Source organism: Stenotrophomonas chelatiphaga, from assembly GCF_001431535.1.
Taxonomy (GTDB): Bacteria; Pseudomonadota; Gammaproteobacteria; order Xanthomonadales; family Xanthomonadaceae; genus Stenotrophomonas; species Stenotrophomonas chelatiphaga.
Map to the genome: position 1 here is coordinate 1 of NZ_LDJK01000059.1, position 45,976 is coordinate 45,976.

The 45,976-nt window shown below is 68.9% G+C and carries 34 protein-coding genes; 15 read left to right on the plus strand and 19 right to left on the minus strand.

Annotation, left to right across the window (positions count from 1 at the left end):
• Positions 1-37: 37 nt before the first annotated feature.
• A complete protein-coding gene (locus ABB28_RS12590; RefSeq protein WP_057508943.1) occupies positions 38-910 on the minus strand; it encodes a methylglyoxal synthase in 873 nt (290 codons plus the stop codon).
• Between the two features lie 201 nt (positions 911-1,111).
• Between ABB28_RS12590 and ABB28_RS12595 the strand changes: the two genes are divergently transcribed.
• Complete coding sequence (locus tag ABB28_RS12595; protein ID WP_152983473.1) at positions 1,112-3,142, plus strand: ATP-binding protein; 2,031 nt, start codon at positions 1,112-1,114, stop codon at positions 3,140-3,142.
• A gap of 19 nt (positions 3,143-3,161) precedes the next feature.
• Here the strand turns inward: ABB28_RS12595 and ABB28_RS12600 are convergent, their stop codons facing one another.
• The 3 genes from ABB28_RS12600 to ABB28_RS12610 form a co-directional block, all read right to left on the minus strand.
• Complete coding sequence (locus ABB28_RS12600; protein WP_057508945.1) at positions 3,162-4,607, minus strand: FAD-dependent oxidoreductase; 1,446 nt, start codon at positions 4,605-4,607, stop codon at positions 3,162-3,164.
• A gap of 70 nt (positions 4,608-4,677) precedes the next feature.
• Positions 4,678-9,132: a glutamate synthase large subunit gene (gene gltB, locus ABB28_RS12605; protein WP_057508946.1), complete on the minus strand. Its 4,455-nt coding sequence runs from the start codon at positions 9,130-9,132 to the stop codon at positions 4,678-4,680.
• A 345-nt stretch (positions 9,133-9,477) separates the two neighbouring features.
• Positions 9,478-9,873: an I78 family peptidase inhibitor gene (locus tag ABB28_RS12610; RefSeq protein WP_057508947.1), complete on the minus strand. Its 396-nt coding sequence runs from the start codon at positions 9,871-9,873 to the stop codon at positions 9,478-9,480.
• 117 nt (positions 9,874-9,990) lie between these two features.
• On the opposite strand from ABB28_RS12610, the gene ABB28_RS12615 reads away from it, so the two are divergent.
• Positions 9,991-11,073, plus strand: a complete 1,083-nt coding sequence (locus ABB28_RS12615; protein ID WP_057508948.1) for a DNA topoisomerase IB — start codon at positions 9,991-9,993, stop codon at positions 11,071-11,073.
• On the opposite strand, the gene ABB28_RS12620 is transcribed toward ABB28_RS12615, so the two are convergent.
• The gene (locus tag ABB28_RS12620) at positions 11,057-11,401 is read right to left on the minus strand and encodes a putative periplasmic lipoprotein (protein ID WP_057508949.1); all 345 of its coding nucleotides are present in this window, start codon (positions 11,399-11,401) and stop codon (positions 11,057-11,059) included. The genes ABB28_RS12615 and ABB28_RS12620 overlap by 17 nt on opposite strands.
• A gap of 181 nt (positions 11,402-11,582) precedes the next feature.
• Between ABB28_RS12620 and ABB28_RS12625 the strand changes: the two genes are divergently transcribed.
• The 3 genes from ABB28_RS12625 to ABB28_RS12635 all read left to right on the plus strand — a co-directional run bounded on the left by ABB28_RS12625 (position 11,583) and on the right by ABB28_RS12635 (position 15,120).
• On the plus strand, positions 11,583-12,716 hold the full coding sequence (locus ABB28_RS12625; RefSeq protein ID WP_057508950.1) for an SDR family oxidoreductase: 1,134 nt from the start codon (positions 11,583-11,585) through the stop codon (positions 12,714-12,716).
• 166 nt (positions 12,717-12,882) lie between these two features.
• A complete protein-coding gene (locus ABB28_RS12630; protein WP_057508951.1) occupies positions 12,883-13,269 on the plus strand; it encodes a BlaI/MecI/CopY family transcriptional regulator in 387 nt (128 codons plus the stop codon).
• 3 nt (positions 13,270-13,272) lie between these two features.
• A complete protein-coding gene (locus ABB28_RS12635; protein ID WP_057508952.1) occupies positions 13,273-15,120 on the plus strand; it encodes a M56 family metallopeptidase in 1,848 nt (615 codons plus the stop codon).
• Between the two features lie 44 nt (positions 15,121-15,164).
• On the opposite strand, the gene ABB28_RS12640 is transcribed toward ABB28_RS12635, so the two are convergent.
• From ABB28_RS12640 to ABB28_RS12695, 12 genes are all read right to left on the minus strand, one after another.
• Positions 15,165-15,488 (minus strand): I78 family peptidase inhibitor, encoded by a 324-nt coding sequence (locus tag ABB28_RS12640; protein ID WP_057508953.1) that lies wholly within the window; start codon positions 15,486-15,488, stop codon positions 15,165-15,167.
• A gap of 81 nt (positions 15,489-15,569) precedes the next feature.
• On the minus strand, positions 15,570-16,607 hold the full coding sequence (locus ABB28_RS12645) for a ribonuclease H-like domain-containing protein (RefSeq protein ID WP_057508954.1): 1,038 nt from the start codon (positions 16,605-16,607) through the stop codon (positions 15,570-15,572).
• A complete protein-coding gene (locus ABB28_RS12650; RefSeq protein WP_057508955.1) occupies positions 16,604-19,093 on the minus strand; it encodes a DEAD/DEAH box helicase in 2,490 nt (829 codons plus the stop codon). Before ABB28_RS12650 ends, ABB28_RS12645 begins: the two co-directional genes overlap by 4 nt.
• Before the next feature lie 356 nt (positions 19,094-19,449).
• Positions 19,450-21,282 (minus strand): hypothetical protein, encoded by a 1,833-nt coding sequence (locus ABB28_RS12655; RefSeq protein WP_057508956.1) that lies wholly within the window; start codon positions 21,280-21,282, stop codon positions 19,450-19,452.
• Complete coding sequence (locus ABB28_RS12660) at positions 21,279-23,444, minus strand: hypothetical protein (RefSeq protein ID WP_057508974.1); 2,166 nt, start codon at positions 23,442-23,444, stop codon at positions 21,279-21,281. Before ABB28_RS12660 ends, ABB28_RS12655 begins: the two co-directional genes overlap by 4 nt.
• Positions 23,441-24,562, minus strand: a complete 1,122-nt coding sequence (locus tag ABB28_RS12665) for a BatA domain-containing protein (protein WP_057508975.1) — start codon at positions 24,560-24,562, stop codon at positions 23,441-23,443. The genes ABB28_RS12660 and ABB28_RS12665 overlap by 4 nt, the downstream gene beginning before the upstream one ends.
• 2 nt (positions 24,563-24,564) lie before the next feature.
• Positions 24,565-25,461 carry a DUF58 domain-containing protein gene (locus ABB28_RS12670; RefSeq protein WP_057508957.1) on the minus strand — a complete coding sequence of 299 codons (897 nt, stop codon included), beginning with the start codon at positions 25,459-25,461 and terminating at the stop codon, positions 24,565-24,567.
• 16 nt (positions 25,462-25,477) lie between these two features.
• Entirely contained in the window at positions 25,478-26,461 is a 984-nt protein-coding gene (locus tag ABB28_RS12675) for an AAA family ATPase (protein WP_057508958.1), read from the minus strand.
• Between the two features lie 49 nt (positions 26,462-26,510).
• The gene (locus ABB28_RS12680; protein WP_170184010.1) at positions 26,511-27,185 is read right to left on the minus strand and encodes a DUF4159 domain-containing protein; all 675 of its coding nucleotides are present in this window, start codon (positions 27,183-27,185) and stop codon (positions 26,511-26,513) included.
• A gap of 76 nt (positions 27,186-27,261) precedes the next feature.
• Complete coding sequence (locus ABB28_RS12685; RefSeq protein ID WP_057508960.1) at positions 27,262-28,596, minus strand: TldD/PmbA family protein; 1,335 nt, start codon at positions 28,594-28,596, stop codon at positions 27,262-27,264.
• 21 nt (positions 28,597-28,617) lie between these two features.
• A complete protein-coding gene (locus ABB28_RS12690) occupies positions 28,618-30,252 on the minus strand; it encodes a TldD/PmbA family protein (RefSeq protein ID WP_057508961.1) in 1,635 nt (544 codons plus the stop codon).
• Between the two features lie 33 nt (positions 30,253-30,285).
• Complete coding sequence (locus ABB28_RS12695; RefSeq protein WP_057508976.1) at positions 30,286-31,917, minus strand: TldD/PmbA family protein; 1,632 nt, start codon at positions 31,915-31,917, stop codon at positions 30,286-30,288.
• A gap of 124 nt (positions 31,918-32,041) precedes the next feature.
• Here ABB28_RS12695 and ABB28_RS12700 point away from each other — a divergent pair, with 124 nt between their 5' ends.
• Positions 32,042-32,659, plus strand: coding sequence for a DUF938 domain-containing protein (locus ABB28_RS12700; RefSeq protein ID WP_057508962.1), 618 nt, complete (start codon positions 32,042-32,044; stop codon positions 32,657-32,659).
• A 173-nt stretch (positions 32,660-32,832) separates the two neighbouring features.
• Here the strand turns inward: ABB28_RS12700 and ABB28_RS12705 are convergent, their stop codons facing one another.
• Positions 32,833-36,522, minus strand: coding sequence for an indolepyruvate ferredoxin oxidoreductase family protein (locus ABB28_RS12705; protein ID WP_057508963.1), 3,690 nt, complete (start codon positions 36,520-36,522; stop codon positions 32,833-32,835).
• Positions 36,523-36,685: 163 nt separating this feature from the next.
• On the opposite strand from ABB28_RS12705, the gene ABB28_RS12710 reads away from it, so the two are divergent.
• Together ABB28_RS12710 and ABB28_RS12715 are read left to right on the plus strand one after the other, a co-directional pair.
• Complete coding sequence (locus ABB28_RS12710; RefSeq protein ID WP_057508964.1) at positions 36,686-37,321, plus strand: tetratricopeptide repeat protein; 636 nt, start codon at positions 36,686-36,688, stop codon at positions 37,319-37,321.
• A gap of 70 nt (positions 37,322-37,391) precedes the next feature.
• On the plus strand, positions 37,392-38,306 hold the full coding sequence (locus ABB28_RS12715; RefSeq protein WP_057508965.1) for an AEC family transporter: 915 nt from the start codon (positions 37,392-37,394) through the stop codon (positions 38,304-38,306).
• Positions 38,307-38,327: 21 nt separating this feature from the next.
• On the opposite strand, the gene ABB28_RS12720 is transcribed toward ABB28_RS12715, so the two are convergent.
• On the minus strand, positions 38,328-39,812 hold the full coding sequence (locus tag ABB28_RS12720) for an AAA family ATPase (RefSeq protein WP_057508966.1): 1,485 nt from the start codon (positions 39,810-39,812) through the stop codon (positions 38,328-38,330).
• 126 nt (positions 39,813-39,938) lie between these two features.
• On the opposite strand from ABB28_RS12720, the gene ABB28_RS12725 reads away from it, so the two are divergent.
• From ABB28_RS12725 to ABB28_RS12755, 7 genes are all read left to right on the plus strand, one after another.
• Positions 39,939-40,571 carry a ParA family protein gene (locus ABB28_RS12725; protein ID WP_057508967.1) on the plus strand — a complete coding sequence of 211 codons (633 nt, stop codon included), beginning with the start codon at positions 39,939-39,941 and terminating at the stop codon, positions 40,569-40,571.
• A gap of 34 nt (positions 40,572-40,605) precedes the next feature.
• The gene (locus ABB28_RS12730; RefSeq protein ID WP_057508968.1) at positions 40,606-41,082 is read left to right on the plus strand and encodes a SixA phosphatase family protein; all 477 of its coding nucleotides are present in this window, start codon (positions 40,606-40,608) and stop codon (positions 41,080-41,082) included.
• A gap of 4 nt (positions 41,083-41,086) precedes the next feature.
• Positions 41,087-41,719, plus strand: a complete 633-nt coding sequence (locus tag ABB28_RS12735; RefSeq protein WP_057508969.1) for a YceI family protein — start codon at positions 41,087-41,089, stop codon at positions 41,717-41,719.
• A 5-nt stretch (positions 41,720-41,724) separates the two neighbouring features.
• On the plus strand, positions 41,725-43,770 hold the full coding sequence (locus tag ABB28_RS12740; protein ID WP_276540851.1) for a phospholipase D family protein: 2,046 nt from the start codon (positions 41,725-41,727) through the stop codon (positions 43,768-43,770).
• A 13-nt stretch (positions 43,771-43,783) separates the two neighbouring features.
• Entirely contained in the window at positions 43,784-44,218 is a 435-nt protein-coding gene (locus ABB28_RS12745) for a hotdog fold thioesterase (RefSeq protein ID WP_057508971.1), read from the plus strand.
• Between the two features lie 130 nt (positions 44,219-44,348).
• Complete coding sequence (locus ABB28_RS12750) at positions 44,349-45,140, plus strand: lysophospholipid acyltransferase family protein (RefSeq protein WP_057508972.1); 792 nt, start codon at positions 44,349-44,351, stop codon at positions 45,138-45,140.
• A gap of 28 nt (positions 45,141-45,168) precedes the next feature.
• The coding region (locus tag ABB28_RS12755) for a YheT family hydrolase (protein WP_057508973.1) at positions 45,169-45,976 on the plus strand (808 nt) is incomplete at its 3' end.

Below are 45,976 nucleotides of genomic sequence, written 5' to 3' on the forward strand. Positions count from 1 at the left end.
CCCGGCGCGCCTCCCGTAACAATCCGGCGCCTCGAACCTAGCCGGCTTTACCACGCAGTGCCGCCGCAGACGCCCACCGCGCCGCCACCCTTGGCGAGGTGATGCACACCGCCAGATCGGTCACCGTGGTAACCGCGCGCTCCAGCAGCTGGATGTCGGCCTCATGCTGCCGCGCCACATGGGGATCTTCGAAGAACACCGCACGCTGGCAGCGGCCCTCCAGCACCTGGTCGGCAATCTGCGCATCACCGCCCATCGGCCCACTCTGGTAGCGCGTCACCCACGGCGTATCGGTCGGCCAGCCACGGCTCCAGGCGAGCTCGTTCAAGCGCTGCCCGGTGGTCCCGGTGCCGATCCGCGAAGCAAACCGCGACAGCACGGCGAAGTGCTCATCGGCAAACGCCAGCATCGCCGGCTTCATCGCATCGTGCGCGATCAGCGCCAGGGTCTGCCCTTCGAACCGGTGCAGGTCGTCCGCCGCAGCATCGGCGGCGAAACCGGCGTGCAGCCGTTCCACCTCCACCCAGTCGCGCGCACTGGCCACGGTGGAAATGAAGGGTTTGGCATGGATCACGCACTGGCGCTTGAGCGCGATGGCTTCCGGGAAAATCGACGACGGATCAACCGGGTCGATCAGGTAGATGGCGCCGTCCAGGCTGCGCTCGGCGCCCATGCCGACCACCTCGGCCACCAGCTTCATCAGCCCGCCGTCGCGGCCATACGGATACTGCTGGACCAGCGGATCCCCCCGCAGCGGACCGTACTGCTGGATGGCATCGAAGGTGCGGCCGACCGCATGCAGCGAACACTGCAGGTCACGCAGCCCCGCCTCACTGGCGCGCAGGAAGCGGAACAGCGCGGCTTCGCCATCATGGTGGTGCAGCCGGTTGGCAGCCAGTCCGAGTCGCATACAGGGGTTCTCCAGGGGGGCACTGCCGAAGTGTATGCGCTGGATCACGCCAGGCGTCGTCGCTTATGCAGCAATCCTGATGGTGCCCGGCGGTGAGCCTGCTAGCGTCGGTGGCCGATGGATTGCGGAAAGGACATCTTCGTGGCGCCGTGTTTTGTCACCGCCTGCCTTGTACTGGGGTCGCTCACGCTGCCCGGGCCGATGCGGGGCCCTCTCGTGGTTGCCGGCCTGCTGCTGGCACTGGCCGGCATCGCCCTCGTGCAGGCGAACGGCTACTGGCGGCTGCGCAACGAAGTCCGCCACCGCCGCGACGTGCAGCGGCTGTTCGACGAGGTATCCGGCAACCTGCCGGTGGTCGTGTTCCAGGCGCGGCGCGCGCGCGATGGGCGCATCCAGATCGAACTGCTGGCCGGGGACACCCCACAACTGTTCAGCGCATCACCGCGCGAACTGCAGGATGACCCGTCGCGCATCCTGTCCGCGATCCATGCCGGCGACCACAAGCGCGTGCTGTCGGTGCTGCTGCGCGCGGTGCGTCGCGTCTGTCCGGTGGCGCTGCGCTTCGGCGCCGATGGCGTACGCGGCCCACGGCACATCGCCATGCAGGCATGGCCCAGCGTGGACGCATCCAGGGAGCAGCGCTGGACCGGTTACTGGATGGATGTTTCCGACGCCGACACGCGTGCACAGGCGATCCTCCACGCACACGCCCAGGCGGCAGCGGACGCGGCCGAGCGCGAGCAGATGGTCACCCGCCTGGGAACCGGGATCGGCGCGCCCATGCAGGCCCTGCTGGGGCGGCTGGCGCTGCTGCGCGCGGCGCCGCTGGACGCGCAGCAGCGCGTGGTGATGGACACCCTGGAGGATGCCGCGTCGATGCTGGCGCGCATCCTGGACGACGTCGCCGCCCTGTCCGCCGGACGTGCCGATGGCATGGACCTGCAGGCCGGGCCGGTCGACCTGCGGATGCTGGTGCACGGCGTGGAGACCCTGCTGCGGCCGGTCGCGCAGTCCAAGGGCCTGTACCTGCACCAGCGCGTGGAACCCCGCGTGGCCGCGCAGCTGCTGGCCGATGCCACCCGCCTGCGGCAGGTGCTGTTCAACCTGGTCGGCAACGCGATCAAGTTCACCCGCCACGGCGGCGTCTCGCTGTCCCTGCAGCAGGTCGAAGATACCGATCACGCGCAGCGGGTGCGGCTGGTCGTGTCCGATACCGGGGTCGGCATCGCGTTGGAGCGGCAGGAGGCGGTATTCGAGCGGTTTGCCCAGGCTGAGCGATCCACCACGCGCCAGCATGGCGGGTCCGGGTTGGGACTGGGCATCTGCCGCCAGCTGGTCACTGCGATGGGCGGCAGCCTGGTCCTGCGCAGCGCACCCGGGCAGGGCACGGTGGTTGAAATCGAACTGGACCTGCCGCACGCGCCGGGGGGAAGCGCCGATGCGCGGGTGAACCCTGGCAGCGTAGCGGCCGCTGCTCAGGAAGCGACGTCCTGCAGCGGGTCATCGCCCCGCGTGCTGGTCGCCGAAGACCATCCGACCCAGCAGCTGCTGATGCAGTGGTGGCTGCGTGGCATGGGGCTGGACGTAGAAGTGGCCAGCGATGGCGTGCAGGCGCTGGCATCATGGCGGCGCGACCCGCCACGACTGCTGTTCACCGATGAGCAGATGCCCGGCCTCACCGGTGCCGAACTGGTGCAGCGGATCCGCCGCGAAGAACAGGAACGCGGCCGCCCGCCCGGTCCCATCATCGGCATGACCGCCGACACCGACGGCATGCGCGGGATGGCGCTGGACCACGTGCTTGCCAAGCCGATCAGTCGGCGCACGCTGCACGAGGCCATCGCCAGGGTCGCCCCTGGGCTGCTCACCGGGGGAGCCGCAGCGGCAGGGGCCTGCCCGGCGGTGGATCCCACCGATGCACCGACCCTGGCGTCGCTGGCGGCGCGGTTCGGCAACGAAGACGCCGCCCGCCAGCTGGTGCATACGCTGCGCGCGAGCCTGGAAGAGGACGCGGTGGTCCTGGAGGAGGCATGGCGGCAAGCGGACCCGCGCGTGGCCTCGCAGCGGTTGCATCGCATGGCCGGCGGCGTGGGCAGCCTGGGGCTGGTCGCGCTGGCCGCCCGCCTGCGCGCGCTGAACGAGGCGCAGGCGCCGCCCTCCCGCGCCGAGCGCGACCAGTTGCGCAGCCGACTGCAGCGCTGCATCGCGCACCTGCGCCAGCTGGAAGGCTAGCGCAGGGGCATGCGCAGGGTCATGCCAGCAGCAGGCGCACGATGCTCGCCGCGGCATCGCGGCCTTCGGCCACGGCGGTCACCACCAGGTCCGCACCGCGCACCGCATCGCCGCCGGCAAACAGCCGCGGGTGTGCGGTCTGGAACGGCAGGCGGTCCTTGCCACCGACCTGCAGGCGACCGTTGCCGGTGGATTCCACGCCGTGCGCGGACAGCCATTCCGGCGCGCTCGGCGAGAAGCCGAAGGCGATGATCACCACGTCCGCTTCCAGCAGCGATTCGCTGCCTTCGATCGGCACCGCCGCCTGGCGGCCATTGGCGTCGGGTTCGCCCAGCCGGGTTTCCACCACGGTCACGCCGATCGCCTCGTCATCGGCACCGGCTTCGATGGACAGCGGCTGGCGGTTGAACAGGAAGCGAACGCCCTCTTCGCGGGCGTTGGCGACTTCGCGCGCGGAGCCGGGCATGTTGGCTTCGTCGCGGCGGTAGGCACAGGTGACGCGCGCCGCACCCAGGCGGATGGCGCTGCGCACGCAGTCCATGCCGGTATCGCCGCCGCCCAGCACCACCACGCGCTTGCCGGTAAGGTCGGGCAGGCTGATCTGGTCTTCCCAGCCGGCGATCGGCCTGCCCTGCGGGTTGTCGCCGCTGACGATGCGGGCGTTCTGCACCAGGAACGGCAGCGCAGGCAGCACGCCTTTCAGGTCCTGCCCATCCAGCCCGCCGTCGGTATAGCGGTAGGCACCGGTGCCGAGGAACACCGCATCGTGGCGCTGCAGCAGGTCGTCCACGGTGACATCGCGGCCGATCTCCACGCCCAGGCGGAACTGCACGCCCATGCCTTCCAGCACCTCGCGGCGCTTGCGGATCACGTCCTTGTCCAGCTTGAAGCTGGGGATGCCGAACTGCAGCAGCCCGCCGATCTGTTCGTAGCGGTCATATACCACCGCGGTGATGCCGGCACGCGCCAGGCGGTCGGCGCAGGCCAGTCCGGCCGGGCCCGCACCCACCACCGCCACGGTGCGGCCGGTGGGCTCCACCGTGCTCAGGTCCGGTCGCCAGCCGCGGGCGAGCGCGGTATCGACGATGTATTTCTCCACCGCGCCGATGGTCACCGCGCCGAATTCCTCCAGCGTGCAGCTGCCTTCGCACAGGCGGTCCTGCGGGCACACCCGGCCACACACTTCCGGCAGCGGGTTGGTGCTGTGGCACAGCGTGGCGGCTTCCTCGATGCGGTTTTCCTGCACCAGCTGCAGCCACTGCGGGATCGCATTGTGCACCGGGCACTTCCAGCTGCAGTACGGGTTGCCGCAGTCCAGGCAGCGGCCGGCCTGGTACTGCGCGTCCTCCTTGCCGAACTTGCCGTACAGCTCGCCCCAGTCGCCGGAGGTGCGCAGTTCCACCGGGATGCGCTGCGGCATCGTCCGGGGCAGGTCGAGGAACTGGAAAGCGTGCTTGCGACTCATGGCGGGCTCTGCCTCTCGGCTTGGAGGTGCTGCCGGCCAGTGGCCGGCGCTACCGATGAAAGGGGCGGGGTCATGCGGCGCGGCGCAGGGTTTCGGTCAGCGATTCGATGCTGGCGGCCTTGGGCTTCACCAGCCAGAACTTGCCGATGTAATCGCGGAACTCGTCCATGATCTGCTGGGCCCAGATGCTGCCGGTCAGCTCGCGATGGCGGCCGATCAGCCGATGCAGGTGCTGGCGGTAGTTCTCGAAGCCTTCGGCGGATACGCGATGGATGTCGATCAGCTCATGGTTGTAGCGGTCGACGAAATCACGGTCCACGTCCAGCACGTAGGCCAGCCCGCCGGTGAAGCCGGCGCCGAAGTTCAGGCCGACCTTGCCGAGCACCAGCACCACGCCGTCGGTCATGTATTCGCAGCAGTGGTCACCGGCGCCTTCGATCACCGCCAGCGCGCCGGAGTTGCGCACCGCGAAGCGCTCGCCGGCCCGGCCGGCGGCGAACAGCTCGCCACCGGTGGCGCCGTACAGGCAGGTGTTGCCGATGATCGCGGTGCTGCGGGCCTCGAAGCGCGCGCCGCGTGGCGGCCGCACCACCAGCCGGCCGCCGGCCATGCCCTTGCCCACGTAGTCGTTGGCTTCGCCTTCCACTTCCAGGTGCAGGCCACCGACGTTGAAGGCACCGAAGCTCTGCCCGGCGGTGCCGCGGAAGCGCAGCTCCAGCGGCGATTCGGCCATGCCCTGGTTGCCGTGCGCGCGGGCGATGGTGCCCGACAGGCGGGTGCCGATGCTGCGGTCGGTGTTGTGGATCAGGAAGCGATGGTCGCCGCCCCGCTTGTTGGCGATGGCATCGGCCAGCAGGCCGTCCATCTGGGTGGCCAGGCTGTCCGGCGATTCGTACAGGCGCTGGGCGGCGCAGTGGCTGCCTTCGTAGCTGGCATCGGCGAGCAGCCGCGACAGGTCCACGCGCACGCCTTCGCGCGGCGCGGTATCGATCTGCCGCAGCAGTTCGGTGCGGCCGATGATGTCCTGCAGCGAACGCACGCCCAGGTAGGACAGCCAGCCGCGCACTTCTTCGGCCAACAGCTTGAAGAAGTTCTCCACGCGTTCGGGCTGGCCGGTGAAATAGTTCTCGCGCAGGCGCTCGTCCTGGGTGGCCACGCCGGTGGCGCAGTTGTTGAGGTGGCAGATGCGCAGGTACTTGCAGCCCAGCACGATCATCGGACCGGTGCCGAAACCGAAGCTGTCCGCGCCGAGGATGGCCGCCTTGACCACGTCCAGGCCGGTCTTCAGGCCGCCATCGGTCTGCAGGATGGTGCGCGCGCGCAGGTCGTTGCCGACCAGTGCCTGGTGCGCTTCGGCCACGCCCAGTTCCCACGGCACGCCGGCGTAGCGGATCGAGCTGACCGGCGAAGCGCCGGTGCCGCCGTCGTGGCCGGAGATGGTGATCAGGTCGGCGCCGGCTTTCACCACGCCAGCGGCGATCGTGCCCACGCCGGCATGGCTGACCAGCTTCACCGACACCAGCGCGGTCGGGTTGACCTGCTTGAGGTCGTAGATCAGCTGGGCCAGGTCTTCGATGGAATAGATGTCATGGTGCGGCGGCGGCGAGATCAGGCCGATGCCCGGCTTGGCATAACGCAGGCGGGCAATCAGTTCATTGACCTTGTGGCCGGGCAGCTGGCCGCCTTCGCCGGGCTTGGCGCCCTGGGCGACCTTGATCTGCAGCACTTCGGCGTTGACCAGGTACTCGGCGGTGACACCGAAGCGACCGGACGCGACCTGCTTGATCTTGGAACGCTTTTCGGTGCCATAGCGGGCGGGGTCTTCGCCGCCTTCGCCGGAGTTGCTGCGGCCACCCAGCCGGTTCATGGCGATGGCCAGCGCTTCATGCGCTTCCGGCGACAACGCGCCCAGGCTGATCGCCGCGGTATCGAAGCGCGGGAACAGGTCGCTGGCCGGTGCCACCTCGTCCAGCGGGGTGGGCGTGGCGGCGGGTACCAGCTGCAGCAGGTCGCGCAGCGCCGACGGCGGACGTGCATGCACGGCATCGCAGTACGCCTGCCAGTGGGTCGGATCGCCCGAGCGCGAGGCGCGCTGCAGGGTCATGACCACGTCCGGGTTGTACATGTGGTATTCGCCGCCGTGGACATACTTCAGCAGGCCGCCGACGTCCGGCTGCACCTGGTCGTCCCAGGCCTGCACGGTCAGTTCGCGGGCTTCGGCATCCAGCCGCGCGAAGCTGACGCCGCCGACCCGCGACGGCGTCTCCGGGAAGCACAGCTCGACCACGTCCGGCTCCAGCCCGACGATCTCGAACAGCTGCGCACCGCGGTAGCTGGCCACCGTGCAGATGCCCATCTTGGAGATGATCTTGGACAGGCCCTTGTACACGCCCTTGCGGTAACGGCGACCGATCTGCGACTGCTCGCCGCCCTTGCTGAGCTTGAGGATGCCGCGGCGGCCGAGGTCGAACAGGGTCTGGTAGGCCAGGTACGGATACACCGCGGTGGCACCGAAGCCGAGCAGGCAGGCCATGTGGTGCGGATCGCGCGCGGTGCCGGTTTCCAGGATCAGGTTCACCTCGCAGCGCAGTCCGGTGTTGCACAGGTGGTGGTGCACCGCGCTGGTGGCCAGCAGGGCATGCACCATCGGCCGGTCGGTGACCGGATAGCGGTCGGACAGCAGCAGCATGACGATGCCATCGCGCGCGGCCTGTTCGGCCTCGGCACAGATGCGCTCGATGCCGGCGCGCAGGCCTTCTTCTTCGCTGTAGGACAGGTCGATCAGCCGGTTGGCGTCGGCGTACTGCTCCATCTTCAGCAGCTGGCGCAGCTTGCGCTGGCTCAGCACCGGCGAGTTGAGGATGACGTGGTTAACCGTCTCGGCGCCGGCATGGAAGATGTTGGTCTCCTTGCCGAGCTGGGTGGACAGCGACATCGCGCAGTCTTCGCGCAGCGGATCGATCGGCGGGTTGGTGACCTGCGCGAACGCCTGGCGGAAGTAGTCGTACAGCGGGCGGCTGCGCTGGCTCAGCACCGCCATCGGCGTGTCATCGCCCATTGAACCGGTGGCTTCCTGTTCGGTTTCCGCCAGCGGGCGCAGTACCTGCTCCACTTCCTCGGTGCTGAGCTGGTACAGCTTGTGGTAGCTGCGCAGGGTGCGGGCGTCGAACGGTTCTTCCACCAGCGAAGGATCGATCAGTTCGGTCTGCAGGTAGGTCACGCCCTGCTGCAGCCACTGCTTGTACGGCGCGCGGCCGCGGTTGATCCGGTCCACCGCCTCCGAATCGAGCAGGTCGCCGCGCTTGAGGTCGATGGCGATCATCTCGCCCGGCCCCAGCTTGCCCTTGCGCACCACGCGTTCGGTCGGCACTTCCCAGACGCCGGCTTCGGAGGCGACCAGGAAGTGGCGGTCGGAGGTGAGCATCCAGCGTGCCGGGCGCAGGCCATTGCGGTCCAGCGTGCATACCGCATAGCGGTCGTCGCAGGCGACGATGCCGGCCGGGCCGTCCCACGGCTCACTGTTGAGCCCGTGGAATTCGTAGAACGCGGCGAGGTCGGGATCCTTGAATTCCAGCGACTGGGTGGCCGGCGGGACCAGGATGCGCAGCGCCTGGATCAGCTCCATGCCGGCGCTGACCATCAGTTCCAGCATGTTGTCCAGGCTCTGCGAATCCGAACCGTGCATGGAGATCACCGGATCGAATTCACCGATGTCGAAGCGCGGGGTCTTCCACACCTTGCTGCGCGCCTGCGCCCAGCGACGGTTGCCTTCGATGGTGTTGATTTCACCGTTGTGGGCGAGCATGCGGAACGGATGCGCCAGCGGCCAGCGCGGCAGCGTATTGGTGGAGAAACGCTGGTGGAACACGATCGCGCTGGAAGCCAGGTCGCTGCGCTGCAGGTCCAGGAAGAAGCGCGACAGCTTGTCCGGCAGCACCATGCCCTTGTAGCTGATCGCGTTCGGGCTGAGCGTGGTGACGTAGTAGTCGGCGTGGTCGCGCAGCGACTGTTCGCTGCGGCGACGGGCCAGGAACAGGGCCAGGGTGAAGGCGGCATTGTCCTGGGCCTGGCCGGCATCGACGAAGACCTGTTCGATGCGCGGCAGCGTGTCGCGTGCCAGCTGGCCGCAGACGCTGGGATCAGTCGGCACCACGCGCCAGCCGCGCGGCTGCGTGCCGGCCTTGGTCAGCTCGGCTTCCAGCGCGGCGCGGCACTGCGCGGCGGCGGTTTCATCGTGCGGCAGGAACACCACGCCGGCAGCGAAGCGCGCGCCGACGCTGATGCCCGCTTCGGCGGCGACGGCTTTGAGGAACACCTGCGGGCGACGCAGCAGCAGGCCGCAGCCGTCGCCGGTCACGCCGTCGGCGGCGACGCCACCGCGGTGGGTCATCCGCGAAAGCGCGGCGATGGCGGTATCCACGAGCAGCCGGGACGGCTGGTCATCCAGCTGGGCGACCATGCCGAAACCACAGGCATCGCGCTCGTGTCGTGGGTCGTAAAGCCCTTGGCGGTTGCGGGGGGCCATCTTTGCCTCTTGGTCAGGTGAGCGGGGACTCCTGCGCCTGCCCACAGGACGCGCCGTGACCACCGGAATGAGGGTGCCGTGCCGGGACGGCAGGGACAGCGAAGCAGCGTCCTGGCGTTGGTCGATGCGACCGTTCCCCCGGCAGGGCGGATGCCCCGTGCGGTGGCGTGCCTCCCCTGGCGCTCGCCAAGCGCTTTCGCGCTCATTCCAGGAGACAGGGCGCGCTGCCTGGAGCGCGCGGGATGCCACCGGATGCTTCGACTAGACCATAGATGGTGCAATGCCGCAACACACGGTTGCACGCGCAACCAAGGCGCTGGCAAGTGCTTGCCAGCGCTGGGGAAATCAACCGCAGCGAAGGCCGCTGACCACGTCCTTCTCGTCCACTTCCACATTCAGGCGCTCGCCCACGAATTCCATCGTGGTCATGTCGCCGGGGCGCAGCACGCGCAGCGATTTCGCACTGGCGTCCTGCTGGGCCTGGCTGCCGAGTGCACCGGTGAAGGGCTGGCCGACCAGGCTCTGCACCTGGGTGGCATCGCAGTTGCCGATCGGCGGGGCTTCGGTCGCCTTGCCGGCTTCGTCGGCGGGGGCAGTGGCATTTTCAGCGGCCTGCTGGGCCTGCGCGGTGACGGCATCCTGTTCGTCCATCGGCGGCGCCGAGCAGGCGGCCAGGAACAGGGTGGCGGGGAGCAGGAGCAGGAAGGGGCGCGCCAGGCGCGGCAACTGCGGGAACGACATGCGGACTCCGGAAACGTTCTGGATGACGAAAGCGTGAGCATAACGGCTGTAGGCCGTCCACGTGTTCGTGTTGCGTTATTGACGCGGCCTGCTCGGCGCGACGGCCACACTGCAGGCATGAGCCAAACCGCCGCAACCCCTGAAAAAGCCGCCGCCCGCGCTGCCGGACTGCGTTACGTGGACGACAGCCAACCGGGCTATCAGCGACGCCGTGCGGGCAAGGGATTCGCCTACCGCGATCCGGCCGGACAGGCCGTTCGCGATGCCGACGTGCTCGCCCGCATCCGCTCCCTGGCCGTGCCGCCGGCGTACACCGATGTCTGGATCTGCCACTGGCCCAACGGCCACCTGCAGGCGACCGGCCGTGATGCGCGGGGCCGCAAGCAGTACCGCTACCACCCCGACTGGGCGCGGGTGCGCGGGGAGGGCAAGTTCGACCGCATCATCGCCTTCGGCGAGGCGCTGCCCACGCTGCGCCGCCATCTGCGCAACGACCTGAAGCGCACCGGCTTCCCGCGCGAAAAAGTCCTGGCGATCGTGGTGGCGCTGCTTGCCGACACCCTGGTGCGGGTCGGCAATGAAACCTATGCGCGCGAAAACAAATCCTTCGGCCTGACCACGCTGCGCAACCGGCACCTTGCGCTGGTGGCCGGCGGGCGGGTGCAGATGCGCTTCCGCGGCAAGTCCGGGCAGCAGCATGAGGTGGAGATCGGCGACAAGCAGCTGGCCAAGCAGGTGCGTCGCATCCAGCAGCTCCCCGGGCAGGCGCTGTTCCAGTACCGCGACGACGACGGCACGCTGCAGCCGGTCGATTCCGGCGAGGTCAACGACTACCTGCGCGAGGTGATGGGCGAGGAGTTCACCGCCAAGGACTTCCGCACCTGGGGCGGCACCGTGGAAGCACTGCGCGCGTTCGCCGCCACCGAGCTGCCCGAGCCGGCCAGCAAGACCGCACTGGCCGCCGCGCAGCGCGAGGTGGTGTGCAAGGTGGCCGACCTGCTGGGCAACACGCCGGCGGTCTGCCGCAAGGCCTATATCGATCCCAGCGTGTTCGGCGGCTGGGAGCGGGGGGAGCTGGTCGCGCTGGCCGGCCTGCGTGGCCAGCGGCAGTGGGAACAGGCGACCCTGCGCTACCTGCGCAGGGCACGCCGGGTGACGGCCAAGGTCAGCCGCAGCACCAAGGTCAGCCGCAGTAAATAGCGGTGATGTTGTTGGTGCGGCCGGTTTCGATCGTCAGCCGCTCGCCGCCTTCATGCGCGGCACCGGCGGCCGGATCGGCGCTGCCGCTGGCGGTGGGGCCACTGCGCTCGCGGGTGCCGCGCAGTACCTGCACCTGCAGGCTGTCGCTGTCCACGCGGGCACGCTCCACGGTCGCCGCCGCCGCCGCCAGGCCGACCGCGCCCTGCACCTTGTCCAGGTGGCACTGGCCGGAAATCACGCCGTCGATCGGCTGCACCTGGGCCACCGGCGTGCTGCTGCAGGCGGCCAGGGAAACGGCCATCGCGGCCACGCTGAGGTAACGGATCATCGATGCAGCTCCACTGGGTTCGAGGCCTCCAGCCTGACGGGTGCGGCGTGGTGTCGGGATGAACGCGTGCACATGCCGGGCACGTTGCATTCACTGCCACGGCAACGCGCGATGTGGAGACTGGTTGCACGCCCTGGACACACCGTGCTGTCCTGGACAATCCGCTTCAAGAGGAGATCTCATGGCTACCGCCAAGACCGCCCCGGCAAAGAAAGTCCCCGCCCGCCAGAAAGCCACCCCGAAGGTCCGCAAGGGCACCCGCGCCGCCGCTGCCGCGCCGGCCGATGCAGAAGGCACCGCACGCAAGCGCGTGGTCAAGACCGCCACCCGCAAGACCGCCGCCACCGACGAACGGGGTGCGCGGGTGGCCGCGCGACAGCGTCGCCTGCAGGACCAGGAAAAGGCCAAAGACGCGCGCGCCAGCAAGAAGGCCGCGAAGAAAAAGGTGACCCAGGCAGGCACCCGCAAGCAGCCTGAAAAGATGCCCGCGCAGTCCATCGCCAAGCCCGGCCACGAGCACGCGCTGGACCTGGCGCCCCGTTTCCTGGCCCCGCATTACGCAGGCAGCGGCAAGCTGAAGGGCCTGCGTGCGATCGTCACCGGCGGCGATTCCGGCATCGGTCGCGCGGTCGCCGTGCTGTATGCCCGCGAAGGCGCGGACGTGGCGGTACTGCACCTGGACGAACACGAAGATGCCGATGTCACCCGCCAGCACGTGGAGCGAGAAGGGGGACGCTGCATCGTGATCGCCGGTGACGTGCGTGATCCGAGGTTCTGCAATCGCGCGGTGAAGCAGGTGGCCAAGGCCTTCGGCGGCATCGACATCCTGGTCAACAATGCGGCCTTCCAGCTGCATTGCCATCGCCTGGAAGACCTCGATGACGCCCATCTGCAGGAGACCCTGCAGACCAACATCGGCGGTTACATCCAGATGGCCCGCGCCGTGCTGCCGTACCTTGGCGAGGGCGCCAGCATCGTCAATTCGGGATCGGAAACCGGCCTGTTCGGCAGCAAGTCACTGATCGACTACTCGGCCACCAAGGGTGCCATCCATGCCTTCACCAAGGCCCTGGCCAGCCAGCTGCTGCCGCGCGGCATCCGGGTCAACTGCGTGGCGCCGGGCCCGGTGTGGACGCCGTTGAATCCGGCCGACAAGGCCGCGCCGGACGTCGGCGAGTTCGGCCAGGACAGTGACATGGGCCGCGCCGCGCAGCCGGAAGAGCTGTCGCCGGCCTACGTGTTCCTGGCCGCGCCCAGCTGTTCCAGCTACATCAGCGGCGCGATCCTGCCGGTGATGGGCGGCCCGCGCGGCTGAGCGCAAGCACCGGATACCGCTACACCTCCGGGGTCAGCGTCGTTCCCGCTACGTGGAAAGGACGCTGACCCCTTGCCGTTCGTCGGTACATGACCTTCGGGGGGTTGACTACACCTGTCGCCACGGGCACTGTGGCGACACGTGTAGTCACCCAAGGAACCGTGCCATGCACCGCAAGACGATCGGGGACCAGGAACTGGCCCTGCTGCAGTACATCGACGAGGCAGGAACGCCCAGCGTGGGCGAAGTGGCGGTCGGATTCGGCGAGCCGCGCGGCCTGGCCCGGTCCACCGTGCTGACCATGATGGAACGCCTGCGCGGCAAGAACTACCTGCGTCGCGAGCAGGCCGACGGCATGTACCGCTACCAGTCCACGGCCGGGCAGGACAGCGTGGTGCAGGGCGCCATCGCGCAGTTCGTCGACCGCACCCTGCAGGGCTCGGTGTCGCCGTTCGTGGCCTATCTGTCCCAACGCGATACGGTCAGCGACGACGAACTTGCCGAGCTGGAAGCACTGGTCGAACAGCTGCAGTCACGCCGGCAGGAGGGCTGAGCCATGGACGCGAACCTGATCGTGATGCTGGAACGACTGGCCTGGACCAGCCTGCAGACCGCGCTGCTGGTCGCGCTGGTGTGGGGTGTCTGCCGCGCCGTGCCGTCACTGGGCGCCGCCGCGCGCTGCCGGATGTGGTGGCTGGTATCGCTGCAGGCAGTGCTGGGCCTGTTCTGGGCGCAGCCGCTGCAGTTGGCGGTGCTGCCGGCACCGGCGGTGACGCCGTCCATGGGCGAAACGGTGTACGTGCAGGCGGCTGTGCTGTCGGCACAGGGGCTGGCGATTGCCGAGCAAGGCATCGCGTCGTCCGCGTTGTCGACCACGCCGTGGTGGGCACTGGCGCTGGCCGCGTTTTGGCTGGCTGGCGTGCTGGCCATGGCGTGGCGGACTCATGGCGAATGGCGGCGGAGCCGCGCGCTGCTGGGCCATGCCACCCCGTGCGATGACCAGGCGCTGGTGCACGCGCTGCAGCTGGCGGCAGAAGCGCACGGCCTGCGTCGTGCGCCGCGCCTGTGGATGAGCGCCGACATCGATGCGCCGCAGGTGGTCGGACCGTTGCGGCCGGTGCTGCTGCTGCCGGTGGGTGTGCATGCACTGCAGGGCGACGCGCTGGACCTGGCGCTGACCCATGAACTGCAGCACCTGCAGCGGAACGACCTGCAGTGGGGCCTGCTGCCGGCGCTGGCGCAGCACCTGTTCTTCTTCCACCCGCTGCTGCGGTTGGCGGTCAGCGAATACGCGCAGGCCCGCGAAGAAGCAGTTGATGCGGCGGTGGTGGACGGTCGTGGGGAGCGTCGTCAGGATTACGGCCGCCTGCTGTTGCAGCTGGGCGTGATGCCGCGCCCGCACCTGGGGGTAGCCAGCGCCGCACCGAGCCGGCAAAGCCTCAAGCGCCGCTTGATTTCGCTGCAGCAGCACCAGGCATGCCCGAAGGCGTTGACGGCGCTGCTGACGGTGGCCGTGCTGGCCGTGGCGATCCTGCCGATGCGGCTGGTCGCGGCCGCGCCGCCACCGCCCGCGCCACCGTCGCCGCCTGCAGCCCCCGCTGCACCGGCCGCGCCGCCTGCGTTGGCGGCATCGGACGCACCGCCGGCGCCTGCCGCTGCCACCGTTCCTGTGCCACCGGCACCGCCTGCGCCGCCACCGGCACCGGCGAGCGCACGCAGCGGACACGCCAGCACCACCACCCATACCGTCAGCCGTGACGGCGGCCACCGCGTCGCCACGCTGGTCACCCACGGGCGGCTGGACCTGGGGGAGCGGCCTGCGCGTGCCCACGTGCTGGTCACCGGTAACGAGAGCTATGCCGACGGTGCGCTGGATGACGTGACCCAGGCACGAAGTGACCTGGGTGCGGGTGCAGCGGGCTTCTGGTTCCGCCAAGGCGACCAGCGTTACGTGGTGCGCGACACCGCACTGCTGCAGCAGATGCAGGCCGCCTATGCCGACGCCGCACGACTGGGCCAGCAACAGGCCGCCCTGGGATTGAAGCAGGGTGCGCTGGGCCGCCAGCAGGGTGAGTTGGGCCGGCGTACCGGTGAGCAGGCGCGGGCGCTCGCGCAGCACGCACGGGATACCGCGCGCAGTGCGCTGGGCGGATCATCGGACATCAACCGCGATGCCGCCGCGCAGGCCGCACGTGCGGGGCGCGGTGCGACCCAGGAGGCGACCCACGATGCGCTGTCCCGCCTGGCTGGCCGGCAGGGCGAACTGGGCAGGCAGCAGGCGGTGCTGGGCGAAGAACAGGCCGAACTGGGCCGGCTTCAGGCGGAGGTGCAGGCACGTGCCTCGCGCGAGGCCGAGAAGGTCATCGCCAAGGCGCTCGCGGACGGGCGCGCCGTGCGGCTCTGAGCATCAACGAGGGAGCGGGTCACTGCCCGCTCCCTCGCGGCAGCTCAGCCGCAGCTGGCTGAAATGATCTTGTTCTGCTCGTCCACGCGGACGGTAACGCGGTCTTCGCGGTAATCCATGGTGACCGCCATGCCCGGCTTGACCACCCGGATGGTCCGCGCCCCGGCATCGCGCACCGCACGGTCGATGACCTCCTGGCTGGCCATCTGGCCGCTCAGCGCGGTCAGCGTGTCGGCATGGCAATGGCTGCCGACGCCCGCTACTTCCGGCTTCGGGTTGGTCGGCGCCGTATCTGCACTGGACGGCGTACTGCTGCATGCGGCCAACGGCAGCAGACAGCTGAGCAACAACCAACGATTCGAACGCATGGCAAACCTCCCGGGTCGATGGACAAATGGCATGAGCCGCCATCAGGCGCCATGCGCCGTCAACGTCGGGTAAACGGTCGCTCACCCGGCCTGCAACGGCAGGCAGTTCACCGGCGGTGGCACATCGGCCTGCGCCTGCTGTTCCACCAGCGCCAGGAACAACTGTGCAAGCGTCACCACGTCCTGGTGGTTGTGTTCGACCACCCGCCGCAGGTTCACCGCATCGCCGCCGCGCAGGAAGCGCAGCCAGGCGGAAGGGGCTTCCGAACCGGGCAGGTCATCCTCGCGCACCACTTTCAGCAGCTGCCGTTCGATGGTCGCCAGCCGGCAGTTTTCCCAGACCCCGCGATAACGCCGACGGGTCGGGTACAACAGGTCGATGTGGTCCAGCGCGGTGATCGGATCGCCCTGCCGTGCGAGCCGGAAGCGGGTCTTCAGCAGTGGCGCGTCGTAGCTGCGGCCGTTGTAGCTGGAAAACACCGTGGTCGGTGCCAGCCAGCCGGTGAAGGTGCGCAGCATGGCGGTCTCGGCGGCCATCGTGGAGATCATCAGCTGGCGGATGCGCAGGCCCGGCCCCCGCTCCGGGTGCAGATGCCAGTCGGCCGCGCCGATCATGAAGGCGCGGGTGCCGGTGCCGCCGGCCAGGCCGGTGGTTTCGGTGTCGAAGAACAGCAGGTCCTGCGGCGCCACGTGCTGCTGATCGCGCTTGGCGAACGCCAGTGACAGCGGCGCCGACGGGACATCCCCCGGCAGGAACGATTCGATCAGGTGCAGGCCCGGTGCGATCTCGGTGCCGGGCAGGCTGCGGTCCTGCGCGCGCGCCCGCGGTGCCGGGGTGGCTTCGCTGCCGCGTTCGCGCACGCCCAGCAGTCGTCGCAATCCTTTGGCATCGGCCACCTGGCGTGGCGCTGCGGCCACCCCGGTGGGTTTGTGGCGGATTTCCTTTTCCACCCAGGCAAACACCGAACGCGCGGCGTCTGGCTGTCTGGCATCGTTGGCCGCGGCGGGCAGTGCGGGCGCCGGCTGCGGCAACGCTTCGACGGGCGCCACCGGGGCAACCGCCTTCGCATCCCCGGCCTGCCGTCGCAGCAGCCGCAGCTTGTCCAGGCTCAGGCTCACGGTGCCAACAACTCCATCGGATCGGCGATCACCCCCGATACGTCCGGTACCTGCTCGCAGGCCTGCGCATCGAACAGGTCGAGCACGCGCAGGGCCAGCGCACGCGGGGTGGTGTCGTCGGCTTCCTGCGCGGCCAGCACCGGGCCGACGCAGGCCGGGCAGCCGGCCTTGCAGTCGCAGCGCTGCACCAGTTCGCGCGCGCGCTGCACCAGCTCCTGCTGGCGCAGCCACAGCGGCTCGCTCAAGCCGACCCCGCCGGGGAAGTTGTCGTACAGGTAGACGGTGGGCACGAACTGCTGCAGCAGCTCCACCGCGCCGGGGTCGCCTTCTTCACCGCGCAGCTGGCCGCGGCCGCTCTGGTCGGCGATGGCGAACCATGCGCCGTCGCCGTTGCCGACCGCCTTCTGCAGGTCGCGTGCGTCGGCCATCACCGCCACGGTGGCGACGATGTGCAGCGCGTAGGCCGCGCCCAGGAAACCGTCCAGCGCGTCCTGCTTGCTGGCGAACGCGCGCAGCAGCAGCGCCTGCGGCAGCTGCCACCACACCGAGGTGGTATGCAGTTCCTGGTCGGGCAGGTTGACCGGGCCGTAGCCGATGTTTTCATGGGTGTAGTAACGGATCTTCTTGTAGCCGGCCACGCGCCGTACCACGTGCACTTCGCCATGGTGCGCATCGCCGCGGCCGGCGACGTTGCCGTCGAAGCGGTCCAGCACCTTGAGCTTGGTGAAGTCGATGCTGTCGGTGTAGTAGTCCACGTGCGTGCGCGTGACGTAGGCCTTGCGGCCTTCCCAGTCCAGCGTCTCCACCTGGTAAGGGGTGGACTGCACCATGTGGATGGCGCCCTCGTACAGGGTCAGCGCCGCGGCCGAGTAATCCACCTCGGCGATGATCTGCTGCTTGCCGCCGCTGCGGTCGACCACCACGAAGTTGCCATCGGCCACCGAACGCAGGCTCACCGCGTTGGCCGGGTAGCTGTCGGCGATCCATTCCCAGCGCTCGCCCTCGCGGTGCACCACCTCGGTTTCCGCCAATGCTTCCAGGAACACTTCCGGGTCGATCGGGCCGAAGCCATCGCCGACCAGGAACGGCAGTTCGAAGGCGGCGCAGCGGATGTGGTCGAACAGGATCAGCGGCTGGTCCGGGGCGATGCGCGCATGCTCCGGCGAGGCATCGCCGAAGAAGTCCGGGTGGCGCACCACGTACTGGTCCAGTGGCTGCGAACTGGCGACCATCACCCCCAGCGCGGGCTGCTGGCGGCGACCGGCGCGGCCGAAGCGTTGCCAGGTGGCGGCGACGCTGCCCGGATAGCCGTTGAGGATGACCACGTCCAGGCTGCCGATGTCCACGCCCAGTTCCAGCGCGGAGGTGCTGACGATGCCGTCGATCTGCCCGGCGCGCATGGCGCGTTCGGTCTCGCGCCGCTCGGTCGGCAGGTAGCCGCCGCGGTAGGCACGGATGCGGGCGGGCTTGCGCGGGTCGTGGTCGAAGATGTCCTTGAGGTATTTGGTCAGCACTTCCACCATCAGCCGGCTCTGCGCGAACACCAGCGTCTTCAGGCCGGACTTGATCGCGATGCGCGCGATGCGGTTGCTCTGCGAGCGCGCCGAGGCACGCAGGCCCAGGTCCGGATTGACCACCGGCGGGTTCCACAGCAGCACCTGCTTGGGCCCGCTGGGCGCACCGGATTCGGTGATCGCGGTGACCGGCGCTTCGATCAGGGCCTCCGCATGCTGCTGCGGATTGCCGATCGTCGCCGAGCACAGGATGAACTGCGGTTGCACGCCGTAGAAGGCGCAGATGCGCTTGAGCCGGCGCAGCACATTGGTCACGTGGCTGCCGAACACGCCGCGGTAGGTGTGCACCTCGTCGATCACCACGTAGCGCAGGTTCTCGAAGAACTGCGCCCACTTGGTGTGGTGCGGCAGGATGGCCTGGTGCAGCATGTCCGGGTTGGACACCACGATGTCGCCATGCAGGCGGATCGCCTGGCGCGCATCGCCGGGGGTATCGCCATCGAAGGTGAAGGCCTTGACCCCGAGGTCGCCGGCGCGGTTGAGCTCCAGCAGTTCGGCTACCTGGTCCTGGGCCAGCGCCTTGGTCGGGAACAGGTACAGCGCCTTGGCCTTGTGTTGCATGGCCGCGCTCACCACCGGCAGGGTGTAGCACAGCGATTTGCCGCTGGCAGTGGGGGTAACGATGGCCACGTGTTCGCCGCGCTGTGCCGCGTCCCACGCGTGTGCCTGGTGGCTGTAGAGCTGGTCGATGCCGCGCGCTTCCAGGGCGGCGGCAAGCGCCGGCGGCACGCTGTCCGGAATCGGCGCGTAGCGGCCTTCGCGGCCGGGGATGGCGAAGCTGCCGGTGATGCGGTCGTGGTAACGGCGCTGCAGGCGGGCGCCGAGCAGGGCACCGTCACGTGCCGGCAGGCCATCGCGGGTGGCGAGCTGGTGTTCGGCATCGGCGGTGCGCTTGGCGAGTTCGTAAGCCATCAGGAAAACATGCCGCAAAGAACCCTATGGGAACACAGCTTGGTCTCAATGCCTGAGACGCGCATGTCCTGACAGGTGAATCATTCACCGCCGACCGAGCACCACCGCGCTCCGGTAGTGACGGCCGCTGGCCGTCATGCCGTTGCCTGGGTAGTGACGGCCGTTGGCCGTCAGCTTCTGCCCTCGGTGGGTGACGACCGTTGGTCGTCACGCTGCTGCCTTTGCCGCTGCGCTCGCCGAGCACGGCTCGGCGCTACCTGCTCTACGGTAGTGACGGCCGCTGGCCGTCAGCCTCTGCCCTCGGTGGGTGACGACCGTTGGTCGTCACGCTGCTGCCTTTGCCGCTGCGTTCGCGGCTACCGGTCCGTTGCTGGGGTGCGCCGCTCCAGCCACCACAGCACGCCGGCGACCAGCACGAAGGCCAGCAGCCATGGCCAGCGCGCGCCGGGCACCTGCTGCGTGGCGGCCGACATCTGGCCGTGTCCGCCGGCCACGCGCAGCGCCGTGCTGTCGCGCAGCTGCTGGCGATGCAGCGCGGCGGCGTCGGCGCGGTCGAACACATATATCGCCTGGCGCACCTCGCCCTGCACCAGTTCATGCCAGCCCGCCTGGCGTGGCCACCACGCCGCGCAGCGCTGCGCGCCGCTGGCGGGGTCGACGACCAGGGTTTCCGGTGCGGCTTCGGCACTGCCATGTACCCGCGTGCCCGCCGCTACACCGCACAGCACCACGCGTTCACCGGCCCACGGCGTATCGGTGGTCACCTGCACTGCGGGCGCTGCCGCGACCGGGCGCGCCACGAGGCCGACCACGCTGCTCCACAGCTCGGCGTGGCGGTCGTCGCGCCCGGCCAGCACCGCGCGGTAACTGTCGGTCACCGGCAGCAGGCCGATCCGTCCGCGACCGCTTGCGCGCCAGCCGCCGATGGCCGCGCCGTCTGCATCCTGCAGCAGCGGCTGGGCGCCAGCAACGCGCAGGGCCAGCTGTTCCAGCACCGGCACTTCGGCAAGGTGGGAACGTGCATCGGCCTCGGCCATCCACTGCGTTGCCGCCGCCGCCGGAGCACGCGGACCGCGCCGCGCCGGCAACAGCTCCGCCTGCGCTTCCCCCGCAAGTTTCAATGCGGCGGCCTGGCCATTGCCGGTGACTGCCAGGCCCCAGCCACGCAGGGTCTGGCGCGCGGTGTCCGGCAATGGCCCCGCGCTGCGTACCAACACGCCCAATCCATCGCGCAGCGCCTGCTGCACCGCGCTGCGCTGCGCCGCACCCAGCGCGGCCAGGCTGCGTTCGTCCAGCAGCAGCACGTCGGTGGCGGCCAGCCGCGCCGGAGCAAGCGCCACCGGCGCATCGCCCAGCATCACGCCGGCCCCCACGCTGGACTGGAACTGCAGCTCCACCCCGGCGTCGGCGGCCCAGCGCCGCAGGTACTTGGCTTCCGGCCCGGGGGCACCAGCCAGCATCAGCATCCGCACCGGTGCCGGCGCTTCGACCTGCAGCGGGACCGGGATGCTGTCCACCCGGTGATCGCTGGCGTCCAGCAGCCGCAGCTGGAACAGGGTGCGACCGACGACCCGCGCAACACCGTCCAGGCGGGCGCCGCCGCGCGCGTCCAGCGCGGCGCGGGCGACGACCTGGCCCGCGGGATCGAGCAGCTCGGCACGGCCGTCCGGCACGCCCTGGGCACGTGCGCGCACGCTGAAAACCGCGCCCGGTGGGGTGATCGCCGGCGCTTGCAGGCCTACCCAGCCGCGTGGCGCGGGCGACAGCCGCAACTGCACCTGGGCGGGCAACGGCGTATCGCGATCGCGCGCTGCCAACCCGTCACCGACCAGGGTGAGCCGTTCGGTTCCCGGGTGCTGGCGCAGGGCGGTGGCCAGGTCCGCTACGCGCGCGATGCCGGGGCGCGCGTCGGACTCCGGCAGGGCGAACACCGTCGCTGCGTCGTCTGCCAGCGCAGGCGCCTGCGCCGCGCCGGCCGTCAGCAACGTGAGCGCATGGCGGGGCGCACTGTGCTGCGGCGGAACCAACGCCAGCAGCAACAGTCCACCCGCCAGCGCCTGCAGCACCAGCAGTGCAACCAGCCGCAGTGGCGGCAGGCGTACGCCGCGCCGTTGCTGCAGCAGCAACCGCAACGTGGCCAGCAGCACGATGGCGACGATCGCCATGCTGATCCAGCGACTGTCCGTCATGGTCCGGCTCCCAGTGCATCGCGGTAACGCTGTCCCATCGCGTCGGGTGCGCTGCGCCGTGCCGGTGCTGGTATCGGGCGCAGCAGGGCACGCCACAACTGCGCGCGCAGCGCGTCGCGGCAGCGCACGCAGTCCGGTGCGATGCGTAGTTCTTCAATCGATGCGGCAAGACTGAGTGGATCGGCGAGGCGGCTTTCATTGGCACGCAGCCAGCGGTTCAACGCATCCAGGTCCGGTGCCTGGCCAGTACCGCCCAACTGCTGCCAGACCGCGACGATGGACGGGTCCGGTGCGGTCGGCGCCGTCAGCGGCAGGCGTCGACTGTCGATGCCTTCACGCTTGCCGCCCAGCCGCCGGCTCTCGTCGATCGGCGGCAGTTCCGGACCCACCCGGGCCAGGTAGATCCGCTCGGCCTGCTGCACTTCCTTGATGAAGGCCAGCGCCTTGTAGGCGTGCGGCAGGGCTTCCTTCGGCCGGCCCTGGCGCAGCTCGCCTTCGGAGGACCACATCTGGTCCAGCGCGGCCTTCAACGTGGCGCGCGTCTGCGGATCAAGCAGGGTGGCGGCCTCGGCATGGTCGTGGGTATGGCCGTACTCGGAAAGCACATCGGTGGCGCTGCCGAACACCTGCGGCTCCGCACCGGCCGCGTGATCGTGGCCATGGTCATCGTCGTGGTCGCCGGCATGGCTGTCGTGTCCGTGATCATCGGCCGCCGCCGGGGCATCGTTGCTGGGCACGTCGCTGGTCGGCAGGTCGCTGGTGGGTGGCGCTTTGGCTGCGCCTTCGCTCTCTTCGCCGAGGAACTGGCCGTAGCGCAGGCGCAGGATGCGCTGGTCCACGCCGATCGCATCGGAGCGACCGGTGAACGCGTCCGCCGACAGCCTGCTGCGCTGGGCAAGCAGGGCTTCGGCATCGATGATGATCTGCCGCTGGCTGCGGAAATACGCCGGCAGGGTGCGCTTGACCATGCCTTCCAGTTCGGCTTCCTGCACGTCGGCTTCGCTGGGCAGGCGCAGGATCACGCTGCTGCTCTGCGCCGTCTGTGGCGTGGGCGCGTGGTTGTCACGTACCTGCAGCTGCGCGATCACATCGTTGCCCGCGCTGGCGCCCAGCGCGGCCAGCGCCAGCGTGTGGGCGAAGCGCCGTTGCGTCGCCGGCCCGCTGCCGCTGAGCGGGATGACCTGCTCACGGAAGGTGATGTTTTCACCACTGCCCTGGGCCAGGGTCACCTTCAGCTGTGCCGTGGCGGCCACCCCGTGGTCATCGCTGGCTTCGAAGCGCAGCTGCCAGCGGCGCTGGCCGGGCGTGCCGAGCACCAGCGTGGCGTCCGGTTCGATCACCCGCACGCTGGGCGGCTGGTCGGGCACCACGTCCAGGCGATACAGGCGCGTATCGCGCAGCGCCGGCTCGGTCACCACGCGGTACAGGGCCGGGCGCGTGGCCTTCCAGTTGCCGGTCCACTGCCCATCCCGCGGCGTCAGTTCGATGCGCTGGCCATCGTGGAACTGCAGCGCGGCACGGGTGGGTGTGCCGGAAAAACGCAGCGACCACTGCAGTTGGCTGTCCTGTTGCACCTTGCCGTCGAGCGCGCTCTGCGTGCGCACCGGCTGGCCGGTATACGACGGCGCGGTGATGCGCAGGCGCGCGGACTGCAGCGCCGGCGGCGTGGCCGCAGCGCTGCCGGCTGCCGCGGCACCGGGTGCAGCGGCAGCCGGCACGCGGCCGGCGCGGGGCCAGCCGAAGGCGAGGGCGAGCAGCAGCACGCTGGCGCACCACGCGGCCAGCAGCGCCGGCCATGGCCAGGCTGCCTGCAGCAGCGGTGGGTCACGCTGCAGGGCCGCATTGATCTGGTCGCGTTGGCGCTGCTGCAGGGGATTGAGCGCTGCGGCGTCGGCAAACAGCAGGTCGGCACTGTCGCGCGCCGCGGGCCGCTGGTCCAGCTGGCGTACCAGCCAGCGGCGATCCAGCCGACGCGCGCGCCAGGTCGCCAGTGCGGCCGCACCGAGCAGGCCGATGGCCAGCACCCACGTTGCCATGTCATAGGTGGCAAGCCGCCATGCGAGCGCGGCCAGCGCGACCACCAGCGGCACCGCCAGGGCCATCGTCTGCGTGGCCTGGCGTCGGCGCGCTGCCTGCCAGGCGCGGTTCACCGCAGTGTTCATGGCGTGCTCCTGCGCCGGGCCGATGTCGCCAGCCAACGCTCCAGCGCGAACAGCAGCACGATCGCCAGCAGCAGCCACGGGGCAAGGTCGCGCGGCTGCGGCAGCGGAGCGGCCGCGCCGGTCAGCGGCACCTGGTCCGCCGCAACGCCGAGGGCGGGAACCGGAAGCGGGGCCAGCACGTCGCGCAGGCGTCGGGGAATGTCTTCGTCGGCGATGGCGGGGAGCGTGGCAATGGAGAGCGCGGCAGGAAAGCGGAGCAGGCGCCCGCGGCCCACGCTGCGTTGTTCGAGCAGCAGCGCGCCGTCTGCATCGCGCAGTACAGCAAGCCACGGCCCTGTTGCGGCAGCGTCGGCGCCGACCTGCAGCACGGTGCCACCCCCGGCGACCCAGGCCTGCCAGGCCGGCGGCAGCGGCATGGCGGACAGCCAGACACCGATCCGATCGTCGGCCGGCACGGCTTCGCTGGCAACGGCCAGCGGCGCATCGGTCCACGCGCGCTGCAGCGCTTCAAGCACGCGCAGCGCGGCAGGATCCCCCTCGCCGCCGGGATGCAGGCGCGGCGCTTCTGGTTCGGCGCGCATGGCGGCCACCAGCAGGGGCTGCGGCCGCCACTGCACGGTGCGCGACAGCCGGATCCGCTCGCCATCCAGGCCGGGCAGCGGATCAGGCAGATGAACCACCAGCGGTGCAGCGGCTGGCAGAGTCTGGTCGAGTTCGCGCAGCAGGCTGGCGAAGGCCGCCGTCGACGCGGCCGGGGCCTGCTGCAACGGCGGGAAGCCGGGAGCCAGCCAGCGCCAGTCGCCATCGGTGTCCGCGCCGCGCAGTGCTGCGCCGTCCAGCCCCGGCGCAACCACGTTTACCGGCCGCACATCGGCGGTTCCGCCCTGCAGTACCGGCTGCGCCAGCAGCAGGGCCAGCGCGGCCAGCAGCAACAGGCGCAGTGCCAGCAGCAGCCACTCGTCGATGCGCACACGGCTGCGCGGGCGGACGCGCGCCTGCAGCCAGCGCAGCGCGGCGAAGTCGAGCGGCACCTCGTGCTGCCGCCGGGCCAGATGGATCAGCAACGGCACCAGCAGCGAAACCAGCGCAAACAGCCCCAGCGGGAACAACAAGGACAGGCTCATGCGCCGCCCCGCGTGCCGAACAGCCGCTGCAGCGGCGCATCCGGCGGCTCGTCCAGCCAGCCGGTGGCGTGCGCGATGCCGGCGGACTGCAGGCGCGCCTGCAAGGCGTGCCGGGCCTGCGCGAACCGTTGCAGATACCCCGCGCGCAGTGCGCGGCCATCCCCCAGCAGCTCCGCGCCGGTTTCCGGATCGCGGAACCGGTGCCCTTCGGTGAACGGAAAATCGCGCTCTTCGGCGGTCAGCAGCTGCACGTTGAAGACATCGCGGCGGGCGGCGGCCAGGCGCTCCAGCAGCTGGATGCCGGTTTCATCGAAGCCATCGCCAAGCGCGACCAGCATGTCGCCCGCGTGCACGCGCTCCCAGACCGGGCGCAGGGTATCGGCCGGCGGCCACGTGCCCGTGGCGCTGAGCTGGCGCAGCTGCAGGTGCACGCGGTCGCGGTGGCGCGGACCGATCCCGGCCGGCACCCGCTGCACGCCGCTGCCACCGACGGCCAGCAGGCCGAACCGATCGCCCTGCTGCAGCGCGAGTTCAACCAGGCACGCCGCCACCGCACAGGCGAGGTCCAGCCGCGAAACGTCCGGCCGCGCGCGATCACGCTGGCTCGCGGAGGCACTGGTGTCGATCAGGATCCAGAGGGTTACCGGACTCTCGCGCTCGGATTCCCGAACGAAGAAGCGGTCCGAGCGCGCGTAAAGCTTCCAGTCCACCTGGCGCAGCTCGTCACCGGGCTCGTAGGCGCGGTACTGCGCGAACTCAAGCCCGGCGCCACGGCTGCGGCTGGCGTGCTGGCCGATCCCGTGCGCGCCGTGCGCGCGGCGTGGCTGCAGGCGCAGGGCCTTCAGGCGGCCGCGGACGTCGGCGGGCAGGGCAATGGGGGCGTTGTGGTCCACGCGTGCGTCGTCGCGGTCAGCCGGGGAACGGAACGGCCTGCAGCAGCGCAGCGACCACGTCGTCGGCGCCCTTGCCTTCGGCCTCGGCGGCGAAGGACAGCAGCAGGCGGTGGCGCATCACCGGCGCGGCCAGCGCCTGTACGTCATCACGGGTCGCGGCAAAGCGCCCCTGCAGCAGCGCACGTGCCTTGGCGGCCAGCACCAGCGACTGGCCGGCACGCGGGCCGGCACCCCATTTGATCCACTGGTTGACCGCCGCCGGTGCGGCCGCACCCGGGCGGCTGGCGCGCACCAGCCGGGTGATCCAGGCCAGCACATCGTCGCTGACGTGCACCTGGCGCACCGCGTCCTGCAGCGCGATCACCGCCTCGGCATCCATCACGTGCGGCACGCTGCCGCCAGCGCTTCCGGTGGTCTGGCGCAGGATGTCCTGCTCTTCCTGTTCACTGGGATAATCCACCCGCACGTGCAGCAGGAAGCGATCGAGCTGTGCCTCCGGCAGCGGGTAGGTACCGGCCTGTTCGATCGGATTCTGGGTGGCCAGTACGAAGAACGGCTGCGGCAGCGTGTAGGTCGTTCCGGCGTAGCTGACGGTGCGTTCCTGCATGGCCTCCAGCAACGCTGCCTGGGTCTTCGGCGGCGTGCGGTTCAGTTCGTCGGCCAGCAGCAGGTTGGTGAAGATGGGGCCTTTCTGGAAGCGGAAATGGCGGTGACCGGTGCCATGGTCTTCTTCCAGCAGTTCGGTGCCCAGGATGTCGCTGGGCATCAGGTCCGGGGTGAACTGGACGCGGCGGAACTGCAGTTCCAGCGCCTGTCCCAGCGAACGCACCAGCAGGGTCTTGCCCAGTCCGGGCGCGCCTTCCAGCAGGCAGTGGCCACCGGCCAGCAGGCCGATCAGCAGCTGCTCCACCACCTCGTGCTGGCCGACCACGGCCTGGGCGAGCGCATCGCGCAGCTGTTGCAGGCGCGGCAGCAGGGAATCAAGGTCAGGGGCGGTCATGGTCAAGCCTGTCAGGTGGGGGGGAACGCCGGGCAGCGCCCGGTCATGCTCAGTTGTTCAATGCGTACATCACGATGTTGACGCCGAAGCGGGTGTTGTCTTCGGCCAGGAAACGCTTGTTGCGCCAGTCGTAATCCCATTCGCAACCGTAATCCTTGTTGCTGTAGAGCACGCCGAGGCGACCGTCCACCTCGATGCCCTTGAGGTAATCGTGCACCAGGTCGTCGCCCCAGCCATTCAACTCGAAACCGGTGGCCGGCGGGCCGTCCGGGAAGCTGAAGAAACTGCGGTACAACGCGTGGTTGTTGGGCAGCTTCTTCAATGCCGAGGCGCCGAACAGCCGCGCCATCTGCGCTTCGAACGACTTGGCGAACAGGCCGTCGATGTCGTGGTTGCAGTCGTCGACGAACACGAAGCCGCCGTTGCGCACGTAGCGCACGAAGTTTTCGCGCTCGGCGGCATTGAATTCCACCAGCTTGTGCCCGGCGAGGTAGCAGAACGGTGCCTGCAGCATGCGCGGGTCGGACAGGTCCAGCACGTGTTCCTTCGGGTCCACGCGCAGGCTGGTGTAATCGATCAGCGAAGTGATCAGGTTGGACGGCATGCGCGCATCCACGTCCCAGTCGCCGGAGTCGTATTTCAGCCGGGTGAACCAGAAATCGTAACGGCTGGCCTGGGCGCGGGCGAAGCCCGGCAGCGCCGCCAGGGCGGCGCCACCGAGCATCGCGCGCAGGAACTGCGCGCGGTTCACGCCGTCCCTGCAGACGGCCCGCGGCCGTCGCTGCCGGTCCGGTGCGGCATCAGACCGCGTCGGACAACGAGGTGAAGGTGAAATCGCGCAGGCGCATCGGCGGGATCATCATCACGAAGCTGGACTCGTCGCCAGCCACGCGCACCGGCTTGCCCAGTTCATCGATGTTGTTGAGCATGATCACCGGCGATTCGTTGAAGCGGAAGTTCTTCACCGGGTGCTTGATCTGCCCGTTCTCGATGTAGAACGTGCCGTCACGGGTCAGGCCGGTCAGCAGCACGGTCTGCGGATCGACCATGCGGATGTACCAGGTACGCGTGACCAGGATGCCCTTCTGGGTCCCGCGCACCAGCTCGGCGGTGCTCTTGTCGCCGCCGCTCATCAGCAGGTTGCCCGGCCGCGCGTTGGCGGTCTTGCCCTGCTTCTGTGCCCAGAACCGCGAGTAGTCGAGGTTGGCGATCCTGCCGTTTTCGATGATGGCGACCTTGTCGCGCGGCATGCCGTTGTCATCCCACGGCAGCACCGGCGCTTCGGGATGCCACGGATCGGCGTGCAGGTTGACCCGCGGGTCGTACACCTGCTCGCCCAGCTTGTTGCCACCGCCCTTCTTCGACAGGAAGCTGCGGCCTTCATCGGCAGAGCGCGCGTCGAAGAAGCGCATCATGAAGCTGATCAGTCCGGCGGCTGCGGCCGGTTCCAGGATGACCGTGTACTTGCCCGGCTCCAGCGCCTTGGCTTCGGCCGATTCAGTGGCCTTGCGCATGGCGATGCGAACGTCCTGGTCGGCCTTGAAGTCCGCCGCATCCTTCAGGTTGCGACCGACCCAGCCCGAACCACGGCCGTCTTCGGTGCGCACCGTGCAGGTGTAATCGAAGCTGCTGGTGCGCTGGTAGCCGAAGTTGCCGTTGCTGTTGGCGGTGGCGACGAAGCCGTGGCCGTCTTCCAGGAAGCCGGCCGCGATCACGCCGGCCTGGCGGCACGGCAGGATCGAATCAGCGGCGACCTTGGCGCGGAATGCCGGATCGATGGCGCCGGTGGATTCGCTGAAGGTCGGTGTCGGGCGATAGGCCTGCTTGCCGATGGCCGGGATGAACTCCGGGTTCTCCGGCGCAAGCCGCGCCAGGTCTTCGGCACGGCGCACCACGCGCTCCAGCGCGGCATCGTCGAACTCGTTGATCGATGCGGTACCGACGCGCTTGCCGAAGGCCACTTCCACGGCCAGCGAGGCGTCACTGACGATGCCGCTGGTGGAGATGTTGTTCAGCGCGAAACGGATGTTGCCGTTGATGGACCCGGCCAGGGTCGCGGTGCACTCGTCGGCCTTGGACAGGGCGATGACCTTGTCGAGGATGGCCTTGGCCTGCTGTTCGGTGAAGATGCTCATGGGTTTCGGGCTCCAGACCGGTCAGCCGAGGCTGCGTGCGGTGTTGATGACGTTGATGCCATTGAAACGGGCGGTGGACGAACCGTGCGAGACCGCCGAGACCTGGCCCGGCTGGCCCTTGCCATCGAAGAACGAGCCACCCAGGCGGTAGTCGCGCTCGTCGGCGACGGCGCTGCAGGCATTCCAGAATTCCGGCGTGCGGATCTGGTAGGCCACGTCCTCCAGCATGCCGGTGATCTTGCCGTTCTTGATTTCGTAGAACAGCTGGCCGCCGAACTGCGCGTTGTAGCGTTGCTGGTCGATCGAGAACGAGCCGTCACCGATGATGTAGATGCCGTTCTCCACGTCCTTGATCAGTTCATCCACGCTGAGCTTCTGCTTGCCCGGCGCCACGGATACGTTGGCCATGCGCTGGAACTGCACGCTGGACCACGAATCGGCGTAGCAGCAGCCATCGGATTCGGTCTTGCCGAGGATGTGGGCCTGGTCGCGGATGGTCTGGTAGTCCACCAGCTTGCCGTCGCTGATCAGGTCCCAGCGCTTGCACTTCACGCCTTCATCGTCGTACGCCACCGCGCCCAGGCTGCCTTCCTGGGTCTTGTCGGCGAAGATGTTGACCAGCTCGCTGCCGTACTGGAAGCGCTGTTCGCGCTTGTCCAGCGTGGCGAAGCTGGTGCCGGCGTAGTTGGCTTCGTAGCCGAGCACGCGGTCCAGTTCCAGCGGATGGCCGACCGACTCGTGGATGGTCAGCCAGGTGTGCGAAGGATCCAGCACCAGGTCGTACTTGCCCGGCTTCACCGAAGGCGCCTTGAGCTTCTCGCGTGCCTGTTTGGCCGAGGCGATGGCGTCTTCCTTCATGTCGTAGGACGTGGAGTAGTTGACCACCCCGTTGGGGGTCACCACCTTGCCGGCGGCCGACCCGTCCAGGTATTCGTAGCCCATGCCCATCGGCGCGGACAGGCCTTCGCGGGTGCGGAACTTGCCGCTTTCCTTGTCGATGGCGGTGATCGTCATCGGCACCCAGATGCGGTGCACGTCCTGGTCGATGTAGGAGCCGTCGGTGGAGGCGAAATACTTCTGTTCGTTGACCAGGAACATCATCGAATTGACGAAGCTGGCGCCGGCGTTGATCGCCGCGGCGTTGACGTCCAGCAGCAGGTCGACCTTGTCCTTGATCGGCACTTCCATCGAATTGCGGCGTACCGGCGTGCGCCAGCTGACCTCGCCCACGCCGGGGGCAGCAGCCAACTGCACCGGTGCGGTCTGGATGCCGGCGTTGGCCCGCGCGATGCCGGCCGCCTGCTGCGCGGCCTTGGCGATGTCCGCGCTGGCCAGCTGGTTGGTGGCCGCGAAACCCCAGGCCCCGTTGACCAGTACGCGGATGCCCACACCGGTGGACTCGGTGTTGACCACGTTCTGCACTTTGTCTTCGCGGGTGATCACGAACTGCCGCAGGTAGCGGCCGATGCGCACGTCGCAGTAGGTGGCGCCGGCACTGCGCGCAGCCTGCAGGGCGACATCGGCCAGGCGCTTCTTCAGGGCCGGGTCGAGCACGCTCTGCAGCTGTTCGGCGGCGATCGCCTTGCCGAAGAAGGAGGGCACCAGCAGCCCGCCCGCGGTAAGCCCGGTGAGGGCGAGGAAGTCACGTCGTTGCAAGGCTGCTCTCCACGTGTGGATGTTGGACAGGACTCATGCGCCCAGACTGCGCGCGGTGTTGATGATGTTGATGCCGTTGAAACGGGTGGTGGACGAACCGTGGGATACCGCTGAAACCTGCGAGGGCTGGCCCTTGCCGTCGAAGAACGAGCCGCCAAGGCGGAAATCGCGTTCATCGCAGATCGCCGAACAGGCGTTCCAGAACTCCGGCGTGCGGATCTGGTACGCCGCGTCCTCGACCAGGCCGGTGATGCGTCCGTCCTTGATCTGGTAGCAGAGCTGGGCGCCGAACTGCGCGTTGTAGCGCTGCTGGTCGATGGAATACGAGCCGCGGCCGTGGAAGTACAGGCCGTTCTCCACGTCCTTGACCATCTCCGCCACGCTCAGGGGCGCCTTGCCCGGCGCCAGCGAAACATTGGCCATGCGCTGGAACTGCACGCTGGACCAGGAATCGGCATAGCTGCAGCCATGTGATGCGTCGCGGCCGAGGATATGCGCTTCATCGCGGGTGGCCTGGTAGTCGACCAGGATGCCGTCGCGGACCAGGTCCCAGCGCTGGGTCTTGACCCCTTCATCGTCGTAGCCCACCGCGCCAAGGCTGCCCGGCTGGGTCTTGTCGGCAACGAAGTTGACGATGTCGCTGCCCCAGCGGAATCCGGCATCGCGCTTGTCCAGCGTGGCGAAGCTGGTGCCGGCGTAGTTCGCCTCGTAGCCCAGCACGCGGTCCAGTTCCAGCGGGTGGCCGACGTTCTCGTGGATGGTCAGGAACAGGTTGGAGGGGTCCAGCACCACATCGTATCTGCCGGGCTTGACCGAAGGCGCCGTGAGCTTTTCACGGGCTTGGCGCGCGGCGGCCAGCGCGTCTTCGCGCGGGTCATAGGAGTGGCCGTAGCCGACCACCCCGCCCGGCAGTTCGAAGCGCCCGCTGCGCTCACCGTCGAGGAACTCGTAGCCCATGCCCATCGGCGCGGACAGGCCGTTGCGGGTGCGGAACCTGCCGCTGGCCTTGTCCACCGCGGTGGCAGTGAAGGGCAGCCAGATGCGGTGCACGTCCTGGTCGATCCACGAACCGTCGCTGGAGGCGAAGTATTTCTGTTCGTTGACCAGGAACAGGGTGGAATTGAAGTAGTCCGCGCCGGCACCGAGCGCGGCGGCGTTGATGTCCAGCAGCAGGCCCACTTTGTCCTGCACCGGCACCGCCATCGCGTTCTTCTTCAGCGGCGTGTGCCAGCTGACCTCGCCGACCCCGGGCGTGGCGGCAAGCTGCACGCGGCGGGTCTGCACCTTCGCGTTGGCACGGGCGATGGCCACTGCCTGCGCCACCGCCTGCACGACCTGTTCGGGCGTGCGCTGGTGGGTGGCGGCGAAACCCCACGCGCCGTCGACGATCACCCGCACGCCGACGCCGGCCGATTCGCTGTTGGTGACGTTCTCCACGTTGCGTTCGCGGGTGATGATGCTCTGGCTCAGGTAGCGGCCGATGCGCACGTCGCAGTAGCTGGCACCGGCGCCGCGGGCGGCCTGCAGCGCGGCATCGGCCAGGCGCTTGCCGAGCGCCGGGTCACCGGGTTCGAGCAGCTGCTCGGCGGCGATCAATCGCCCATGCGGCAGCATCAGGCCGGCCAGGCCCGCGCCGGTGAAGGCCAGGAAATCACGACGTCGCACTGCCACCACCCCACGTGCACTCAGTTGACACCCGACTTTCGCCAGCGCCATGCAATGGCACAAGTGACTGCAGTCATGGTCGTGTCACAGGCACAATGGCGTTCTGCCACTTTCGTCACGAACCATGACCGAAAAGCCTTATTCCCTTGCCTGCGAGCGCAACCGCGATCCCATCGCCGCCGCGCTGGACCCGTTCATGGCCGATCGCCGCCGCGTGCTGGAGATCGGCAGCGGCACCGGCCAGCATGCGGTGTACTTCGCCCAGCGCTGGCCGTGGCTGCAGTGGCAGCCCAGCGACCACCCGGACCACCTGGCCGGGATCCGCGCGTGGCGCGACGATGCCGGGCTGGCCAACCTGCAGCCACCGTTCGCGCTGCAGGCCGAGCTGCCGCCGGCGCCGGGGCTGGTCGTGCCGGCCGCTACCGCGCGCTTCGATGCGGTGTTCAGTGCCAATACCCTGCACATCATGGGCTGGCAGCACGTACAGGCGCTGTTCGCCGGCCTGCCTGCGCTGCTGGAAGGCGGCGCTTTGCTGGCGGTGTACGGTCCCTTCAATTACGGGGGCGAGTACACCAGTGACAGCAACGCCCAGTTCGATGGCTGGCTGAAGGCCCGCGACCCACGCAGCGGCATCCGCGATGCTGAAGCGGTGCAGGCGCTGGCGGTGGCGCAGGGTTTCATCGCAGTGGACGATCTGCCGATGCCGTCCAACAACCGCCTGCTGGTGTGGCGATTGGGGTGATCAGGCGTCGGCGGGCTGGGCGTCTTGAGCTGGGCCATCGGATGTAACCGATGGCCCACAAAAGTCCAATAGTAATCAAACGGTTACAGTGGGATGAGGTGACTGTTCGATTGCTTTGTTGACGGCCAGCGGCCGTCACTACCATCAGCGGCCGTCATTCCCCTTGGCGGCCGTCAGGCGACCTGGACGATGTGCAGCGCGCGCGGGTTGCGCCACTGCGCCAGCAAGGTCGCCTCGCGCGCCTTGGCTTTTTCCAGGTGCGCTTCCTTGACGTGGCCGTAGCCGCGGATGTGCTCGGGAATGCTGGCGATCTCCACCGCCAGCGCGAGCCGGTGGTCATCCAGGCCGTCCAGCAGCAGCTGCACGGTGGCTTCGTAATCGGTGATCAGCTGGCGTTCGCCGACGCGCTCGGCGGTGCGGCCGAACGGGTCCAGGCGGCCGCCGCGCAGGAACTTCAGCTTCGCCAGCACGCCGAAGGCCTTCAGCATCCACGGGCCGTATTCCTTCTTGATCAGGCGGCCCTGCGCATCCTTCTTCGCGAACAACGGCGGGGCCAGATGGAAGCGCAGCTGGTACTCGCCTTCGAACTGCTGCTGCAGGCGGCGCTGGAAGTCGCCGCTGGTATACAGCCGCGCCACTTCGTACTCGTCCTTGTAGGCCATCAGCTTGAACAGGTAACGGGCCACGGTCTCGGTCAGCGCGGTGGAGCCGCCGAGCGTGTCCTGTTCGCCCCGGCGCACGCGATCGACCAGGCTGCGGTAGCGGTCTGCATAGGCCTGGTCCTGGTAGTCCACCAGGAACGCGGCGCGGCGCGTGATCATCTCGTCCAGCGAGCGCGACAGCCGGGCATCGTCCAGCGGCAGGAACGCCACGTCATCGCCGGCGTTCCCGGGCAGGCCACGCAGTTCGCGTTCGTCACTGCTGTTGCGCGGTGCGGCGGTGGCGCCCCATTCGGTGCTTTCCCATTCGCCCGGCGGCAACGCGTGCAGCGGACCCGGCGTGGTTTCAGCCGAGGTATGGCCGTTGCGGACCAGGCCGGCGGCCTGCTGCACGGCCTGCGGATCGACCGCGGCCAGGCGGCCCCAGGCGAAGGCCTGCTGGTTCATCGCCACGGCCGCGCCGTTGAGTTCAATGGCGCGCATCAGCGCATCGAAGGACAGCGGCACCAGGCCCTGCTGCCACGCGTAGCCCAGGATGAACAGGTTGGAGGCGATCGCATCGCCCAGCAGCGCGGTCGCCAGCTGGGTGGCGTCCAGCAGCAGCGGCGATTCGCCGCCCAGCGCCACGCGGATGCCGGCCACGATGTCGGCGGCGGGGAACTGCATGTCCGGTCGGGTGGTGAAGCTGCCCGGCATTGCTTCATAGGTGTTGAGCACCACCTGGGTGCGACCGGCGCGCACCTTGGACAACGCCCAGTAATCGTTGACCACCACCATGTCGCAGCCCAGCACCAGGTCGGCTTCACCGGCGGCGATGCGCACGGCATGGATGTCGGCCGGGGTGCGGGCGATGCGGATGTGGGTGGTGACCGCGCCGCCCTTCTGCGCCAGGCCGGTCTGGTCCAGCACCGAGGAGCCCTTGCCCTCCAGGTGCCCGGCCATGCCCAGCAGCGCGCCGATGGTCACCACGCCGGTGCCACCGACGCCGGTGATCAGGATGTTCCAGGGCTGCTCCAGCGCGGTCCGCACCGGCGGCGCCGGCAGGTTGTCCAGCAGGGTGGAGGCATCGCGCTTGCTGCCCTTGCGCGGCTTGCCGCCGTGCACGGTGACAAAGCTGGGGCAGAAGCCGGTCGTGCAGGAATAATCCTTGTTGCAGTTGGACTGGTCGATATCGCGCTTGCGCCCGAACTCGGTCTCCTTCGGCAGCACCGACACGCAGAAACTCTTCTTGCCACAGTCGCCGCAGCCTTCGCATACCAGCGAGTTGATGACCACCCGCTTGGCTGGGTCTTCCAGCTTGCCGCGCTTGCGCCGGCGGCGTTTTTCAGTCGCGCAGGTCTGTTCGTAGATGAGGATGGAAACACCCTTCACCTCGCGCAGCCGCTTCTGTACGGCATCCAGCGCGCTGCGGTCATGGAAGGCCACGCCGTCCGGGAACTGGTCGCGCTGGCGCGTCCACTTCTCGATGTTGTCCGACAGCACCACGATGGTCTGGATGCCTTCGGCGCGCATCTGCCGGGCGATGTCCGGCACGCTCAGCGGGCCGTCCACCGGCTGGCCACCGGTCATCGCCACCGCGTCGTTGTAGAGGATCTTGTAGGTGATGTTGACCCCGGCGGCGACCGACTGGCGGATCGCCAGCGAGCCACTGTGGAAATAGGTGCCATCGCCCAGGTTCTGGAACACGTGCGGCGTATCGGTGAAGGCGGCCTGGCCGGCCCAGGTCACCCCTTCGCCGCCCATGTGGGTGAAGGTATCGGTGCTGCGGTCCATCCAGGTCACCATGTAATGGCAACCGATGCCGCCCAGCGCGCGCGAGCCTTCCGGCACGGTGGTGGAGGTGTTGTGCGGGCAGCCGGAGCAGTAGTGCGGTACGCGCGGGAAGTTGGCGCGCGGCAGGGCCAGCTCGGCTTCCTTCTCCTGCATCCACTGCAGGCGCTGTTCGATGGACTCGTTGTTGAAGAACTTCTGGATGCGCCGGCCGATCACCCCGGCGATGGTGGCCGGGGTCAGCTCGCCGGTGGACGGCAGGATCCACTCGCCTTCCTCGTCGTACTTGCCGACGATGGACGGCCGCGGACCCCAGCTGGCCGGCCAGTTGAAGAACTGTTCCTTCATCTGGCGCTCGATGAAGGCCCGCTTCTCCTCCACCACGATGATGTCTTCCAGCCCCTGCGCGAAGCGTGCGATGCCCTGCGGTTCCAGCGGCCAGGTCATGCCGACCTTGTACACGCGGATGCCGATGTCGGCGCAGGCCGTCTCGTCCAGGCCCAGGTATTCCAGCGCCTGCAGCACGTCCAGGTAGCTCTTGCCGGTGGTGACGATGCCCAGCCGCGCGCGCGGTGAATCCAGCACGGTGCGGTCGATGCCATTGGCACGCGCGAACGCTTGGGCGGCCGTGACCGCGTAGCGGTGCAGGCGCATTTCCTGGTCCAGCGGCGGGTCCGGCCAGCGGATGTTGAGGCCACCGGCCGGCATCTCGAAGTCGTCGGGCAGCACGATGCGCCGTGCCAGCGGGTCCACGTCCACCGATGCGGACGATTCCACCGTCTCGGCAATGGTCTTGAAGCCGATCCAGCGCCCGGTGTACCGGCTCATCGCCCAGCCCAGCACGCCCATGTCCAGGATGTCCTGCACACCGGCCGGATTCAGCACCGGCATCATCGCGCTGACGAACTCGTCCTCGCTGCCATGCGGCAGGGTGGAACTGCGGCAGGCATGGTCATCGGCCGCCAGCGCCAGCACGCCGCCGAGCCGCGACGTGCCGGCCGCATTGGCGTGCTTGAAGACATCGCCGCAGCGGTCCACGCCCGGCCCCTTGCCGTACCACATGCCGAACACGCCCTGCACGTTGGCACCCGGGAACAGGTTGGTCTGCTGCGTTCCCCACACCATGGTCGCGCCCAGATCCTCGTTCAGGCCGGGGGTGAACTTCACCCTGGCGGCCTCCAGGTGCTGGCGCGCGCGCCACAGCTCCAGGTCGAAACCGCCCAGCGGGCTGCCGCGGTAGCCACTGATGAAGCCGGCACTGTCGATGCCGGCGGCGGCATCGCGCAACCGCTGCATCAGCGGCAGGCGGACCAGCGCCTGCACGCCGCTCAGGTAGATCCGCCCGGTTTCGCGCGCGTACTTGTGGTCGAGCGTGTAATCGCGGTCGAGCTGGTCGGCGGAATCGGGAGACGTAAGCTGGGCGGTACTGGTCATGGCTGGCCTGGTTCGGATCGGCTGGCGCCGGCTGCGCGTGCGCAGGACCGGAGGGCGCGGATTGTAACAGTGGCCCCGTCGTGGGCCGGTACTCGCTTCTGATGCCGCACTGCGGTTAGGATCAGGAAGTGGGAGGTTGTTGTTTCAACCTGGGGAAAACGAGATGTCACTTGTAAGACAGTTCCTTGCCAGCCTGGTGCTGGTATCGGGGACAGCCGCTGCATGGGCTGCCCCCCTCCTGCCTGCGCCGCAGGAGTTCTATTTCGATCCTGATCCTGCTGCCGTTCCGGTGGTGGTGGTGCAGGCCGAAGGCGATGACCTGGTCAGCCAGCTGCTTCGCCAGCGCGAGCGCGGGCGCAAGTCGCTCGAGGCGACCGTGCAGTTGGCCGGGGTGGCCATCGCGCAGGGCCGCACCGAACTTGGCCAGCAGCTCTACACCGAAGCCCTGCAGGCCACCGCGGCCAATTCGCCGTCGGGCCGGATGGTGCGCTGGAGCCACGGCTGGGACCTGTTCCGCCAGGGCCAGCCTGAGGCGGCGCTGGAGCAGTGGCATGCCGCGGCCAGCGCATTGCGCGGCAATCCGTCGTGGATCCCGCCGACCTACGCACTGGCCCTGTGGGAGCTCGGGCAGAAGGAGGAAGCGGTGAAGTGGTATGCCGCCGCCGTGCGCACCGAACCCGGCCAGTGGAGCACGTCGACGAACTACCCGAGCCTGTTGCCGGCATGGCGGGACAGCGAGCGCGCCACCCTGGCGCAGGTCCAGCAGGCGTGGGCCGCGCAGCCGCCGAAGTGGCCCTGACCGGGCGGGCCGCAGCGCAGGGTGCGGCCGGCCGGCAACGGCCCTGCGACGGCGGTTGATGGCCTAGACGATGGCCTTCGATGCCTTCGCGCTGATCCTGGCCATGCTCGGCGTGGGCATGCTGTTCGCGCGGCTGCGGGTGCTGCCGGACAACAGCGCGCAGGTCCTCAACGGCGTCGTGCTGTATGTGTGCCTGCCGGCTGCGGTGCTGACCTACGTCCCGCAGTTGCAGCTGAAGCCCAGCCTTGCCGGGTTGATGGTGACGCCGTGGCTGTTGATGCTGGCGACCTGGGCGCTGGTGTCGCTGGCCACGCGGGTGTTCGGCTTCGCCCGGGACGTGCACGCCGTGCTGCTGATCTGCGTGGCCCTGGCCAACTCCAGCTTCATCGGCTATCCGATGGTGCGCGCGCTGCTGGGGGATGCCGCACTGCCCTACGCGGTGGTGTACGACCAGTTCGGCACCTTCCTGCTGCTGTCCACCTTCGGGCTGGTGGTGCTGGCCCGTTACAGCGGCGACACGCCGCCCGGCGTGCTGCAGGTACTGGCCCGCATCGTCCGGTTTCCGCCGCTGTGGGCGTTGCTGTTCGCGCTGCTGCTGATGCCGGCCAGCCCGCCGGCGTGGATCGGCGATGGGCTGCGCCAGCTGGCCGATGCGATGCTGCCGCTGGTGATGCTGGCGGTAGGTCTTTCCATACAGCTGCGGCTGTCACGCGCCGAACTGCTGCCGCTGGGGCTCGGGCTGGGCCTGAAGCTGCTGGTGATGCCCGCCCTGGCGCTGCCGCTGTCCTGGTTGCTGGGCCTGCAGGGGGTGATGCTGCAGGTGAATGTGCTGGAGTCGGCGATGCCGACGATGATCACCGCTGCCGCGCTGGCCATCGCCCATCGGCTGGCACCGCGCCTGGCCGCGGCCCTGGTGGGCTACGGCATCCTGCTGTCGCTGGCCACGCTGCCGGCCTGGGTGTGGCTGCTGCGCCACATGGCCTGACCGGGAACGCCGGCGCAGGGTTCAATCGTCGGCGTTGACCGTGCGCGGTGCGGCCCACTCGCGCAGCGCCTGGACCTGCTCGGCCATCAGCACCGACAGCGGGCGGCTGCCGCGGATCTCCGCCATCAGCACGTCGGTATCCAGCGCGCGCTGGTCGGCATGCGCGGCGTACAGGCCGGCGACGATGGCCTGTTCGATTTCCGCGCCGGAAAAACCCTCCGCCGCCGCTGCCAGCGCCGGCAGCGCGAAGGCGTCGGCATTCAGCTGGCGACGCGCCAGGTGCAGGCGCAGCAGTTCCACGCGCACATCCGGGCCGGGCAGGTCGACGAAGAAGATCTCGTCGAAACGGCCCTTGCGCAGCAGCTCGGCAGGCAGTTCGTGCACCTGGTTGGCGGTGGCCACGATGAATACCGGGGCCTTGCGCTCGGCCATCCAGGTCAACAGCGTCCCCAGCACCCGGCGCGAGACGCCGCCGTCCTCGCCGCCGGTCGCCAGGCCCTTCTCGATCTCATCGATCCACAGCACGCACGGCGCCAGCTGCTCGGCCGATGCCAGCGCCTGGCGCAGGTTCGACTCGGTTTCGCCGTGGTACTTGTTGTACAGCGCGCCCACGTCCATGCGCAGCAGGGGAACGCCGAAACCGGCGGCGGTCGCCTTGGCCAGCATCGATTTGCCACAGCCCTGGACGCCCAGCAGCAGCATGCCGCGCGGCGGATCCAGGCCGGCCGGTGCCGCGCCGGCCAGGAAGGCGATCCGGCGCTGGTTGACCCAGCGCTTGAGCCGGTTGGCACCGGCCACGTCGGCAAAACGCGCCGTGTCGTACTCATACATCAAGTGGCCGCTGCGGTTGAGCAGCTCGAACTTCAGCCGCGCCAGCTGCGGCAGGTCATCATCGCCCAGCGCGCCGTCGGCATAGATCAGCTGGCGGGCGATCCGCCGCGCATCGACCAGGCTCAGGCCCTGCAGGTTGCGCAGGATCTTCTTCACCGCCTCGCTGTCCACCTCGACCCGGCGGCCGCCGTGCTCGCGCGCGTAACCGGCCGCTTCCTCGCGCAGCATCTTCAGCAATGCATTGGCGTCGGGCAGGCGCGGATTGAAGCGCGTCGCCAGGGCTTCAAGCTCCGGCGGCAGGGTCACCTTCGCGCCGATCAGCACCAGCACGTGCGGCTGGCTGTGGCGGCGCTGGATCAGATCGCGCAGCGCGCGCTGGTGGCTGGCGTAGCCCAGGTAGGGATGGAAATCGAGCAGCAGGTAGATCCCGCGCTGGTCGGCCTGCTGGATCATCTGCAGCGCCGCGCTGGCATCGGGTGGGCCGACTGCGTCGTCCTCGCGTTCCAGGTCTATGCGGCGCAGGCCTTCGGTGATCGACCAGCGGTGCAGCGCCCGCCATACCTGCAGCAGGGTCTGCCGGAACAGTTCGATGATCCGGCCTTCGTCCTGGGTCTCGATCACGATCAGGGGCGTATTGGCGCGTATCAGCGCGCTGAGGTCCTGCAGTTCGCTCATGCCGGTTCGATCCTTCGGGGGCGCCACGATAACAAAGCCACGGCCGCGGTGGTTCAGCCGCGCGACTATCACCCTCACCTGCTCCGGTGTACGCTCGGGCAACGTTCTCCCGGAAGCGAGGCCTGCATGAAGACCATCCTGGTGGCCGGTTCCAAGGGTGGGGTGGGCAAGACCACCATCGCCACCCACCTGGCCGCACATGCGGCACTGCAGGGCCGGCGTACGGTGATTGCCGACGCCGACCCGCAGGGCTCCAGCACCCGCTGGGCGCAGCGTCGTTCCGAGCTGGAAAGCGCGGTGCTGCCGATCGACGTGCACAAGAAGAAGCAATGGGCGCAGAAGCTCCCCGATGGCACCGACACGGTGATCATAGATGCCCCGGCCGGTGCATTGGCCGACGATATCCTGCATTTCCTCGACGCCGCCGATGCCGTGGTGGTGCCGGTGCTGCCTTCCGCGCTGGACATCGAAGCCATCGTCGGCTTCCTCAACAGCCTGTCCAAGGTGGCCCGGGTGCACAACCGCAAGCTGCCGGTGGGGCTGGTGCTGAACCGTACCAAGCCGTGGACCCAGACGTCGCAGCAGGCCATCCAGATGCTGTCCGACTGGCCCTACCCGGTGGTGGCGCAGCTGCGCGACAGCCAGAGCTACGTAGTGATGACCGGGCTGGGACGCAGCCTGTTCGATTACCGTTCCGCCCAGGTCCGCGAACACCAGGCCGACTGGGAACCCCTGCTGACATGGCTGGACAAGGCATGAGCCGCTTGTACCCCTCATCCAATGGAAGACTCCGATGCGTGAACTGATCCTGCTTCGCCATGCCCACGCCGAACCGGCCAGCACCGGACAGGCTGACCTTGACCGGCCCCTTTCGGCGGTTGGACTTGCCGAGGCCGAAGCGGCCGGCAAGTGGCTCAAGGACAACAACCTGCAGCCTGATTGCGTGCTCTGTTCACCGGCCCGGCGTACCCGCGAAACCCTGGAAGCGGTGGTCGGCATCACCGGCTTCTTCGAACACAAGCTGGAAGACAAGGTGTACGACGCCACGCCCGGCACCCTGATCGGCCTGGTCGACGATCGAAACGACGTCGAACGCCTGATGATCGTCGGCCATAATCCTGGCCTGGAGCGCCTGGTCGCCTTGTTGAACACGGGCGAGACCAGTGACTACCGCGGCATGCCGCCGGCCGGTATCGCCGTGCTGCAGTTCCCGAAGGAAGCCAGCATCGAACCCGGCGTCGCCAGCCTCAACGCATTCTGGTGGCCGTGATCCGATGAACGCGTGGCAGAGGGGGCTGCTGCTCGGATTGGCGATCGTTCCGGCTGGACTGGCAGCACAGCCGGCGCTGGCACCGCTGCTGGCCCCGCCTGCGGCGCTGCCGGCGGTACAGGTCGTGCACCGCGCGCCGCTGGTGCTGGACACCCAGCGCTCGCAGCTGGGTTTCGAAGTGCGCAGCCGCCTCGGACAGCGCATCGAAGGCAGTTTTCCGCATTTCGAAGGTCGCATCGAGGTGCTGTCCGACGGGCGCCACCAGGTCCATCTGAAGATGTACACCCGCTCGGTGGAAATCCCCGGCAAGCCACGCTATACCGGCTGGATGCGCGGGGAAGAGTTCTTCGATGCGGCCCGCCATCCGGTCGTGGAATTCGACTCGCTGCCGTACGATCCGGCGCGGGTGGACCAGGGCGGTGACATCCAGGGCCGCCTGATGCTGCGCGGGGTCAGCCATCCCGAAACGCTGCGGGTGGAAAAGGCGGAATGCGCCAGACCCGGCTATGATTGCGATGTCGTCAGCCGTGGGACCGTCCTGCGGGGCCGCTACGGCATGGACAACTGGCAGCTTGCCTTGAGTGATCGAGTGACCTTCGTACTGCGAGCGCGCCTGAGCGAGGCGCCGAAACCGTGAACCTGATGTCGCGCTGGCTGATGCTGGCAGGCCTGCTGCTGCTCGGCGGCTGTGCGTCGTTGTCCAACAGTGAACGCGAGCGCGCCGCGGGCATCGCGGCGCAGGCCCGTTCCACCGTGGTGGACTGCGACCGCGCCGACCGCTGCGCGCAGGATTCACCGCTGCGCGCGTTGGCCGGCCGGGCGTTCACCGAATCGACCGCCGACCAGCCCCGGCACTACGCGACCATCCTGGATGAAGGCGAGGAAGCGCTGGTGGCACGGCTGAACCTGCTGCGCAGCGCCACCCGCAGCATCGACCTGCAGACCTACATCTTCGACAAGGATGACAGCGCGCGGCTGGTCATCGACGAACTGCTGGCGGCCAGCCGCCGTGGCGTCAAGGTGCGCCTGCTGATCGACCAGCTGTCGGCGATCTCGGACCTGCAGATCCTCGGCGCGCTGTCGTCGGCGCACCAGAATTTCGAGCTGCGCGTGTACAACCCGACCTTCGGCAAGGCGCAGCTGAACTACTTCGACTACGCCGGCAGCGTGCTGTGCTGCTTCCGCCGCTTCAACCAGCGCATGCACAACAAGCTGCTGGTGGTCGATGATGCGATCGGCGTGGTCGGCGGCCGCAATTACCAGGACGATTACTACGACTGGGATTCGGAGTACAACTTCCGCGACCGCGACGTGCTGGTGGCCGGTCCCGAGGCGCGGGTGATGGCGGCCAACTTCGAGGCGTTCTGGAAGGCGCCGCGCAGCGTGCCGGCCGAACGGTTGAACGACGTCGGGCGGATCCTGCTCGACAGCGGCCCGCCGACGCTGCCACCGGCGGTGTACCGGCGGCCGGAACGGGTGGAACGGGTGCTGGCCGAGGCCATCGACGATGCCTGGATCAGCCGCAGCTTCGTCGAAACCGCACTGCCGGTGGCCTCGGTGCGTTACGTGGCCGACCTGCCGCGCAAGCATCGCCGCGAGAGCGCCGAGCAGCCGCGCAACGGGCAGCATGTCACCGAACCGCAGCTGGACCGGCTGATTTCCGAAGCGCAGTCCGAAGTGCTGCTGCAGACGCCGTACCTGGTGCTGTCCAAGCCGGCGCGCCAGCTGTTCGCCGACCTGCGCAGGCAGGCGGATCCGCCGCGCGTGCTGGTGTCCACCAACAGCCTGGCGGCCACCGACAATCCGATCGTCTACGCGCTGTCCTACAAGTACAAGCGGCGCAACATGCGCGAGCTGGGCTTCAACATCTTCGAGTTCAAGCCGTTCCCGCTGGACGCGCCGGTGGACTACCGCAACCTGCTGCCGGACCCGATCGCCGGCGACTACCCGGAAGGCCGCCGCGGCGGCATGCTCGGTGGCAGTGCGGCGGGCAGCAACGCGCGGCCTCCCGGCAGCGGCAGCCGTGCCCAGGACAGCGCAGCCCCGGACGTGGCCGTGCGTGGCAATCCGCGCACCGGCAGCGCCTACCAGAATGCACGCGAACGCCGGCGCGCCGCGGGCAGTGAAGTGGAACGCGACCTGCTGCGTACCGAGACCCGGCCTTCGTTCCTGGGCAGCAAGGCGGTCAACCGCCCGCTGCCGGTGACCCGCCAGGGCGCGCGCATGGGCCTGCATGCCAAGTCGCTGGTGGTGGATCGCCGCATCGGCGTGATCGGCACGCACAACTTCGACCCGCGCAGCGAAAACTACAATACCGAAGGCGCGGTGATCATCGACGATCCGGTGTTCGCCCAGCGCCTGGCCGACAGCATCCTGCGCGACATCCATCCGCAGAACTCCTGGACGGTGGCGCCGCGCAGCAAGCCACCGGTGTTGTCCGGGTTGAACTACAGCATGGGCAAGGCGTCCGAAGCGCTGCCGATCCTGGACTTCTGGCCGTGGCGGTATGCCACCGACTACGAGTTCCAGCCCGGTCCGGCGTGTCCGGAGCCGCTGCCGCGGCAACACCCGGATTTCCATGCCTGTTACACCGCCGTCGGTGACTTCCCCGAAGTCAACGTCGGCCCGAAACTGTTGCTGGTGCGCATGCTGACCGCCTTCGGCGCCGGCCTGGTACCGATCCTCTGACTGGAGCTGTGCCGTGCCTTCCGTATTCCGCCAGGCGATTTCCCTTGATGCCCTCAACGCGCTCAGCGCCAACACGGTGATTTCCCAGCTGGGGATCGTGTTCACCGCAGCAGGCGATGACTGGCTGCAGGCGACCATGCCGGTGGATGCGCGCACCCACCAGCCCTACGGCATCCTGCATGGCGGGGCGTCGGTGGTGCTGGCCGAGACCCTGGGCAGCAGCGCCGGCAACCTGTGCGTGGACAACAGCCAGCAGGTCTGCGTGGGGTTGGAGATCAATGCCAACCACGTGCGCGCCAAGCGCGAAGGTGTGGTGACCGGCACCGCACGCGCGGTGCATGTGGGCCGCAGCACGCAGATCTGGGACATCCGCATCGAAGATGAGCAGGCACGGCTGGTGTGCACTTCGCGCCTGACCCTGGCGGTGGTGGCCGCCGGCCACGGTTGAGCACCCGGCACGTCTACAAGCGCGCGCGGGCCGGCGCGGAACACAGCGTTGCCGGCTGCTGGCCCATCCGCGCAGCCGCTTTGGCCACCCCGCGCTGGCAGGCGCTGCGGTGCTCGGGTATCGTTCCCGCATGAATTCCCCCACTCCGGCCACCCGTGGCGGCGTGGCGCGTGTGTGCCGCTACCTGTACCGCGTACCGCTGCTGCTCATCCACCTGCTTGTCTTCCTGCCGCTGATCCTCATCGGCATGCTGCCGCCGTGGGGCGAACTGCGCGTGGGCGATGAGCCGCTTGGCTACAAGGTGGTCAACTGGTGGTCGGCCGGCCTGATGTGGATCTTCGGCTTCCGCCTGGTGCGCATCGGCAAGCCGCTGCAGGGCGCGGTGCTGTTCGTTGCCAACCATGTCAGCTGGGTCGACATCTGCGTGCTGCACAGCCAGCGCATGATGGGTTTCGTCGCCAAGCGCGAAATCGCCGGCTGGCCGGTGGTCGGCTGGCTGGCCGGGCGCGGCCAGACCATCTTCCACCAGCGTGGCAGCACCGAATCGCTGGACGGGGTGATGCAGCAGATGGTCGTGCGCCTGCGCGAAGGCAAGGGCGTGGGCGTGTTCCCGGAGGGTCGCACCCGGGGCGGCCATGACGTCGGACCGTTCCATGCCCGCATCTTCCAGGCCGCGGTGGAAACCGGCGTGCCGGTGCAGCCGGTGGCGCTGCGCTACGGCGCAGGTGGCGATGCACAGACCATCGTGGCGTTCGGGCCGCGCGAAAGCTTCTTCGCCAACTTCCTGCGCCTGCTGGGCGAGCCGGCCCGGCGTGCCGAAGTGCACTTCCTGGAGCCGATCGGCGGCCAGGACCTGGAGGGTCGCCGGCGCATCGCCGAAACCTCGCGCACCCGCATCCTCGCGGCAATGGCCGGGACCTGAGCCGACGGTGTCCGTCCCCGCGCCCGCGATGTCCTTCGATTCCGGTCCGCCCGGACTGCTGACAGCGGCCGATTACCAGCCACCGCGCTGGCTGCGCAACGCACACCTGCAGTCGATGCTCAGTTCCAGCCGGCTGCGCCTGCGCCGCGGGCAGGAGCTGCTGGCGGCCACCGGTGCGAGCCACCGCGAGCTGATCCTCGATGGCGGCGAAGGGGTGCGCCTGCAGGCCTGGCACAGTGCCATCGAAGGGCGCGCGCCGCGCGGCATCGCGCTGCTGCTGCATGGCTGGGAAGGCAGCGCCGAATCCAGCTACATGCGCATGACCGCGGCGCGCATGCTGGCCGAAGGCTTCGACGTGGTGCGGCTGAACTTCCGCGACCACGGCAACACCCATCACCTCAATCCCGGCATCTTCCACTCCAACCGCATCGACGAAGTGGTGCATGCCGCCGCTGATATCGCCCGTCGTTGGCCACAGCTGCCGCTGGTCGCGGCCGGCTATTCGCTGGGTGGCAACTTCGTGCTGCGGCTGGCGCTGCGCGCGCCCACCGCCGGCGTGCCGCTGCAACGGGTGGCGTCGGTGTGCCCGGTGCTGGATCCCGGCCTGACCATGGACAGCATCGAAAACGGCCCGGCGATGTACGACTGGTACTTCCGCCGCAAGTGGGCTGGATCGCTGCGGCGCAAACAGGCGGTCTATCCCGAGCTGAGTGATTGGGATGAGCGCGTGCTGCGGCTGGATATCCGCGCGCTGACCGCCTGGCTGGTCGAGCACCACACCGACTACGGTTCGCTGCAGGCCTATTTCGATGGCTATTCCATCGCCGGCGAGCGGC

Bases quoted from the DNA above. Each gene is read 5' to 3' on its own strand.
- ABB28_RS12590 (WP_057508943.1), bottom strand. From the start codon at position 910: ATGCGACTCGGACTGGCTGCCAACCGGCTGCACCACCATGATGGCGAA.
- ABB28_RS12595 (WP_152983473.1), top strand. From the start codon at position 1,112: ATGCGGGGCCCTCTCGTGGTTGCCGGCCTGCTGCTGGCACTGGCCGGC.
- ABB28_RS12600 (WP_057508945.1), bottom strand. From the start codon at position 4,607: ATGAGTCGCAAGCACGCTTTCCAGTTCCTCGACCTGCCCCGGACGATG.
- gltB (WP_057508946.1), bottom strand. From the start codon at position 9,132: ATGGCCCCCCGCAACCGCCAAGGGCTTTACGACCCACGACACGAGCGC.
- ABB28_RS12610 (WP_057508947.1), bottom strand. From the start codon at position 9,873: ATGTCGTTCCCGCAGTTGCCGCGCCTGGCGCGCCCCTTCCTGCTCCTG.
- ABB28_RS12615 (WP_057508948.1), top strand. From the start codon at position 9,991: ATGAGCCAAACCGCCGCAACCCCTGAAAAAGCCGCCGCCCGCGCTGCC.
- ABB28_RS12620 (WP_057508949.1), bottom strand. From the start codon at position 11,401: ATGATCCGTTACCTCAGCGTGGCCGCGATGGCCGTTTCCCTGGCCGCC.
- ABB28_RS12625 (WP_057508950.1), top strand. From the start codon at position 11,583: ATGGCTACCGCCAAGACCGCCCCGGCAAAGAAAGTCCCCGCCCGCCAG.
- ABB28_RS12630 (WP_057508951.1), top strand. From the start codon at position 12,883: ATGCACCGCAAGACGATCGGGGACCAGGAACTGGCCCTGCTGCAGTAC.
- ABB28_RS12635 (WP_057508952.1), top strand. From the start codon at position 13,273: ATGGACGCGAACCTGATCGTGATGCTGGAACGACTGGCCTGGACCAGC.
- ABB28_RS12640 (WP_057508953.1), bottom strand. From the start codon at position 15,488: ATGCGTTCGAATCGTTGGTTGTTGCTCAGCTGTCTGCTGCCGTTGGCC.
- ABB28_RS12650 (WP_057508955.1), bottom strand. From the start codon at position 19,093: ATGGCTTACGAACTCGCCAAGCGCACCGCCGATGCCGAACACCAGCTC.
- ABB28_RS12655 (WP_057508956.1), bottom strand. From the start codon at position 21,282: ATGACGGACAGTCGCTGGATCAGCATGGCGATCGTCGCCATCGTGCTG.
- ABB28_RS12660 (WP_057508974.1), bottom strand. From the start codon at position 23,444: ATGAACACTGCGGTGAACCGCGCCTGGCAGGCAGCGCGCCGACGCCAG.
- ABB28_RS12675 (WP_057508958.1), bottom strand. From the start codon at position 26,461: ATGACCGCCCCTGACCTTGATTCCCTGCTGCCGCGCCTGCAACAGCTG.
- ABB28_RS12680 (WP_170184010.1), bottom strand. From the start codon at position 27,185: ATGCTCGGTGGCGCCGCCCTGGCGGCGCTGCCGGGCTTCGCCCGCGCC.
- ABB28_RS12685 (WP_057508960.1), bottom strand. From the start codon at position 28,596: ATGAGCATCTTCACCGAACAGCAGGCCAAGGCCATCCTCGACAAGGTC.
- ABB28_RS12700 (WP_057508962.1), top strand. From the start codon at position 32,042: ATGACCGAAAAGCCTTATTCCCTTGCCTGCGAGCGCAACCGCGATCCC.
- ABB28_RS12705 (WP_057508963.1), bottom strand. From the start codon at position 36,522: ATGACCAGTACCGCCCAGCTTACGTCTCCCGATTCCGCCGACCAGCTC.
- ABB28_RS12710 (WP_057508964.1), top strand. From the start codon at position 36,686: ATGTCACTTGTAAGACAGTTCCTTGCCAGCCTGGTGCTGGTATCGGGG.
- ABB28_RS12715 (WP_057508965.1), top strand. From the start codon at position 37,392: ATGGCCTTCGATGCCTTCGCGCTGATCCTGGCCATGCTCGGCGTGGGC.
- ABB28_RS12720 (WP_057508966.1), bottom strand. From the start codon at position 39,812: ATGAGCGAACTGCAGGACCTCAGCGCGCTGATACGCGCCAATACGCCC.
- ABB28_RS12725 (WP_057508967.1), top strand. From the start codon at position 39,939: ATGAAGACCATCCTGGTGGCCGGTTCCAAGGGTGGGGTGGGCAAGACC.
- ABB28_RS12730 (WP_057508968.1), top strand. From the start codon at position 40,606: ATGCGTGAACTGATCCTGCTTCGCCATGCCCACGCCGAACCGGCCAGC.
- ABB28_RS12735 (WP_057508969.1), top strand. From the start codon at position 41,087: ATGAACGCGTGGCAGAGGGGGCTGCTGCTCGGATTGGCGATCGTTCCG.
- ABB28_RS12740 (WP_276540851.1), top strand. From the start codon at position 41,725: ATGTCGCGCTGGCTGATGCTGGCAGGCCTGCTGCTGCTCGGCGGCTGT.
- ABB28_RS12750 (WP_057508972.1), top strand. From the start codon at position 44,349: ATGAATTCCCCCACTCCGGCCACCCGTGGCGGCGTGGCGCGTGTGTGC.